The 57,671-nt window shown below is 58.7% G+C and carries 45 protein-coding genes (2 of these 45 running past the window's edge); 28 read left to right on the plus strand and 17 right to left on the minus strand.

Annotated features, from left to right (window positions below):
* From UTM25_RS03250 to UTM25_RS03265, 4 genes are all read right to left on the minus strand, one after another.
* Nucleotides 1-367, minus strand: partial view of a MurR/RpiR family transcriptional regulator gene (locus tag UTM25_RS03250; protein WP_181593667.1) — the start only. Its footprint begins 404 nt before the window's first position; only the first 367 of its 771 coding nucleotides appear in the window; its start codon is at nucleotides 365-367; the stop codon falls past the left edge of the window.
* Complete coding sequence (sseA, locus tag UTM25_RS03255) at nucleotides 367-1,212, minus strand: 3-mercaptopyruvate sulfurtransferase (RefSeq protein WP_194400152.1); 846 nt, start codon at nucleotides 1,210-1,212, stop codon at nucleotides 367-369. Before sseA ends, UTM25_RS03250 begins: the two co-directional genes overlap by 1 nt.
* A gap of 90 nt (nucleotides 1,213-1,302) precedes the next feature.
* Nucleotides 1,303-2,670: a 6-phospho-alpha-glucosidase gene (locus tag UTM25_RS03260; protein ID WP_194400153.1), complete on the minus strand. Its 1,368-nt coding sequence runs from the start codon at nucleotides 2,668-2,670 to the stop codon at nucleotides 1,303-1,305.
* Between the two features lie 12 nt (nucleotides 2,671-2,682).
* On the minus strand, nucleotides 2,683-4,227 hold the full coding sequence (locus UTM25_RS03265; RefSeq protein WP_194400155.1) for a PTS transporter subunit EIIC: 1,545 nt from the start codon (nucleotides 4,225-4,227) through the stop codon (nucleotides 2,683-2,685).
* Between the two features lie 286 nt (nucleotides 4,228-4,513).
* Between UTM25_RS03265 and UTM25_RS03270 the strand changes: the two genes are divergently transcribed.
* From UTM25_RS03270 to UTM25_RS03325, 12 genes are all read left to right on the plus strand, one after another.
* On the plus strand, nucleotides 4,514-9,466 hold the full coding sequence (locus tag UTM25_RS03270) for an alpha-2-macroglobulin family protein (protein WP_194400157.1): 4,953 nt from the start codon (nucleotides 4,514-4,516) through the stop codon (nucleotides 9,464-9,466).
* A 1-nt stretch (nucleotide 9,467) separates the two neighbouring features.
* Entirely contained in the window at nucleotides 9,468-11,792 is a 2,325-nt protein-coding gene (pbpC, locus tag UTM25_RS03275) for a peptidoglycan glycosyltransferase PbpC (RefSeq protein ID WP_194400159.1), read from the plus strand.
* Between the two features lie 156 nt (nucleotides 11,793-11,948).
* Nucleotides 11,949-12,380 (plus strand): nucleoside-diphosphate kinase, encoded by a 432-nt coding sequence (ndk, locus tag UTM25_RS03280; protein ID WP_003860625.1) that lies wholly within the window; start codon nucleotides 11,949-11,951, stop codon nucleotides 12,378-12,380.
* A gap of 169 nt (nucleotides 12,381-12,549) precedes the next feature.
* Nucleotides 12,550-13,716 (plus strand): bifunctional tRNA (adenosine(37)-C2)-methyltransferase TrmG/ribosomal RNA large subunit methyltransferase RlmN, encoded by a 1,167-nt coding sequence (locus UTM25_RS03285; RefSeq protein WP_014171168.1) that lies wholly within the window; start codon nucleotides 12,550-12,552, stop codon nucleotides 13,714-13,716.
* Between the two features lie 293 nt (nucleotides 13,717-14,009).
* Entirely contained in the window at nucleotides 14,010-15,023 is a 1,014-nt protein-coding gene (rodZ, locus tag UTM25_RS03290) for a cytoskeleton protein RodZ (RefSeq protein WP_194400161.1), read from the plus strand.
* Nucleotides 15,024-15,049: 26 nt separating this feature from the next.
* Nucleotides 15,050-16,168, plus strand: coding sequence for a flavodoxin-dependent (E)-4-hydroxy-3-methylbut-2-enyl-diphosphate synthase (gene ispG, locus UTM25_RS03295; RefSeq protein WP_023308814.1), 1,119 nt, complete (start codon nucleotides 15,050-15,052; stop codon nucleotides 16,166-16,168).
* A gap of 80 nt (nucleotides 16,169-16,248) precedes the next feature.
* Nucleotides 16,249-17,523 carry a histidine--tRNA ligase gene (gene hisS / locus UTM25_RS03300; RefSeq protein WP_032622984.1) on the plus strand — a complete coding sequence of 425 codons (1,275 nt, stop codon included), beginning with the start codon at nucleotides 16,249-16,251 and terminating at the stop codon, nucleotides 17,521-17,523.
* Between the two features lie 13 nt (nucleotides 17,524-17,536).
* Nucleotides 17,537-18,157 (plus strand): YfgM family protein, encoded by a 621-nt coding sequence (locus tag UTM25_RS03305; protein WP_047652675.1) that lies wholly within the window; start codon nucleotides 17,537-17,539, stop codon nucleotides 18,155-18,157.
* A gap of 10 nt (nucleotides 18,158-18,167) precedes the next feature.
* Entirely contained in the window at nucleotides 18,168-19,346 is a 1,179-nt protein-coding gene (gene bamB, locus UTM25_RS03310; protein ID WP_039263735.1) for an outer membrane protein assembly factor BamB, read from the plus strand.
* 112 nt (nucleotides 19,347-19,458) lie between these two features.
* Nucleotides 19,459-20,931: a ribosome biogenesis GTPase Der gene (der, locus tag UTM25_RS03315; protein ID WP_023308811.1), complete on the plus strand. Its 1,473-nt coding sequence runs from the start codon at nucleotides 19,459-19,461 to the stop codon at nucleotides 20,929-20,931.
* A gap of 298 nt (nucleotides 20,932-21,229) precedes the next feature.
* Complete coding sequence (locus tag UTM25_RS03320) at nucleotides 21,230-22,774, plus strand: peptide MFS transporter (protein WP_032659418.1); 1,545 nt, start codon at nucleotides 21,230-21,232, stop codon at nucleotides 22,772-22,774.
* A 55-nt stretch (nucleotides 22,775-22,829) separates the two neighbouring features.
* Nucleotides 22,830-23,051, plus strand: coding sequence for a zinc ribbon domain-containing protein (locus tag UTM25_RS03325; RefSeq protein ID WP_194400163.1), 222 nt, complete (start codon nucleotides 22,830-22,832; stop codon nucleotides 23,049-23,051).
* Here UTM25_RS03325 and UTM25_RS03330 read toward each other — a convergent pair.
* The 3 genes from UTM25_RS03330 to xseA are packed head-to-tail and all read right to left on the minus strand — an operon-like array spanning nucleotide 23,048 to nucleotide 25,850.
* Nucleotides 23,048-23,398, minus strand: a complete 351-nt coding sequence (locus UTM25_RS03330) for a protealysin inhibitor emfourin (protein ID WP_194400165.1) — start codon at nucleotides 23,396-23,398, stop codon at nucleotides 23,048-23,050. The genes UTM25_RS03325 and UTM25_RS03330 overlap by 4 nt on opposite strands.
* Nucleotides 23,399-24,418 carry a M4 family metallopeptidase gene (locus UTM25_RS03335; protein ID WP_194400167.1) on the minus strand — a complete coding sequence of 340 codons (1,020 nt, stop codon included), beginning with the start codon at nucleotides 24,416-24,418 and terminating at the stop codon, nucleotides 23,399-23,401.
* 58 nt (nucleotides 24,419-24,476) lie between these two features.
* Nucleotides 24,477-25,850 (minus strand): exodeoxyribonuclease VII large subunit, encoded by a 1,374-nt coding sequence (gene xseA / locus UTM25_RS03340; protein WP_194400169.1) that lies wholly within the window; start codon nucleotides 25,848-25,850, stop codon nucleotides 24,477-24,479.
* Between the two features lie 158 nt (nucleotides 25,851-26,008).
* Here xseA and guaB point away from each other — a divergent pair, with 158 nt between their 5' ends.
* Nucleotides 26,009-27,475, plus strand: coding sequence for an IMP dehydrogenase (gene guaB / locus UTM25_RS03345; protein ID WP_023333022.1), 1,467 nt, complete (start codon nucleotides 26,009-26,011; stop codon nucleotides 27,473-27,475).
* Nucleotides 27,476-27,542: 67 nt separating this feature from the next.
* A complete protein-coding gene (gene guaA, locus UTM25_RS03350) occupies nucleotides 27,543-29,120 on the plus strand; it encodes a glutamine-hydrolyzing GMP synthase (protein ID WP_006811514.1) in 1,578 nt (525 codons plus the stop codon).
* A gap of 56 nt (nucleotides 29,121-29,176) precedes the next feature.
* On the opposite strand, the gene UTM25_RS03355 is transcribed toward guaA, so the two are convergent.
* Nucleotides 29,177-30,007 carry a MurR/RpiR family transcriptional regulator gene (locus tag UTM25_RS03355; protein ID WP_194400229.1) on the minus strand — a complete coding sequence of 277 codons (831 nt, stop codon included), beginning with the start codon at nucleotides 30,005-30,007 and terminating at the stop codon, nucleotides 29,177-29,179.
* Nucleotides 30,008-30,299: 292 nt separating this feature from the next.
* On the opposite strand from UTM25_RS03355, the gene UTM25_RS03360 reads away from it, so the two are divergent.
* The 10 genes from UTM25_RS03360 (at nucleotide 30,300) to iolB (ending at nucleotide 43,408) form a co-directional block, all read left to right on the plus strand.
* On the plus strand, nucleotides 30,300-31,805 hold the full coding sequence (locus UTM25_RS03360) for a CoA-acylating methylmalonate-semialdehyde dehydrogenase (RefSeq protein ID WP_194400231.1): 1,506 nt from the start codon (nucleotides 30,300-30,302) through the stop codon (nucleotides 31,803-31,805).
* Nucleotides 31,806-31,816: 11 nt separating this feature from the next.
* On the plus strand, nucleotides 31,817-33,742 hold the full coding sequence (iolD, locus tag UTM25_RS03365) for a 3D-(3,5/4)-trihydroxycyclohexane-1,2-dione acylhydrolase (decyclizing) (RefSeq protein WP_194400233.1): 1,926 nt from the start codon (nucleotides 31,817-31,819) through the stop codon (nucleotides 33,740-33,742).
* A 287-nt stretch (nucleotides 33,743-34,029) separates the two neighbouring features.
* The gene (gene iolG, locus UTM25_RS03370) at nucleotides 34,030-35,016 is read left to right on the plus strand and encodes an inositol 2-dehydrogenase (RefSeq protein ID WP_194400235.1); all 987 of its coding nucleotides are present in this window, start codon (nucleotides 34,030-34,032) and stop codon (nucleotides 35,014-35,016) included.
* A gap of 31 nt (nucleotides 35,017-35,047) precedes the next feature.
* A complete protein-coding gene (locus UTM25_RS03375) occupies nucleotides 35,048-35,977 on the plus strand; it encodes a sugar ABC transporter substrate-binding protein (RefSeq protein ID WP_023333011.1) in 930 nt (309 codons plus the stop codon).
* Between the two features lie 48 nt (nucleotides 35,978-36,025).
* The gene (locus UTM25_RS03380; RefSeq protein WP_194400237.1) at nucleotides 36,026-37,573 is read left to right on the plus strand and encodes a sugar ABC transporter ATP-binding protein; all 1,548 of its coding nucleotides are present in this window, start codon (nucleotides 36,026-36,028) and stop codon (nucleotides 37,571-37,573) included.
* A gap of 11 nt (nucleotides 37,574-37,584) precedes the next feature.
* On the plus strand, nucleotides 37,585-38,613 hold the full coding sequence (locus UTM25_RS03385; protein WP_023308786.1) for an ABC transporter permease: 1,029 nt from the start codon (nucleotides 37,585-37,587) through the stop codon (nucleotides 38,611-38,613).
* A gap of 8 nt (nucleotides 38,614-38,621) precedes the next feature.
* Nucleotides 38,622-39,755 carry a Gfo/Idh/MocA family protein gene (locus UTM25_RS03390; protein ID WP_194400239.1) on the plus strand — a complete coding sequence of 378 codons (1,134 nt, stop codon included), beginning with the start codon at nucleotides 38,622-38,624 and terminating at the stop codon, nucleotides 39,753-39,755.
* A gap of 12 nt (nucleotides 39,756-39,767) precedes the next feature.
* Nucleotides 39,768-41,672: a bifunctional 5-dehydro-2-deoxygluconokinase/5-dehydro-2-deoxyphosphogluconate aldolase gene (locus UTM25_RS03395; protein WP_194400241.1), complete on the plus strand. Its 1,905-nt coding sequence runs from the start codon at nucleotides 39,768-39,770 to the stop codon at nucleotides 41,670-41,672.
* 11 nt (nucleotides 41,673-41,683) lie between these two features.
* Complete coding sequence (gene iolE / locus UTM25_RS03400) at nucleotides 41,684-42,574, plus strand: myo-inosose-2 dehydratase (RefSeq protein ID WP_047652661.1); 891 nt, start codon at nucleotides 41,684-41,686, stop codon at nucleotides 42,572-42,574.
* Nucleotides 42,575-42,583: 9 nt separating this feature from the next.
* Nucleotides 42,584-43,408, plus strand: coding sequence for a 5-deoxy-glucuronate isomerase (gene iolB, locus UTM25_RS03405; protein ID WP_194400243.1), 825 nt, complete (start codon nucleotides 42,584-42,586; stop codon nucleotides 43,406-43,408).
* Here the strand turns inward: iolB and UTM25_RS03410 are convergent.
* Nucleotides 43,374-44,588 (minus strand): MFS transporter, encoded by a 1,215-nt coding sequence (locus tag UTM25_RS03410; RefSeq protein WP_233469391.1) that lies wholly within the window; start codon nucleotides 44,586-44,588, stop codon nucleotides 43,374-43,376. The genes iolB and UTM25_RS03410 overlap by 35 nt on opposite strands.
* A gap of 115 nt (nucleotides 44,589-44,703) precedes the next feature.
* On the opposite strand from UTM25_RS03410, the gene UTM25_RS03415 reads away from it, so the two are divergent.
* Nucleotides 44,704-45,147 carry a winged helix-turn-helix transcriptional regulator gene (locus UTM25_RS03415; RefSeq protein WP_233469392.1) on the plus strand — a complete coding sequence of 148 codons (444 nt, stop codon included), beginning with the start codon at nucleotides 44,704-44,706 and terminating at the stop codon, nucleotides 45,145-45,147.
* A 10-nt stretch (nucleotides 45,148-45,157) separates the two neighbouring features.
* Here UTM25_RS03415 and UTM25_RS03420 read toward each other — a convergent pair whose 3' ends face one another.
* From UTM25_RS03420 to UTM25_RS03430, 3 genes are read right to left on the minus strand one after another with little or no spacing between them, the layout of a single operon-like run.
* Complete coding sequence (locus UTM25_RS03420; RefSeq protein ID WP_194400246.1) at nucleotides 45,158-45,901, minus strand: alpha/beta fold hydrolase; 744 nt, start codon at nucleotides 45,899-45,901, stop codon at nucleotides 45,158-45,160.
* An 11-nt stretch (nucleotides 45,902-45,912) separates the two neighbouring features.
* Nucleotides 45,913-46,380 (minus strand): DUF6130 family protein, encoded by a 468-nt coding sequence (locus UTM25_RS03425; protein WP_194400248.1) that lies wholly within the window; start codon nucleotides 46,378-46,380, stop codon nucleotides 45,913-45,915.
* A 50-nt stretch (nucleotides 46,381-46,430) separates the two neighbouring features.
* On the minus strand, nucleotides 46,431-47,660 hold the full coding sequence (locus tag UTM25_RS03430) for an MFS transporter (protein WP_194400250.1): 1,230 nt from the start codon (nucleotides 47,658-47,660) through the stop codon (nucleotides 46,431-46,433).
* A 97-nt stretch (nucleotides 47,661-47,757) separates the two neighbouring features.
* Between UTM25_RS03430 and UTM25_RS03435 the strand changes: the two genes are divergently transcribed.
* Nucleotides 47,758-48,648, plus strand: coding sequence for a LysR family transcriptional regulator (locus UTM25_RS03435; protein WP_194400252.1), 891 nt, complete (start codon nucleotides 47,758-47,760; stop codon nucleotides 48,646-48,648).
* Here UTM25_RS03435 and UTM25_RS03440 read toward each other — a convergent pair.
* The gene (locus UTM25_RS03440; RefSeq protein ID WP_194400254.1) at nucleotides 48,645-48,815 is read right to left on the minus strand and encodes a YfgG family protein; all 171 of its coding nucleotides are present in this window, start codon (nucleotides 48,813-48,815) and stop codon (nucleotides 48,645-48,647) included. The two genes, UTM25_RS03435 and UTM25_RS03440, sit on opposite strands and share 4 nt — an antisense overlap.
* Before the next feature lie 370 nt (nucleotides 48,816-49,185).
* Between UTM25_RS03440 and UTM25_RS03445 the strand changes: the two genes are divergently transcribed.
* A complete protein-coding gene (locus tag UTM25_RS03445) occupies nucleotides 49,186-51,426 on the plus strand; it encodes an EAL domain-containing protein (protein WP_194400256.1) in 2,241 nt (746 codons plus the stop codon).
* Nucleotides 51,427-51,430: 4 nt separating this feature from the next.
* Here the strand turns inward: UTM25_RS03445 and ppx are convergent, their stop codons facing one another.
* The 4 genes from ppx to purM all read right to left on the minus strand — a co-directional run bounded on the left by ppx (nucleotide 51,431) and on the right by purM (nucleotide 56,913).
* Nucleotides 51,431-52,969, minus strand: coding sequence for an exopolyphosphatase (gene ppx / locus UTM25_RS03450; protein WP_023308773.1), 1,539 nt, complete (start codon nucleotides 52,967-52,969; stop codon nucleotides 51,431-51,433).
* A gap of 3 nt (nucleotides 52,970-52,972) precedes the next feature.
* Nucleotides 52,973-55,033 (minus strand): polyphosphate kinase 1, encoded by a 2,061-nt coding sequence (gene ppk1 / locus UTM25_RS03455; protein WP_032643595.1) that lies wholly within the window; start codon nucleotides 55,031-55,033, stop codon nucleotides 52,973-52,975.
* A 204-nt stretch (nucleotides 55,034-55,237) separates the two neighbouring features.
* On the minus strand, nucleotides 55,238-55,879 hold the full coding sequence (gene purN / locus UTM25_RS03460; RefSeq protein WP_023308771.1) for a phosphoribosylglycinamide formyltransferase: 642 nt from the start codon (nucleotides 55,877-55,879) through the stop codon (nucleotides 55,238-55,240).
* Entirely contained in the window at nucleotides 55,876-56,913 is a 1,038-nt protein-coding gene (gene purM, locus UTM25_RS03465; RefSeq protein ID WP_008501643.1) for a phosphoribosylformylglycinamidine cyclo-ligase, read from the minus strand. The genes purN and purM overlap by 4 nt, the downstream gene beginning before the upstream one ends.
* Nucleotides 56,914-57,179: 266 nt before the next feature.
* Here purM and UTM25_RS03470 point away from each other — a divergent pair, with 266 nt between their 5' ends.
* Nucleotides 57,180-57,671: the beginning of a 6-phospho-beta-glucosidase gene (locus UTM25_RS03470; protein ID WP_194400257.1), read on the plus strand. Its footprint extends 939 nt past the window's final position; 492 of the gene's 1,431 nt are visible here — the first part of the coding sequence; its start codon is at nucleotides 57,180-57,182; its stop codon lies beyond the right edge, outside the window.

The following is a 57,671-nucleotide window of genomic DNA, read 5'->3' on the forward strand; positions in this document are numbered from 1 at the left end:
GGCGCAGCAGGTCGGCAAACTGCTGGCGCTTCTCCTGCGTGACCCACTGGAAGGTGTGCTGATAGTTGGCGATAAACTGATTAAACAGCACCGGGAGTTCTGGAAGGGAGGGCGCCTGGGCGGCAATATGCGGCGTGTCGGAGAGCAGCTGCTTGCAGTGCCAGATAAACTCGCTAAAGCCGCTAAACCCCAGCTTCTGACACAGCCGCATGATGGTGGCGGTAGAAACAAATGTCGCCTGCGCCAGCTCTCGCACCGTGATGTTGCCCACCAGCAGCGGGTGCTCCGTGAGGTGGGCGAGGACGCGATACTCCGCGCGGGTCAGCGACGCACCGCGCGTTAACAGCGTGGCCAGGCGGTTATCCATTATTTCGCGGGTTCGACAGGAAGATCGTCACGCGCGCCCCATTCGCTCCAGGCGCCGTCGTAAAGCGTGACGTCGCGCGCGCCGAGCGTGGCGAGCGCCAGGATCACCACGCAGGCCGTTACGCCGGAGCCGCAGCTGGCAATAATCGGACGATGTAAATCAACGCCAGCACGGTCAAAAATAGCCCGCAGCTCGTCGGTGGTTTTCAGCTCGCCCTCAAACACCAGATCGCCCCACGGCACGTTCAGCGCCCCCGGAATATGTCCGCGCTTCAGCCCTGGACGCGGTTCATCCGCTTCTGCATTGAAGCGCGGAGCAGGACGGGCATCGACGATTTGCGCCGTTTTTTCATGGCTCACGACCAGCACGTCGGTCAGGCGTTTTACCACGTGCGCGTCGAACGTGGCGTCGAATTCGCCTTCCGGCAGCGTCATGTCGCCCTGCTGCAGCGGCAGCTCGTCGCGCTTCCAGCCCGCCAGCCCGCCCGCCAGAATAGAGACTTTTTCCACGCCGAAGTTTTTCAGCATCCACCACGCGCGAGGTGCGGAGAAGAGGTTACCTTCATCATAGACAACAAGGTGTTTGTCTTTGCTGACGCCCAGCTCGCGCATCGCCACGGAAAATGCTTCCGGGCGCGGCAGCATGTGCGGCAGGGGAGAGTTGCGATCGGAGAGGGCTTCGATATCAAAAAATACCGCGCCAGGCAGATGCCCTGCACGGTATTCACCGGGCACGTCACGATGCTCTTGCCCTGGCGGGGCCATACGCGCGTCAATTATCTGAACTTCCGGATCGTCACCGTGCTCAATCAGCCAGTCGGCGGCGACAAAATATGAGGTGGACATGGGTTGCCTCCATTCTTTTCCGTAAAAAAGGATTGTCGGTGTTTTTTCTGACACCGACAAGCAAACCACGTTCAACTCGCGAGCAAGCCCCTATTTTTTCACCGTTTCGCCGTCCTGCCAGGCTTTTTGCAGCGCAGGCCAGTAGTCGCGGTTGGCCTCGATCATCTCATCCAGAATCACTTTTGCATGTTCCATGGTCGGCACGGTGCGGTTGAGGGTAAACGCCTGCAGTGCTTTCTCATAGCTGCCCTCGATGGTGGCCTCCACCAGCAGCTGTTCAGAGGCGAGCTGCTGTTGCAAAAGGGTCTGATGGAACAGCGGCACCTGACCGACGCGAATCGGTTCTGGCCCTTCGGAGGTGATATAAGCGGGCACTTCCACCACGGCATCATAAGGCAGGTTAGTAATCGCCCCGCGGTTCTCCACCATCACCAGGTGGCGGCTCCGCAGGTTAAAGGCCAGCGAGCAGGCAACATCGACGATAAACTCGCCGTGAACGCCCACGTGGAAGGCATCCGGCAGGATCCCGGTGCGCTTGTATTCTTCAGCTGCGGCGAACAGCTTTTTCTCGCGCCCGTCCATGACTTCATTGGCGCGGGTATAGTCCGGGTTCTGATGCTCTACAATCTGGTTCGGCATCAGGTAGTACTGCAGATACGGGTTCGGCAGATACTCCGGGAAGTTGTCCATGATCGGCTTAATGTTGCGCCAGGTTTTTACCCACGAAGGATCGGAATGCTGCGGGTCGGTTTTGGCCGCATCTTCCGTCAGCAGGCCAAACTTCGCGATATGTTTACGCAGCTCGGGAAGCTTGTCTTCGCCGTCCACCAGCACGCGGGTAAACCAGCCGAAGTGGTTCAGTCCGAAGTAGTCCACCTCCAGCCTGCGGCGATCGACACCCAGAATCGCCCCCATATTGCGCATCGCGGCCACCGGCATATCGCAGATGTTCAGCACCCGCGCATTTGGCCGCAGGCGGCGCACGCCCTCCGCGACGATCGCCGCCGGGTTGGAGTAGTTCACGATCCAGGCTTTTTCATGCGCGTAGCGATCCACCAGATCGATAAGCTCCACCATTGGCAGGATCGTGCGCAGTCCGTAGGCCAGGCCGCCGGGCCCGCACGTTTCCTGGCCGACCACGCCGTGGCGCAGCGGGATCTTCTCATCCTGCTCGCGCATCTTGTACTGGCCAACGCGCATCTGGGCGAAGACGAAATGCGCGCCGCTGAACGCCACTTCCGGGTCACTGGTGACGGTGAACTTGATGCTCTGGCTGTGGTCGCGAATGACCTTTTCGACGACGGGCGCAATGGTGTTCTGACGCGCCTCGTCGATGTCATAAAGGCGGATTTCGGCCAGCGGGAAATCCTGCAGGCGCACCATCAGGCTTTTCACAATGCCCGGCGTGTAGGTGCTGCCGCCGCCGGCAATCGACAGAATAAATGGGGGTGTAAACATCTTTAGCTCCTTTCAGAGAAACGTCTCAACGGCTTCTCGCATTTTTTTGACGTGCAGCCCGTAGACCACCTGAACGTTGTTACCTTGTTTGATAATCCCTTTCGCGCCGGTCGCCTTGAGCCGCGGCTCGTCGATAATGGCGACGTCCTTCACCGTGACGCGTAAGCGGGTGTAGCAGTTGTCCACCACCTCAATGTTTTCCCTACCGCCCAGACCCGTCACGATGGATTCGCCCAGCCCGTCGTTATTGCCCTTCGCCTGGTACTCCTGCTTGCTGTAGAGGCGCGTCTCCCGATCGTCATCCTCACGGCCCGGCGTTTTCATGTTGAAGCGCAGGATCAGGAAGCGGAACACCACGAAGTAGAGGGCAAACATGATCAGCCCGACCACGATGTAAATCGGCCAGTTGGACTTCTCCGTGCCGAGCGGCAGGTTGTAGAGGATGAAGTCGATAATCCCGTTGGCGCCGATGGCGTGAACGCCCAGCAGCGAGAACAGCATCATGCCGATGCCGGTCAGCACCGCGTGCACCACGAACAGCAGCGGAGCGACGAACAGGAAGGAGAACTCAATCGGCTCGGTCACGCCGACCAGCAGAGAGGTCAGCGCCGCCGGGATCAGAATGGCTTTCGCAATGGCTTTACGCTCTGGCTTTGCGGTCATGTACATCGCCAGGGCTGCGGCTGGCAGGCCGAACATCTTGCTGATGCCGCGCGCGTCCCACACTACGGTGCTGCTGAGCTGCTTCACGTCCGGGCAGGCCATCTCGGCGAAGTAGATATTGCGCGCGCCCTGATAGGTTGCGCCGCACACTTCCTGCGCGCCGCCCAGCTCGGTATAGAGGAACGGGGTATAAACCAGATGATGCAGGCCGGTGGGGACCAGAATACGTTCCAGGAAACCGTAGATTGCCACGCCAAACGGCCCGGAGCCTTTGATGGCCAGCGCCAGGGCGCTAATGCCGTGCTGGGCAAACGGCCACAGTTCACTCATCACCACGCCGAGCAGCATGGAGACGGGAAGCATGACGATGGCGACAAAACAGTGGCCGGAGTAAATCGCCATCGCGCCATTAAACTGTACGCCGGAGTATTTATTGTACAGATAGCCGGAGAGCGCCCCGGTCAGGATCCCGGCAAAAACGCCCATCTCCAGCACCTGTACGCCCAGTACCATGGTCTGCCCGGCCGCTTTCATCTGGGCCGCTGGCGCCAGCGCGCCCTGCAGCTGCAGCGTGACGTTCATGGCGTTGATGAACACGACGAAGGTCACCAGACCAATCAGCGCGGCATAGCCTTTATCACGCGTCGCCAGACCAATCGGGATCCCGACGGCAAACACCAGCGCCAGGTTGACCAGCACCGACACGGCAGATTTCGCGATAAGCTGACCAAGATGCTGAATCAGCGGATGGCCCAGAAACGGCAGGTATTCAGCGAGATTACCGTTACCCAGAACGTTACCAAAGGCGATAAACAGACCGACGATCGGTAAGATAAGGACCGGTCCATACAATGATTTTCCGAAATTTTGTAGGGCGTTCACGGCTCGTTTCATGGCTTTCTCTCTTTTTGAACCGCGCACTCGGGGTGCGTCATGGTCATAAAACTAGCAGCCTTCAGGCGAGCTTAGCCAGCTATCTTCTTGTTTTAAAAACAAATGACCTGAAAGGTAACATGTGACGTTATGTGCTGTGATCGCGGTTCCATCCCGTTGTAGCGACGTGATGCCATTCTGCGAGGGGCTTTCCAGATTTTAAAATTGGCCTTTTTGAATTAATGAAACTTGCGGATAATACTTATCCGGACGACGACCAACAGGCTCCATGGGCCAGGGATAAAGGATGAAACCGTTTCGCTTAGCCGCGCTCTCTCTTGCGTTGCTTACCACGTTTACGCTTGTCGGCTGTGATAATAGCGACGATAAATCTCAGGCTGCGGCTCCCGCGGCATCCACCGCATCCACACCGAAAGCCGCGGAAAAGCCCAATGCTGAAACTCTGGCTAAACTGGCTGCCCAGAGTCAGGGAAAAGCGCTGACGTTGCTGGATACCTCAGAAGTTCAGCTTGACGGTGCCGCCACGCTGGTGCTGACCTTTTCTGTTCCGCTAAATCCCGAGCAGGATTTCGCCAAAACGGTGCATGTCGTGGATAAGAAAAGCGGCAAGGTTGACGGGGCGTGGGAACTTGCGCCTAACCTGAAAGAGCTTCGACTGCGCCATCTGGAACCTAACCGTAACCTGGTCGTCACCGTTGAACGTGACCTGCAGGCGCTGAACAAAGCGACGTTTGGCATTGATTATGAAAAAGCCCTGACCACCCGGGACATTGAACCCACCGTTGGTTTTGCCAGCCGCGGCTCGCTGCTGCCGGGTAAGGTGGTGGAAGGCCTGCCGGTGATGGCGCTCAACGTCAACAATGTCGATGTCAACTTTTACCGCGTGAAGCCGGAATCGCTGGCCTCCCTTGTCAGCCAGTGGGAGTACCGTAACTCGCTGACCAACTGGGAATCCGATAACCTGCTGAAGATGGCGGAGCTGGTTTACACCGGTCGATTCGATCTTAATCCAGCGCGCAATACGCGCGAAAAATTGCTGTTGCCCCTGAAGGATATTAAACCGCTCCAGCAGTCTGGCGTTTACATCGCGGTCATGAACCAGGCAGGGCACTACAACTACAGTAATGCCGCAACGCTCTTTACCTTAAGCGATATTGGTCTGTCCGCTCACCGTTACCATAACCGCCTGGATATTTTCACTCAGAGTCTGGAAAACGGTGCGGCGCAGTCCGGCGTGACTGTCACGCTGCTGAACGACAAAGGCCAGACTCTCGCTGAGGCGAAGAGCGATGCCGACGGTCATGCGAAGCTTGAAACGGACAAAGAAGCCGCGCTGATTCTGGCGAGCAAAGACGGCCAGACCACGCTGCTTGACCTCAAGCTTCCGGCGCTGGATCTGGCGGAGTTCGATATTGCCGGTAGCCCCGGCTACAGCAAGCAATTCTTCATGTTTGGCCCGCGCGATCTCTATCGTCCGGGTGAAACGGTGATCCTCAACGGCTTACTGCGCGACAGTGACGGTAAGCCGCTTCCCGATCAGCCCGTGAAGCTTGACGTGCTGCGCCCGGATGGACAGGTCGCGCGTACGATTGTCGTCAAGCCAAAGAATGGGCTCTATCGCTTTAACTATCCGCTGGACAGCGGAGCGCAGACCGGTATGTGGCATATCCGTGCCAACACGGGGGATAACCTGCAGCGCCTGTGGGACTTCCACGTCGAAGACTTCATGCCCGAGCGTATGGCATTGAACCTGAGCGGACAAAAAACGCCGGTTTCACCGCAGGATAACGTGGGCTTTAACGTGGTGGGCTATTACCTGTATGGCGCACCGGCCAACGGTAATTCTCTGCAGGGCCAGCTTTTCCTGCGTCCGCTGCGTGACGCGGTGGCTGCGCTGCCGGGCTTCCAGTTTGGCGATATAGCTGAGGAGAACCTGAGCCGCAGTCTGGATGAAGTTCAGCTTACGCTTGATGAGCAGGGGCGTGGACAGGTTTCTACCGAAAGCCAGTGGAAAGAAGTGCACTCTCCGCTGCAGCTGATCCTGCAGGCCAGCCTGCTGGAGTCGGGCGGTCGTCCGGTGACGCGTCGCGCTGAGCAGGCAATCTGGCCGGCGGCTGAGCTGCCGGGTATCCGCCCTCAGTTCGCCAGTAAAGCCGTTTACGACTACCGAACCGATACCACCGTCAACCAACCGATTGTTGACGAGAACGGCAATGCCAGCTTCGACATCGTTTACGCCGATGCCAGCGGAGCGAAAAAAGCGGTTTCCGGTTTACAGGTACGCCTGATCCGTGAGCGCCGCGACTATTTCTGGAACTGGTCTGAGAGCGAAGGCTGGCAGTCTCAGTTCGATCAGAAAGATCTGGTCGAAGGCGAGCAGGAGCTGACTCTCAAGGCTGACGAGACGGGTAAAGTCACCTTCCCGGTGGAGTGGGGCTCATACCGTCTGGAAGTTAAAGCGCCTGATGAGATGGTCAGCAGCGTGCGCTTCTGGGCAGGCTACAGCTGGCAGGATAACAGCGACGGCACCGGGGCCGCTCGGCCTGACCGTGTGACGCTTAAAATGGATAAGCCAGCCTATCAGCCAGGCGATACCATTAATCTGCATATTGCAGCGCCGGCAGCAGGTAAGGGCTATGCGATGATCGAGTCCAGCGAAGGGCCGCTGTGGTGGAAAGAGATCGACGTACCGGCAAACGGGCTTGATCTCGCTATCCCGGTTGACAAAGCCTGGAAGCGTCACGATCTGTACCTGAGCACGCTGGTGGTGCGTCCTGGTGATAAATCCAAATCCGCCACGCCGAAACGCGCGGTCGGCCTGCTGCATCTGCCGATGGGCGATGAAAATCGCCGTCTGAACATTGCGCTCGATAACCCGCAGAAAATGCGTCCAAACCAGACGCTCTCAGTGAAGGTGAAAGCCAGCGTGAAAGAGGGTGCGGTGCCGCAGAAAGTGAATGTGCTTGTCTCTGCGGTGGACAGCGGCGTGCTGAATATTACCGATTATGTTACGCCCGATCCGTGGCAGGCTTTCTTCGGCCAGAAGCGCTATGGCGCGGACATTTACGATATCTACGGCCAGGTCATCGAAGGGCAGGGCCGCCTGGCCGCGCTGCGCTTTGGTGGTGACGGTGATGAGCTTAAGCGCGGCGGTAAGCCGCCGGTGAACCACGTCACCATTATTGCCCAGCAGGCACAGCCGGTTACGCTGGATGCCAATGGAGAAGGCACGATTACGCTGCCGATTGGTGATTTCAACGGTGAGCTGCGTCTGATGGCGCAGGCCTGGACGGAAGACGATTTCGGCAGCAGTGAAAGCAAGGTTGTGGTTGCCGCGCCGGTCATTACCGAGCTTAACACCCCGCGCTTCCTGGCAAGCGGGGACACCTCACGGCTGGCGCTGGACCTCACCAACCTGACGGACAAGCCGCAAACGCTGAACGTTGCCCTGACCGCGACAGGAAAACTGTCGCTGGAAGGCGGCCAGCCGCAGCCGGTTCAGCTGTCTCCTGGCGCGCGCAGCACCCTGTTTATTCCGGTGCGTGCGCTGGAGGGTTATGGTGATGGTGAGGTGACAGCACAGGTTACGGGCCTGCAGCTTCCGGGCGAGACCTTTGCGCCGCAGCAAAAGAGCTGGAAAATCGGCGTGCGTCCGGCGTTCCCGGCACAGACGGTGAATACCGGTGCCATGCTGAACCCCGGCGAGTCCTGGACCGCACCGGCGCAGCACATTCACGGTTTCTCTCCTGCTACCCTGCAGGGACAGCTGCTGCTGAGCGGCAAACCACCGCTTAACCTGGCGCGCTATATTCGCGAACTGCAGGCGTATCCGTATGGCTGCCTGGAACAGACCACCAGTGGCCTGTTCCCGTCGCTCTACACCAACGCGGCGCAGCTGACTGCACTTGGCATCAAAGGCGACACCGATGACAAGCGCCGTGCGGCGATTGATATTGGCATCTCTCGCCTGCTGCAGATGCAGCGTGAAGACGGTGGTTTTGCGCTGTGGGATAAAAACGGCCCGGAAGAGTACTGGCTGACGGCCTACGTGACCGACTTCCTGGTGCGCGCGGGCGAGCAGGGTTACAGCGTACCTGCCGATGCAGTGAATAACGCCAATAACCGCCTGCTGCGCTACCTGCAGGATCCGGGAATGATGTCCATTCGCTACAGCGATGATACTCAGGCCAGCAAGTTCGCCGTGCAGGCCTATGCCGCGCTGGCGCTGGCACGTCAGCAAAAAGCGCCGCTGGGCGCGCTGCGTGAAATCTGGGATCGTCACGAGCAGGCGGCTTCCGGGCTGCCGCTGATGCAGCTGGGCATGGCGCTCAAACTGATGGGCGATGCGCCGCGCAGCCAGAAGGCGCTGGACCTGGCACTCAAAACGCCGCGTAACGACAGCAAAACCTGGATGGCTGATTACGGCAGCCAGCTTCGCGATAACGCACTGATGCTCTCTCTTCTGGAGGAGTACAAGCTGCTGCCGGATGCGCAAAATATGCTGCTCAATGCCCTGTCGGAACAGGCCTTCAGCCAGCGCTGGCTGTCAACGCAGGAGAGCAATGCGCTGTTCCTGGCAGGACGTTCGCTGCAAACCCTGTCTGGTACGTGGCAGGCGAAAACTTCGCTGTCTGAGACCGCATCAGGCGGCGATAAGTCACTGGTGCAAAACGTGAGCGGCGACCAGCTTGGCGCGCTACAGGTGACCAATACAGGGACAACACCGCTGTGGGTACGCCTGGACAGCACTGGTTATCCGCAATATGCCCCTCAGCCGAGCTCGAACGTGCTGCAGGTTGAACGTCATATCCTGGCAACCGACGGTAGCAGTAAATCGCTCTCTTCGCTGAAGAGCGGTGAGCTGGTGCTGGTGTGGCTGGAAGTTAAAGCCAGCCAGAACGTGCCGGATGCGCTGGTGGTGGATCTGCTCCCTGCGGGTCTTGAGCTGGAAAACCAGAACCTGGCGAGCAGCAGCGCCAGCCTGCAGGACAGCGGTAGTGAGGTACAGAACCTGCTTAGCCAGATGCAGCAGGCGGACATTCAGCATATGGAGTTCCGCGACGACCGCTTTGTGGCTGCCGTGCCGGTAAATGAAGGCCAGCCGGTCACGCTGGTCTATCTGGCTCGTGCCGTGACGCCGGGAACCTATCAGGTGCCGGTCCCGATGGTGGAGTCTATGTACGTTCCGCAGTGGCGGGCAACGGGGGCGGCCAGCGGCCCGCTGATTGTTGTTCCGTAATATGCGAATGGCACGTCTGACACGCTCCCGCTGGCTATGGCTGGCGGGAGCGCTTCTCGTTTTATGGGCGCTGATTGTCGCCGCCGACCGCCTGTGGCCGTTGCCTCTGAAAGAGGTTAACCCCGCCCGGGTGGTGGTGGATGAGAAGGGCACGCCGCTCTGGCGTTTTGCCGATAGCGACGGTATCTGGCGCTACCCGGTTACCATTGAAGAGGTTTCTCCCCGCTACCTTGAGGCGCTGATCCAGTATGAAGATCGCTGGTTCTGGGATCACCCTGGCGTAAACCCGCTTTCTGTCCTGCGCGCAGCCTGGCAGGATCTCAGTTCTGGCAAAGTCGTCTCTGGCGGAAGCACGCTCACCATGCAGGTGGCACGCCTGCTGGACCCGCATCCGCGCACCTTTGGCGGCAAAGTTCGTCAGCTCTGGCGGGCGATGCAGCTGGAGTGGCATCTTTCCAAACGCGACATTCTCACCCTTTACCTCAACCGCGCTCCGTTTGGCGGCACGCTGCAGGGCGTCGGGGCGGCAAGCTGGACCTATCTCGGCAAACCGCCGTCGCAGCTCAGCTATTCCGAAGCGGCCCTGCTGGCGGTGCTGCCTCAGGCACCCAGCCGCTTGCGTCCGGACCGCTGGCCTGAACGGGCCGAGGCGGCGCGCAACAAAGTGCTCGACCGCATGGTAACGCAGGGCGTCTGGTCTGCGAAGCAGGTCAAGGAATCTCGGGAAGAATCGGTATGGCTGGCGCCCCGACAGATGCCGCAGCTGGCGCCGCTCTTTGCACGCATGATGCTAGGCAAAAGCCGCGACACTAAAATTGTCACCACGCTCGATGCCGGGCTACAGCGGCAGCTGGAAGAGCTGGCGATGAACTGGAAATCTCGCCTGCCGGCACGCAGCTCGCTGGCGATGATCGTCGTGGATCACACCGATATGAAAGTGCGCGGCTGGGTCGGCTCGGTGGATATTAACGATGACACGCGTTTCAGCCACGTGGATATGGTCAATGCGATCCGATCCCCGGGCTCGGTGTTAAAGCCCTTTATTTACGGTATGGCGCTGGACGATGGCCTGATCCATCCCGCCTCGCTGCTCCAGGACGTTCCCAGAAAAACCGGTGATTATCGCCCCGGGAATTTTGACAGTGGCTTCCACGGACCGGTCAGCATGAGTGAAGCGCTGGTGCGCTCCCTCAACCTGCCCGCGGTACAGGTACTGGAAGCCTACGGGCCAAAACGTTTTGCCGGGATGCTGAGTAACGCAGGCTTGTCGCTGATCCTGCCTGCGGGGGCGCAGCCGAATCTGTCCCTGATCCTCGGCGGGGCAGGCGCCCGGCTGGCCGATATCGCCGCGGCCTACAGCGCGTTTGCCCGACACGGTAAGGCGGGAAGGCTGCGGTTACAGCCGGGCGATCCGCTCATTGAACGTCCGCTGCTGTCGCAAGGCTCGGCGTGGATTATTCGCCGTATTCTGGCGAACGAGGCGCAGCCGCTGCCGGATAATGCGTTACCGCAGATCGCGCCGCTGGCGTGGAAAACCGGCACCAGCTACGGCTACCGTGATGCCTGGGCCATAGGTCTGAATGCCCGCTACGTAATAGGCATCTGGACAGGACGACCGGACGGCACGCCCGTAGCGGGGCAGTTTGGTTTCGCCAGCGCAGTTCCACTCTTAAATCAGGTCAATAACCTGCTTCAGTCACGCTCAACGGTAGACGAAGCCCGCCTGCCGCGCGACCCGCGTCCGGAGAGCGTAGGGCGGGGCGTGATCTGCTGGCCGGGCGGCCAGTCGCTGCCGGAAGGAAGCGAAAACTGTCGGCGTCGCCTGTCGACCTGGCTGCTGGAAGGGAGTGAACCGCCCACGCTGCTATTGCCCGAACAGGAAGGGATACGCGGCATTCGCTTTCCGGTCTGGCTGGATAAAACGGGTAAACGCGTGGCGTCAGATTGCCCTGATGCAACTGAAAAAGTCCTTGATGTCTGGCCGCTGCCGCTGGAGCCTTGGCTGCCGGCGACCGAACGTCGCGCGGTACGGGTCCCTCCTTCATCAACCACCTGTCCTCCGCTGTCGCAGGACGCACCTGCGCCACTCATCCTGACAGGCGTGCGCGAAGGGGCCGTCATCAAACGTCTGCCGGGGGAATCCCGCGTTTCGCTGCCGCTTCAGGCGACCGGTAATAGCGGTGAGCGTTGGTGGTTTTTGAACGGTGAACCGCTGAATGTGAAGGGAAGAGTTTACACATTACAGCTTGATAAATCTGGTGATTATCAGTTACTCGTTATGGATGAGACCGGGCAGGTCGCGACGGTGAATTTTACGCTGCAGTGATCTGAAAGCAGCTTTCAGATGTGAGCTGTTGCTAAAACTCGTCTTATTTTAAAAAAATGTTACCTGAATCCATAGGCAATGGCGCTATTGCTCATTATAATCCGCGCCACACCATACTCAGGTATGCAAAACAACAGAACATTGACAGAGGTTATCATGGCTATTGAACGTACTTTTTCCATCATCAAACCAAACGCGGTGGCAAAAAACGTTATTGGCAGCATCTTCGCTCGCTTTGAATCTGCAGGGTTCAAAATTGTTGGCACCAAAATGCTGCACCTGACCGTTGAGCAGGCTCGCGGTTTCTACGCTGAGCACGAAGGTCGCCCATTCTTTGACGGCCTGGTTGAGTTCATGACCTCCGGTCCAATCGTGGTATCCGTGCTGGAAGGCGAAAACGCAGTACAGCGTCACCGTGACCTGCTGGGCGCAACCAACCCGGACAACGCGCTGGCAGGTACTCTGCGCGCTGACTATGCGGACAGCTTCACCGAGAACGGTACCCACGGTTCTGACTCTGTTGAATCTGCTGCACGCGAAATCGCTTTCTTCTTCGCTGAAGGCGAAGTGTGTCCACGCACCCGTTAATTTAACGGTTTCGTTTACACATTATTTTCGTAAATGCCGCGTCCAGACGTGGCATCCCTGCGCCAGACTTTGTACAATGCAACGCCCCGGACGAGCAGACTGCTTTCCGGGGCGTTTCTATTCAACCCTCCATGGGCCATAACGTGTAACAACGAGGCCGGAAAATATTATGTCTGAACTAGTGAATACCTCCGAAGTCGCCATTCCTGCGGTTCCCAATAAAAATGGAAAAATCAACCTGCTGGATCTGAACCGTCAGCAGATGCGCGAGTTCTTTAAAGAGATGGGCGAAAAGCCGTTTCGTGCCGATCAGGTCATGAAGTGGATGTACCATTACTGCAGCGACAATTTTGATGACATGACCGACATCAACAAGGTCCTGCGCAACAAGCTCAAAGAAGTGGCTGAAATCCGCGCACCGGAAGTGGTGGAAGAGCAGCGCTCCGCGGATGGCACCATCAAATGGGCGATAGCGGTCGGCGATCAGCGCGTTGAAACTGTCTACATCCCGGAAGAAGACCGCGCCACGCTGTGCGTCTCCTCTCAGGTAGGCTGTGCGCTGGAGTGCAAATTCTGCTCAACCGCGCAGCAAGGCTTTAACCGTAACCTGCGCGTGTCAGAAATTATCGGGCAGGTCTGGCGTGCCGCGAAAATCGTGGGTGCGGCAAAAGTAACCGGTACGCGTCCTATCACCAACGTGGTGATGATGGGGATGGGCGAGCCGCTGCTGAACCTGACCAACGTGGTTCCGGCGATGGAAATCATGCTGGATGACTTCGGTTTTGGCCTGTCCAAGCGTCGCGTCACGCTGTCTACCTCAGGCGTCGTGCCTGCGCTGGACAAGCTTGGCGACATGATTGACGTTGCGCTGGCGATCTCCCTGCATGCACCAAACGACGAAATTCGTGACGAAATTGTGCCGATCAACAAAAAGTACAATATCGAAACCTTCCTCGCTGCGGTGCGCCGCTATCTGGAGAAATCCAACGCCAACCAGGGCCGCGTCACCATCGAATACGTGATGCTTGACCACGTCAACGACGGTACCGAACATGCGCATCAGCTGGCTGAACTGCTGAAAGATACGCCATGCAAAATCAACCTGATCCCATGGAACCCGTTCCCGGGCGCGCCGTATGGCCGTAGCTCAAACAGCCGTATCGACCGTTTCTCCAAGGTGCTGATGGAGTATGGTTTCACCACTATCGTGCGTAAAACCCGTGGTGATGACATTGATGCAGCATGCGGACAGCTGGCAGGTGACGTTATTGACCGTACCAAACGTACCCTGCGTAAACGCATGCAGGGCGAGACGATCGCGGTTAAAGCTGTTTGATTATTATGCACTCACGGCGCATTATCTGCGCCGTGAAGCATACACTTACTGAATAATCAGTCAGATTCGTGATGACTGAACAATAATTACGGTGCGTTTCATCCGACTTTCGGGCAGTATGTAACGACGTAACAACAGTTTAGCCGTACGGGCAGGGCTGTACTGTCATCTCCGGGCTGACAGTCTTATACTCTCTGTTCAAGGTTAACTGACCAGAAGTTTCGCGGTGCGGGTGGCATTGTGACTCACCGGCACCTGAACCCTTATTTTTCACGTACCAGTAGTTGTAGCGAATGAATACTGAAGCCACTCACGACCAACATGAAGCACTCTCCACTGGCGTTCGTCTTCGCAACGCCCGTGAACAACTCGGACTCAGCCAGCAAGCCGTTGCGGAACGCTTGTGCCTGAAGGTTTCCACGGTTCGCGATATTGAAGAAGATAAGGCACCTGCCGATCTGGCTTCAACGTTCTTGCGCGGTTATATCCGCTCTTACGCAAAACTGGTGCATATCCCCGAAAACGAATTACTGCCAATGATGGAGAAGCAGGCACCGGTCCGTGCAGCAAAAGTTGCGCCGATGCAGACCTTCTCCCTGGGGAAACGTCGTAAAAAACGCGATGGCTGGCTGATGAGCTTTACCTGGCTGGTGCTGTTTGTGGTGATCGGTCTGACCGGCGCATGGTGGTGGCAAAACCACAAGGCCCAGCAGGAAGAGATCACCACCATGGCCGATCAATCATCCGCCGAACTCAACCAGGCCGGAAGTGAGAATGCCCAGAACGTGCCGCTGAATACCGACGGCGCAGCTTCCTCAAGCGAGCCACAGACCGCAGCGCCAGACGCGTCGGCGACCGATGCTGCACAGGCTCCGGCAGCAACGGCTAACACCGCTGCGCCGCAGGCTCAGGATCAAAACGCGGTTGTTGCCCCTTCTCAGGCTGATGTTGATACTGCGGCGAACGCGCCTGCGGCTACTCAGCCTGCAGACAATAGCGCAGCGACTCTGCCAACCAGCCCGGCGGGTACGGCGACAGCAGCCGATCCCAACGCGCTGGTAATGAACTTCAGCGCCGACTGCTGGCTGGAAGTAACTGACGCGACAGGTAAAAAACTGTTCAGCGGCCTGCAGCGTAAAGATGGCACGTTAAACCTAACCGGCCAGGCTCCCTATAAACTTAAAATCGGCGCTCCGGCAGCGGTCCAGATCCAGTATCAAGGAAAACCTGTCGACCTGAGCCGCTTTATCAGAACTAACCAGGTTGCACGTCTTACCGTTAATGCCGAACAATCAGCAGCACAGTAACAGACGGGCAACGCGGGAGATTTTTCATGCATAACCAGGCTCCGATTCAACGTAGAAAATCGAAACGGATTTACGTTGGGAATGTGCCAATCGGCGATGGGGCACCTATCGCCGTTCAGTCGATGACCAATACGCGCACCACCGATGTGGAAGCGACGGTCAATCAAATCAAAGCATTAGAACGTGTAGGCGCGGACATTGTTCGCGTCTCCGTCCCGACCATGGATGCCGCTGAGGCGTTCAAACTGATCAAACAGCAGGTCAGCGTTCCGCTGGTGGCTGATATCCACTTCGATTACCGCATCGCACTGAAAGTGGCCGAATACGGCGTCGATTGCCTGCGTATTAACCCGGGCAACATCGGTAACGAAGAGCGTATCCGCATGGTCGTGGACTGCGCTCGCGATAAAAATATTCCTATCCGTATCGGCGTTAACGCCGGTTCCCTGGAAAAAGACCTGCAGGAAAAATACGGCGAGCCGACGCCACAGGCGCTGCTCGAATCCGCGATGCGTCATGTCGATCATCTCGATCGTCTTAATTTCGATCAGTTCAAAGTCAGCGTAAAAGCGTCCGACGTGTTCCTGGCGGTAGAGTCTTATCGTCTGCTGGCAAAGCAGATCGACCAGCCTCTTCACCTCGGGATCACCGAAGCGGGCGGCCTGCGCAGCGGCTCTGTAAAATCCGCGATCGGTCTGGGGCTGCTGCTCTCCGAAGGGATCGGTGACACCCTGCGCGTCTCGCTGGCGGCCGATCCGGTCGAAGAGATCAAAGTCGGTTTCGATATCCTGAAGTCACTGCGCATTCGCGCGCGTGGGATCAACTTCATTGCCTGCCCAACCTGCTCACGTCAGGAGTTTGATGTGATCGGGACGGTGAATGCCCTGGAGCAGCGTCTGGAAGACATTATCACCCCGATGGACGTCTCCATCATCGGCTGCGTGGTAAACGGTCCGGGTGAAGCGCTGGTGTCAACCCTGGGCGTGACTGGCGGTAACAAGAAAAGTGGTCTCTATGAAGATGGCGTTCGTAAAGATCGTCTGGATAATAGCGACATGATCGACCAGCTTGAAGCCCGCATCCGCGCCAAAGCCGCCATGATGGACGAAACACAGCGTATCAGCGTTCAGCAGGTTGAAAAATAACGTGATGGGAAGCGTGCCGCTTCCCATGTATGATTGAACCCATTCTTTGGGTTTTTTTTGTATATAGAAAGAGAATAAACGTGGCAAAAAACATTCAAGCCATCCGCGGCATGAACGATTATCTGCCTGGCGAAACCGCCATCTGGCAGCGCATTGAAGGCACACTGAAGCAGGTGCTCGGCAGCTACGGTTACAGCGAAATCCGTTTGCCGATTGTAGAGCAGACCCCGTTATTCAAACGCGCGATCGGTGAAGTCACCGACGTGGTTGAAAAAGAGATGTACACCTTTGAGGACCGCAACGGCGACAGCCTGACCCTGCGTCCGGAAGGTACGGCGGGCTGCGTACGCGCCGGCATCGAACATGGTCTTCTGTACAATCAGGAGCAGCGCCTGTGGTATATCGGCCCGATGTTCCGCCACGAACGTCCTCAGAAAGGTCGTTACCGCCAGTTCAATCAGCTGGGTGTGGAAGTCTTTGGCCTGCAGGGCCCGGACATCGACGCTGAACTGATTATGCTGACCGCCCGCTGGTGGCGCGCCCTCGGTATCGCCGATCACGTTTCCCTTGAGCTGAACTCTATCGGTTCTCTGGAAGCACGCGCTAACTACCGCGATGCGCTGGTCGCGTTCCTGGAACAGCATAAAGAGAAGCTGGATGAAGACTGCAAACGTCGCATGTACAGCAACCCGCTGCGCGTTCTGGATTCCAAAAACGCGGATGTTCAGGCACTGCTGAACGATGCGCCTGCGCTGGGTGACTACCTGGATGAAGAATCTCGCGAACACTTCGCGGGCCTGTGCAAGTTGCTTGAGGCGGCAGGCATCGCCTATACCGTGAACCAGCGCCTGGTGCGCGGTCTGGACTACTACAACCGTACCGTGTTTGAGTGGGTGACCACCAGCCTCGGTTCTCAGGGCACCGTGTGTGCGGGCGGCCGTTATGACGGTCTGGTTGAGCAACTTGGCGGCCGCGCAGCCCCTGCTGTTGGCTTCGCGATGGGCCTTGAGCGACTTGTTTTGCTGGTTCAGGCAGTTAATCCGGAATTTAAAGCAGATTCCGTTGTCGATATATACCTGGTGGCTTCAGGCGCGGAAACGCAGTCTGCGGCGATGCAGCTTGCCGAACGCGTGCGCGATGCGTTGCCGGGCGTTAAGCTGATGACCAACCATGGCGGCGGCAACTTCAAAAAACAGTTTGCTCGTGCCGATAAGTGGGGCGCAAGTATTGCACTGGTGCTGGGCGAGTCCGAAGTGGCTAACGGCGAAGTGGTGGTGAAGGACCTGCGCTCTGGTGAGCAGACAACGGTAACGCAGGACGGCGTTGCGGCGCACTTGCGCACTCTATTGGGCTAAGGAGAAGGACTGCGTGGAAATTTACGAGAACGAACACGATCAGGTCGACGCGATTAAGCGCTTCTTTGTTGAAAACGGCAAAGCGCTGGTTGTTGGGGTTATTTTAGGTATCGGTGCGCTGGTGGGCTGGCGTTACTGGAACAATCATCAGGCAGATTCCGCGCGCGGCGCGTCTCTGTCCTATGAAAATACCGTGAGCGCAATTCGTGCCGATCAGCCGCAAACGCTGACGGCGGCAGAAAAATTTGCGGCTGACAACAAAAACACCTACGGTGCACTGGCTGCGCTGGAAGTGGCTCAGCAGTACGTTGATAAGAACGAACTGGATAAAGCCGCTGCGCAGCTCTCGCAGAGCCTTGCTGCGGCCAGCGATGAGAACCTGAAAGCGGTGATCAATCTGCGCCTGGCACGTATTCAGGTTCAGCAGAAAAAAGCTGACGATGCGCTGAAAACGCTCGATACCATCAAAGGCGAAGGTTTTGCTGCCATCGTTGCCGATCTGCGCGGTGAAGCACTGCTGAGCAAAGGTGACAAAGCGGGCGCGCGTAAAGCGTGGCAAGCTGGCGTAGAGAGCAATGCTTCACCTGCGCTGAGCGAAATGATGCAGATGAAAATAAATAATTTGTCCGTCTGAGAGGGACCCGATGCAATTGCGTAAATTACTTCTGCCAGGACTGCTTTCTGTTACGTTATTGAGTGGTTGTTCACTGTTCAGTGGCGAAGAAGACGTTGTGAAAATGTCCCCACTGCCGACGGTTGAAAACCAGTTTACCCCATCCACCGCGTGGGATGTCTCCGTGGGCAATGGGATTGGTGATTTCTATTCCAACCTTCATCCTGCGTATGCAGACAGCGTTGTCTATGCCGCTGACCGCAAAGGTACCGTGAAAGCGGTGAACGCCGATGACGGGAAAGAAGTATGGTCCGTTAACCTGGCGGAAAAAGACGGCTGGTTCTCCCGTAAACCTGCACTGCTGTCTGGCGGTCTGACCGTTGCCGGTGGTCATGTCTACGTGGGCAGCGAAAAAGCGCAGGTTTATGCGCTGAACAGCAGCGACGGCTCCATTGCCTGGCAAACAACCGTAGCGGGTGAATCCCTGTCTCGTCCGGTAGTAAGCGACGGTCTGGTGCTGATTCATACCAGCAACGGCCAGCTGCAGGCGCTGAATGAAGCGGACGGTCTGGTGAAATGGACCGTTAACCTGGATATGCCTGCGCTCTCTCTGCGCGGCGAATCCGCACCGGCTACCGCATTTGGTGCTGCCATTGTGGGCGGTGACAACGGTCGCGTGAGCGCAGTGCTGATGCAGCAGGGCCAGATGATCTGGCAGCAGCGTATCTCTCAGGCTACTGGCTCAACGGAAATTGATCGTCTGAGCGACGTAGACACAACGCCGGTCATCGTTAACGGTGTGGTTTACGCGCTGGCCTATAACGGCAACCTGACCGCGCTGGATCTGCGCAGCGGCCAGATCATGTGGAAACGTGAGCTGGGCTCTGTGAACGATTTCATCGTTGAGGGTAACCGTATCTATATGGTTGACCAGAACGACCGTCTGCTGGCTCTGAGCACCGAAGGCGGCGTAACGCTGTGGACGCAAAGCGACCTGCTGCACCGTCTGCTGACCTCGCCAGCGCTGTACAACGGTAGCCTGGTGGTTGGCGACAGCGAAGGGTATATGCACTGGATCGATCCGGATAACGGCCGCTTTGTTGCACAGCAAAAAGTCGACAGCTCTGGTTTCCTGACCGATCCGGTTGTGGCCGATGGCAAGCTGCTGATTCAGGCAAAAGACGGCACGCTGTACGCGATCACGCGTTAATTACCCGGCGGTTGTAGTATACTAAACGGCTCCTGTTCACTCAGGAGCCGTTTTGACATTTTTAAAAACGCCGCGAAAGCGACGTTATTTTGAATTTTATGAGGCTTCAAACATGGTACCTGTGGTCGCGCTTGTCGGGCGCCCTAACGTTGGAAAATCCACTCTTTTTAACCGTTTAACACGCACCCGTGATGCGCTGGTTGCGGATTTCCCGGGGCTGACGCGTGACCGTAAGTACGGTCGTGCAGAGGTGGAAGGACGCGAGTTCATCTGTATTGATACTGGTGGTATTGACGGCACAGAAGACGGCGTTGAAACCCGCATGGCGGAACAGTCGCTGCTGGCGATTGAAGAAGCGGATGTGGTGCTGTTTATGGTGGATGCGCGCGCTGGCCTGATGCCGGCGGACTCTGCTATTGCCAAACACCTGCGTTCACGCGAAAAGCCGACCTTCCTGGTGGCGAACAAAACTGACGGCATCGATGCCGATCAGGCCGTCGCAGATTTCTGGTCTCTGGGCCTGGGTGAAATCTACCCGATTGCGGCATCGCATGGCCGTGGCGTCACCAGCCTGTTGGAAACCGTTCTGCTGCCGTGGGTTGATGAAGTGAACCCGCCGGAAGAGGTGGACGAAGACGCTGAATACTGGGCGCAGTTCGAAGACGGAGAAGAGGGCGAAGAAGAGCCTGAAGACGACTTCAACCCGCAGGATCTGCCGATCAAGCTGGCTATCGTGGGCCGTCCAAACGTAGGTAAGTCTACGCTTACTAACCGTATTCTGGGGGAAGAGCGCGTGGTCGTTTACGACATGCCGGGCACCACGCGTGACAGCATCTACATCCCAATGCAGCGCGATGAGCGTGAGTATGTCCTCATCGACACCGCCGGGGTGCGTAAGCGCGGGAAAATCACCGATGTGGTGGAAAAATTCTCCGTTATCAAAACCCTGCAGGCGATCGAAGATGCCAACGTAGTGCTGCTGGTCATCGACGCACGCGAAGGTATCTCCGATCAGGACCTCTCTCTGCTCGGCTTTATCCTTAATAGTGGGCGCTCACTGGTTATCGTGGTCAACAAGTGGGATGGCCTGAGCAATGAAGTGCGCGAGCAGGTGAAAGAGACCCTCGACTTCCGTCTGGGCTTTATCGACTTCGCCCGCGTGCACTTTATCTCTGCGCTGCACGGCAGCGGTGTGGGTAACCTGTTCGAATCCGTGCGTGAAGCGTACGACAGCTCCACCCGTCGTCAGAGCACCGCGATGCTGACCCGCATCATGAACATGGCTGCAGAAGACCATCAGCCGCCGCTGGTGCGTGGCCGTCGCGTGAAGCTGAAATATGCCCACGCCGGTGGTTACAACCCGCCAATCGTAGTAATTCACGGCAACCAGGTGAAAGACCTGCCGGATTCCTACAAGCGCTATCTGATGAACTACTTCCGTAAATCGCTGGACGTTATGGGCACGCCTATCCGTATCCAGTTCAAGGAAGGGGAAAACCCGTTTGCCAACAAGCGCAACACCCTGACGCCAAACCAGATGCGTAAGCGTAAACGCTTGATTAAGCACATTAAGAAAAGCAAATAAGCTTTACCTGCTTCACGAAAGCCCGCGTTTATCGCGGGTTTTTTTACCCAATCATACCGCCGGTTTTCTCTGTGTGAAGTCAATCACTATTCACTTTCAACCAAGTTTAAATCTAAGAAAGTAGACAATCGTCGAATTTTCATCTTAAAGTCCAGGGTCCGGTACTAGACAAAACTAGCGCCTGGTTATCAAATGGTTAACTAACTTTTCGCCGCATGTAAAAAATCGGCCAGATACGTAACTGGCCGGCGTACCTGCTGGTGTTTACAAGCACGACGACATACCTTTCGGGAGAATTATGCAATCCACTGTTAATCAAAAAGAGAGCCGAACGTTCTTCGGCCATCCGTATCCGCTCGGTTCCCTGTTCTTCACCGAGATGTGGGAGCGTTTCTCGTTTTACGGCATTCGTCCGTTACTGATCCTGTTTATGGCCGCCACCGTCTATGACGGCGGGATGGGCCTGGCGCGTGAAAACGCCTCGGCGATTGTCGGTATCTTTGCCGGTACCATGTACCTGGCCGCGCTGCCGGGCGGCTGGCTGGCAGATAACTGGCTTGGTCAGCAGAGAGCCGTCTGGTACGGCTCGATCCTGATTGCGCTCGGACACCTGTCGATCGCGCTCTCAGCGGTGATGGGGAACAACCTGTTCTTTATCGGCCTGATGTTCATCGTGCTTGGCTCCGGGCTGTTTAAAACCTGTATCTCGGTGATGGTCGGCACCCTGTATAAAAAAGGCGACGCGCGTCGTGACGGCGGTTTCTCGCTGTTCTATATGGGCATCAACATGGGCTCGTTCATCGCGCCGCTGATTTCCGGCTGGCTGATTAAAACTCACGGCTGGCACTGGGGCTTTGGTATTGGCGGCATCGGGATGCTGGTGGCGCTGATTATCTTCCGCGTGTTTGCCGTTCCGGCGATGAAACGCTATGACGGCGAAGTCGGCCTCGACTCCACCTGGAACAGCCCGGTGGTGAAGCGTAACGGCGTGGGTGTTTGGCTGCTGGCGCTGGCGGCAGGCGTGGCAACGATCGTGACGCTGATTGCGCAGGGCGTGATTGTGATTAACCCGGTCGCGGTAGCCAGCGTGCTGGTCTACGTGATTGCGGCATCTGTTGCCCTCTACTTTATTTATCTGTTTGTCTTTGCGGGGCTGAACCGTAAAGAGCGCGCCAGGCTGTTGGTCTGCTTTATTCTGCTGATCTCCGCGGCGTTCTTCTGGTCCGCGTTTGAGCAGAAGCCAACCTCATTCAACCTGTTTGCCAACGACTACACTAACCGCATGATTGGTGATTTTGAAATCCCGGCGGTGTGGTTCCAGTCAATCAACGCCCTGTTCATCATCCTGCTGGCACCGGTGTTTAGCTGGGCATGGCCGAAGCTCGCGAGCAAAAACATTCGTCCGAGCAGCATCACCAAGTTTGTTATTGGTATTTTGTGCGCGGCGGCAGGCTTTGGCCTGATGATGCTGGCGGCACAGAACGTGCTGAGCAGCGGTGGAGCGGGCGTATCGCCGTTCTGGCTGGTGGGCAGCATCCTGATGCTGACGCTCGGTGAACTGTGCCTGAGTCCGATTGGCCTGGCGACCATGACGCTGCTTGCGCCGGAAAGAATGCGCGGCCAGATGATGGGGCTGTGGTTCTGCGCCAGCGCGCTGGGTAACCTGGCGGCGGGCCTGATCGGCGGCCACGTGAAGGCCGATCAGCTGGATATGCTGCCGGACCTCTTTGCTCGCTGCTCCGTCGCGCTGCTGATCTGTGCCGCGGTACTGATCGTCCTCATTGTTCCGGTGCGCCGCATGCTGGAAAATGCGCAGACTAAACCGGCTGCTAACGCCTCATAAACCTCGGTCTTGCCGGGGCGGCGTTATGCCCCGGTAAAACCCAACAGGAGAGAATATGTCGATTATCTGCCCGGAATGCCACGCACCGCTGGAGCCCCAGAACGGGGTAGCGCACTGCGACAGCTGTAATAAAGATATTGCGCTTGAAGCCCGCTGCCCTGAGTGCCATCAGCCGCTCCAGGTATTAAAAGCCTGCGGCGCGGTGGACTATTTCTGCCAGAACGGCCACGGCCTTATCTCTAAAAAACGCGTGGAGTTTGTTCGGGCCGAAGGTTAATCGCAGATGCAGCCTTCGCCTTTCTGCCACAGCTCGACCAGCGACTCGGGCGCTTCCTGCTCGGGCACCAGCACGATGATATCGGCATAGTGCGCCTGATTTTGCCCGGTCCAGATAATCTGGATGCGGAAATATCGCTGGTCGCCGCTGCCGGGTGAAGAGGCTTGCCCGGGCGGCTGGCCGCGTGGAAAAGCCTGCTCCAGGATGCTCACCAGGCGCTGGCGCTGGGCTTCATTGAGCGAGGAGAGCGCGATGGTGCGCTGTCCGCTAAGCCTGGGGATAAAAGCGACGCCGCCTTCCCGGGCCAGCTCAACCACGGCGTCATCCGTCAGTTCCGGAACCTGCATTTACAACACTCCCACCTGTTCCCAGGCTTGTTTAATGGCCGCACCAGCGTCGCCGCCGGAGCGTTTCTCTCCGTGCGCGATCGTCAGTTTTGCGAAGGCCTCAAAATCCGCATCCTGCGCCAGTTTGCGATCGCAAACCGTGTCGTACCAGGCATAACCCGCTTTTTCCCAGGCATAGCCGCCGATCGCCGTCGCGGCCAGATAAAATGCCCGGTTTGGGATGCCGGAGTTCAGGTGCACGCCGCCGTTATCCTCGCGCGTTTTAATGAAATCTTTCATGTGCGCAGGCTGCGGGTCTTTGCCGAGCAGGGGATCGTCATAGGCGGTGCCGGGTTCAGACATTGAGCGCAGCCCTTTGCCGTTAATCCCTTTAGCCAGTAGGCCTTCGCCAATGAGCCAGTCAGCTTTATCGGCGGTTTGCTTCAGATGGTACTGTTTGACCAGCGAGCCAAACACGTCCGACAGAGACTCGTTTAGCGCGCCCGACTGTTCAAAATAGATAAGCCCGGCTTCGGTCTCGGTCACGCCGTGGCTCAGCTCGTGCGCTACCACGTCGATGGCGATGGTAAAGCGGTTAAATATGTCCCCGTCGCCGTCGCCAAATACCATCTGCTGACCGTTCCAGAAGGCGTTCTGATATTCCCGGCCATAGTGAACGGTGCCGGTCAAAATAAGCCCTTTATTATCGAGCGAATCACGCTGATATTCTTTCCAGAAGAAATCATGGGTAATACCTAAATAGTTATAGGCTTCATCCACCGCCACATCGCCGTTCGACGGCTGGCCTTCGTAACGCACCTGCGTACCCGGCAGCTCCTGGGTTTGCTTCGCGTCGTAAATATCGCGCTCCAGCTGTCCGGCTTTATTCACGTGGGGCGCGGCGGGTTTGCCCGGCATGTGGGCCATCAGCGTCTGGACATGGGTTAAGGTCTGACGGGCACAGCGCTGCTGCGGCTCGGAACCGCTTTCGATAATACGACGAAGAATATAAGGGGGAATAACGCTATGAAGATGGGGCATGCTGCTCTCCTTATTAAAAAAGGGAATAGCAGCAGTATAGTAAGTAACCGGCGAAGAATTATCCGGTTTTACGCTGACGCGTTTTTTTCACCGGTTTAATTGATTTCACTTCGCTTTCAATCCAGCCGTCTGAAAGACGCGTCGTTAGCACATCGCCGGTATTTACCTGTTTGGTCTGCTTCAGCACTTTGCCGTCCGTCGCCGTCGTCACGCTATAGCCGCGTGCCAGCGTGGAGAGGGGGCTGACCGCTTCAAGATGGGTCACCGCATTGCCAAAACGCTCGCGGGTGGTGCTCAGCCGCGCCCGGACAGTCTCCGCCAGACGATACTCCAGCTGCTGGATCCGCGTTTGCGCGCGATAAATATTCGGCTGCGGGTTCTGCTGGTTCAGGCGCTGCGTCACGCGCTGCTGGCGCGACACCGCACGCTTGAGCTGGTTATCCAGCGCGAAATTCATGCGCTGACGCAGGCGCTCCAGGACGGTCTGCTGACGCGCCAGACGCAGCTGCGGGTGCTGCTGCTGAAGACGATGATGAAGCTGGGTAAAGCGGCGGGTACGGTTGGCAAGGAAGTAGTCCATCGCCATCTCAAGACGCTGCTGGCCGTTCTGAATCTGACGCAGCAGCTCCAGCTGGTTGCGGCTGACCACTTCCGCCGCCGCGGACGGCGTAGGCGCGCGCAGATCCGCGACAAAATCGGCTATCGTTACGTCCGTTTCGTGGCCGACGGCGCTCACCACGGGGATAAGGCTTGCAAAGATTGCCCGTGCCACGCGCTCGTCGTTAAAGCTCCACAGGTCTTCCAGCGAGCCGCCGCCGCGCCCAACGATTAATACGTCGCACTCCTGACGGGCGTTCGCCAGCTCAATGGCGCGAACTATCTGTCCCGGCGCATCGTCACCCTGAACGGCGGTCGGATAGATGATGACGGGCAGGGAAGGGTCGCGACGCTTCAGCACGTGCAAAATATCGTGCAGTGCCGCACCGGTTTTCGAGGTGATGACCCCAACGCAGTGGGCGGGGGAGGGCAGCGTCTTTTTGTACTGCTGGTCGAACAGCCCCTCGGCAGAGAGCCGGGCTTTTAGCTGTTCATACTTCTGCTGCAGCAGGCCTTCGCCCGCGGGCTGCATGCTCTCGACGATAATCTGATAATCGCCGCGCGGCTCATACAGGGTGATATTGGCGCGAACCAGAACCTGCTGGCCGTGCTGAGGGCGGAACGTCACGCGGCGGTTGCTGTTGCGGAACATCGCGCAGCGCACCTGGGCGGTGTCGTCTTTTAAGGTAAAGTACCAGTGACCGGAGGACGGTTGCGTGAAGTTTGAGATCTCACCGCTGATCCAGACCTGCCCCATTTCCTGCTCAAGCAGCAAACGCACCGTCTGATTAAGGCGGCTGACGGTATAAATTGAGGGGGATTGAGAGGATAACATGTGAGCGGGATCAAATTCTAAATCAGCAAGTTATTCAGTCGATAGTAACCTGCTGAGAGGCAATCGCAAGCTTTTTTATAAAAAAGTGTAGATGCAATCGGTTACGCTCTGTATAATGCCACGGCAATATTTAACCACCCAGGTCAGAGATATTGCCCATGCTACGTATCGCTAAAGAAGCACTGACGTTTGACGACGTCCTCCTCGTTCCCGCTCACTCCACTGTTCTGCCGAATACTGCCGATCTCAGCACGCAGTTGACGAAAACCATTCGCCTGAACATTCCTATGCTCTCTGCGGCAATGGACACCGTGACTGAAGCGCGCCTGGCTATCGCCCTGGCACAGGAAGGTGGCATTGGCTTTATTCACAAAAACATGTCTATCGAACGTCAGGCCGAAGAAGTTCGCCGCGTGAAGAAACATGAATCCGGCATCGTGTCTGACCCACAGACCGTTCTGCCAACCACCACGCTGCACGAAGTGAAAGCTCTGACCGAACGTAACGGCTTCGCCGGTTACCCGGTTGTGACCGAAGAGAACGAACTGGTCGGTATTATTACCGGTCGTGACGTGCGTTTCGTGACTGACCTGAACCAGCCTGTCAGCGTCTACATGACGCCAAAAGAGCGTCTGGTTACCGTTCGCGAAGGTGAAACCCGCGACGTGGTGCTGGCAAAAATGCACGAAAAACGCGTTGAAAAAGCGCTGGTTGTTGACAGCAGCTTCCATCTGCGCGGCATGATCACCGTTAAAGATTTCCAGAAAGCAGAACGTAAGCCTAACGCCTGTAAAGACGAGCATGGCCGTCTGCGCGTCGGCGCTGCGGTTGGCGCTGGCGCCGGTAACGAAGAGCGCGTTGACGCGCTGGTTGCTGCGGGCGTTGACGTCCTGCTGATTGACTCCTCTCACGGCCACTCCGAAGGCGTTCTGCAGCGTATTCGCGATACCCGCGCCAAATACCCCGATCTGCAGATCATCGGCGGTAACGTGGCCACCGGCGCAGGCGCTCGCGCGCTGGCCGACGCTGGCTGCAGCGCGGTGAAAGTGGGTATCGGTCCAGGCTCTATCTGTACTACCCGTATCGTCACCGGCGTGGGCGTTCCGCAGATCACCGCGGTGTCTGACGCGGTTGAAGCGCTGGAAGGCACCGGTATTCCGGTTATCGCTGACGGCGGTATCCGCTTCTCTGGCGACATCGCCAAAGCGATCGCCGCGGGCGCCGCAGCCGTAATGGTAGGCTCCATGCTGGCCGGTACCGAAGAATCTCCGGGTGAAATCGAACTCTACCAGGGCCGTTCTTACAAATCTTACCGCGGTATGGGCTCCCTGGGCGCGATGTCCAAAGGCTCCTCTGACCGTTACTTCCAGACCGATAACGCCGCAGACAAACTGGTGCCGGAAGGTATCGAAGGTCGCGTTGCCTATAAAGGCCGTCTGAAAGAGATCATTCACCAGCAGATGGGCGGCCTGCGCTCCTGTATGGGTCTGACCGGCTGTGGTACCATTGACCTGCTGCGTACTAAAGCGGAATTCGTACGCATCAGCGGTGCGGGTATCCAGGAGAGCCACGTTCACGACGTGACGATCACCAAAGAGTCCCCGAACTACCGTCTGGGCTCCTGATAAGTTTCCGCGCCCGGCTTCTGCCGGGCGCTCTGTTTTTGTTTCACTTGCCTCGGAATTAGCGTCAATGACGGAAAACATTCATAAACATCGCATTCTCATTCTGGACTTCGGTTCTCAGTACACTCAGCTGGTGGCGCGTCGCGTACGTGAACTGGGCGTTTACTGTGAACTGTGGGCGTGGGATGTCACGGAAGCACAGATTCGCGAATTCAATCCAAGCGGCATCATCCTGTCCGGCGGCCCGGAAAGTACCACCGAAGAGAACAGCCCGCGCGCGCCGCAGTACGTGTTCGAAGCTGGCGTGCCGGTATTCGGCGTTTGCTACGGTATGCAGACCATGGCAATGCAGCTGGGCGGCCACGTCGAAGGCTCTAACGAGCGTGAGTTTGGCTACGCGCAGGTAGAAGTCGTCACCGACAGCGCGCTGGTGCGCGGTATCGAAGACTCCCTGACCGCAGACGGCAAACCGCTGCTGGACGTGTGGATGAGCCACGGCGACAAAGTCACCGCCATCCCGTCTGACTTCGTGACCGTTGCCAGCACCGAAAGCTGCCCGTTCGCCATCATGGCAAACGAAGAAAAACGCTTCTACGGCGTGCAGTTCCACCCGGAAGTGACCCACACCCGTCAGGGTATGCGCATGCTGGAGCGCTTCGTGCGTGACATCTGCCAGTGTGAAGCCCTGTGGACCCCGGCAAAAATCATCGACGACGCCGTTGAGCGTATCCGCCAGCAGGTTGGTGATGACAAAGTGATCCTCGGCCTCTCCGGCGGCGTGGACTCCTCCGTGACCGCGATGCTGCTGCACCGCGCCATCGGCAAAAACCTGACCTGTGTCTTCGTCGACAACGGTCTGCTGCGTCTGAACGAAGCCCAACAGGTTATGGACATGTTCGGTGACCACTTCGGCCTGAACATCGTTCATGTGGAAGGCGAGCAGCGCTTCCTTGACGCCCTGAAAGGCGAGAACGATCCGGAAGCGAAACGTAAGATCATCGGCCGCGTGTTCGTTGAAGTGTTCGACGAAGAAGCGCTGAAGCTGGAAGACGTGAAGTGGCTGGCGCAGGGCACCATTTACCCGGACGTGATCGAATCCGCGGCATCCGCAACCGGTAAAGCGCACGTCATCAAATCTCACCACAACGTGGGCGGCCTGCCGAAAGAGATGAAGATGGGTCTGGTTGAGCCGCTGCGCGAGCTGTTCAAAGACGAAGTGCGTAAGATCGGTCTGGAACTGGGCCTGCCGTACGATATGCTCTACCGTCACCCGTTCCCGGGCCCGGGTCTGGGCGTGCGCGTGCTGGGCGAAGTGAAGAAAGAGTACTGCGACCTGCTGCGTCGCGCGGACGCGATCTTCATCGAAGAGCTGCACAAAGCTGACCTGTACAACAAGGTAAGCCAGGCGTTCACCGTGTTCCTGCCGGTTCGCTCTGTAGGCGTCATGGGCGATGGCCGTAAGTACGACTGGGTTGTCTCCCTGCGTGCGGTAGAAACCATCGACTTCATGACCGCGCACTGGGCGCATCTGCCGTATGACTTCTTAGGCCGCGTGTCTAACCGCATCATCAACGAAGTTAACGGTATTTCCCGCGTGGTGTATGACATCAGCGGTAAGCCACCGGCTACGATTGAGTGGGAATAATTTCCCGCTGAATTAACATCCAAACCCTCTGCCTGTGCAGGGGGTTTTTTATTTCCTTATTTCCCCTCGCCCAACCGATACGCCAGCGCCACCACCAGCGACTGCACCAGGCACAGCGTCGCCGACTGGGAGCGAAACGCATCAACCTGCGCCTCTTTCACCACAAAGCAGAGATCGCTGAACGTCGCCAGCGGGCTAATCTGGCTGTCCGTAATCACGATCTGCCGCGCGCCGACGCTGGCGGCGGTTTCGCTGACCATCACCGTCTCTTCCGCGTACGGCGAGAAGCTGATCGACACCACGATGTCGCGCGCCTTAATGCGGCTAATCTGCTCGCGCAGCATGCCGCCCATGCCGTCGAGCAGGATAGGGCGGCACTCCAGATGGCTCAGGGCGTAGGTGAGGTAGGCCGCGACGCTAAAGGAACGGCGCAGTCCGGCGATGTAGATGGTGTCGGCGTCGGCCAATAGCTGCACCGCGCGCTTCAGCATTTCCGGTTCGGCGCGGGCGGCCAGCTGCTGCAGCGCCTGCGCGTTCGAGCGGGCAAACTCCTGCAGGATATCGAGCGGCGTTTCCGGCACGGCCTCGCTCTCCATCTCGCGGAACAGCCGGGCGCGGTCGCTGTAGCTGGCGGTCTCCTCCACCAGGTTCATGCGAAACAGCTGTTTCATTTCGTTGAAGCCGGTGAAGTCAAAGGCGTTGGCAAAGCGGATCAGCGTCGAGGGCGGCACGTCGGCGCGCTCGGCAATGACGGCAACCGTATCAAAGGCCACGCTGTTGGTGTTATCCAGCACGTAGCGGGAGACCTGCTGCAGCCTCTTGCTCAGGCTATCGTAGCGATCGCGGATTTGCTGCTGCAGTTCGTTCAGGCTGGTTGCTGTCGTCATCTTATCCCCCAAATACAGTCTTATGATTCTAAACGCAAAACCGCGTCTTTTAAATGTCGGCCATCCATCTGGCAGCAAAAATGAAACAGAAACTTCAGTCATTTCCTCGCCCGAAATTCCTTAATAGCGCACGCTGTACTAGTGTTGTTGGCTGTTAACATAAAAATCCATCCTTGATCACAATAATCATCATTTATTTTATTTCAACTTAAAATGGAATATTTGTTTCATATATAGTGTTCAGTACACAGTGTTCAGGTAACAGTCACGTATCAACAGCGAGAGGTTAAGGATGGAGACGGTAGCGAATTTTATTCACGGCGAATGTGTCACCGGTTCAGGCCAGCGCGTTCAGGCGATCTTCAACCCGGCCACCGGCGAGCAGATCCGCCAGGTGGTGATGAGTACGGCGCAGGAAACGGAGCAGGCGATTGCCGCCGCGCAGCAGGCGTTTCCGGCATGGGCGCGCCATGCTCCGCTTAAGCGCGCGCGCGTGATGTTCCGCTTCAAGGCGCTGCTGGAAGAGAACATGGATCGCCTGGCCCGTATTATCAGCGAAGAGCACGGCAAGGTCTTCTCCGACGCGGTGGGCGAACTGACCCGCGGCCTGGAGGTGGTGGAATTTGCCTGCGGCATCCCGCATCTGCAAAAGGGCGAACACTCTGCGAACGTTGGCACGGGCGTCGACAGCCACTCGCTGATGCAGCCGCTCGGCGTCTGCGCCGGGATCACGCCGTTTAACTTCCCGGCGATGGTGCCGATGTGGATGTTCCCGATTGCGCTGGCGACCGGCAACACCTTCGTGCTGAAGCCGTCGGAAAAAGATCCTTCCCTGGCACTGGCGCTCGCGCAGCTGCTGAAAGAGGCCGGCCTGCCGGACGGCGTGTTCAACGTGGTGCAGGGCGATAAAGAGTCCGTTGACGTGCTCCTGACCGACCCGCGCGTGCAGGCGGTGAGCTTTGTCGGCTCCACGCCAATTGCGGAATACATTTACCAGACCGCATCTGCCCACGGTAAGCGCTGTCAGGCGCTGGGTGGCGCGAAAAACCACTGCATTCTCATGCCGGATGCCGACATGGAGATGGCCACCAACGCTATTATGGGCGCGGCCTACGGCGCGGCGGGCGAGCGCTGCATGGCGCTCTCGGTGGTGCTGGCGGTGGGGGATAAAGCCGCCGATGACCTCTGCGCCCGGCTGGAAAAACAGATTGCCGCGCTGCGCGTCGGGCCGGGCCTGGACCAGGCGCCGGAAAACGAAATGGGGCCGCTCATCTCCTCCGCGCACCGCAGCAAGGTGCTGGGCTACATCGACAGCGGGGAAGCGCAGGGGGCAAAGCTTCGCGTGGACGGTCGCGGCTTCAGCGTGAAGGGCCACGAGCAGGGCTACTTCGTCGGGCCGACGCTGTTCGATAACGTCACCCCGGAGATGACCATCTATAAAGAAGAGATTTTTGGTCCGGTGCTTTCTGTGGTGCGCGTAGCAGATTACGCCAGCGCGGTGGACCTGATTAACCGCCATGAATATGGTAATGGCTCGGCAATCTTCACCCGTGACGGCGGCTGTGCGCGCCGCTTCTGCGAAGAGGTGCAGGCGGGGATGGTGGGCGTTAACGTGCCGATCCCGGTGCCGATGGCATTCCACAGCTTCGGCGGCTGGAAGCGTTCCATCTTTGGTGCGCTCAACGTCCACGGCAGCGACGGCGTGCGTTTCTACACCCGAATGAAAACCATCACCGCGCGCTGGCCGGAAATGCAGCAGGAGACAGGCGCTGCGTTCTCCATGCCGACGCTGGGCTGACAGGAGGCGTTATGCAAACCGAACGTATGACCATGGCCCAGGCGCTGGTCCGGTTCCTTAATCAACAGTACGTCAGCGTGGACGGCGACGAAACGCCCTTCGTGGAGGGCGTGGCCACCATCTTTGGGCACGGCAACGTGCTGGGTATCGGCCAGGCGCTGGAGCAGGACCCCGGCCATCTGCAGGTGATGCAGGGGTGCAACGAGCAGGGCATTGCCCATATGGCGACGGGATTTGCCAAACAGCACCGCCGTCAGCGCATTTTTGCCGTCACCTCCTCCGTCGGGCCGGGTGCCGCCAATATGGTGACCGCGGCGGCCACCGCCACGGCAAACCGCATCCCGCTGCTGCTGTTGCCGGGCGATATCTACGCCAGCCGCCAGCCGGACCCGGTGCTGCAGCAGATCGAGCAGTATCACGATCTTAGCATCAGCACCAACGACTGCTTCCGTCCGGTCTCCCGCTACTGGGACCGCATCAACCGCCCCGAGCAGTTGATGAGTGCCATGCTAAGCGCGATGCGAACGCTTACTGACCCCGCCAATACCGGCGCGGTGACGATTTGTCTGCCGCAGGACGTTCAGGGAGAGGCCTGGGACTACCCGCTGAGCTTCTTCGCGCGTCGCGTGCACCATATTGAGCGCCGTCCGCCTGACCCGCAGCGTCTGGCGCAGGCGCGGGCGCTGATCGCCCGCAAGCGTCGTCCGCTGGTGGTGTGCGGCGGCGGCGTGCGCTATTCCGGCGCGCATGAGGCGTTTCGCGAATTTGTCGAGACGCTGCGGCTGCCGTTTGCTGAAACCCAGGCCGGAAAGGGGGCGCTGGTAAGTGACCACCCACTTAACCTGGGCGGCGTAGGAGTGACGGGGGGAATGGCCGCCAACCAGCTCGCACCGCAGGCGGATTTAGTGATTGGCGTCGGCACGCGCCTGACCGATTTTACCACCGGCTCCAAGGCGCTCTTTTCCCACCCGGACGTCGAATTCCTGCTGCTGAACGTGGCCGAGTTTGACGCCCTGAAGCTGGACGCGACCGCGCTGATTGCCGATGCCCAAACCGGACTGCAGGCCTTGACCCACGCGCTCGGAGATTACCGCAGCGTCTGGGGAGAGGCGATCGCTCAGGCGAAGTCCGTCTGGCGCGACGAGTGCCGTCGCCTGTGGGATCGCCAGTGGCGTCCTGACGACGCGCCCGAAGTGGCAGGGCACATGGACGCGCAGCTGGCGGAATACGGCGAGACGCTCAACACCCGCCTGACCCAGACGCGGGTGCTGGGGCTGATCAACCAGCATATTGAAGATAACGCCATCGTGGTGGGCGCGGCCGGTTCGCTTCCGGGCGATTTACAGCGTATCTGGCAGGTCAAAACGCCGGACAGCTATCACCTGGAGTACGGCTACTCCTGCATGGGCTACGAGATTGCGGCCGCCCTCGGCGCGAAGCTCGCCAGACCCGATCTGCCGGTGTACGCCATGGTGGGGGATGGTTCCTACATGATGCTGCACTCCGAGCTGCAAACCGCCGTTCAGGAGGGCATTAAGGTCACCGTCCTGCTGTTTGATAACGCCAGCTTCGGCTGCATTAACAACCTGCAGATGGGGCACGGCATGGGCAGCTTTGGCACGGAAAACCGCCATCGCAACCCGGAAACCGGGCGGCTTGACGGGCCGCTGGTGAAGGTCGATTTTGCGCAAAACGCGGAGAGCTACGGCTGCCGCGCGTGGCGGGTGAACGATGAGCAAAGCCTGCTGGCGGCGCTTGAGGCCTCACGGACGCATCCCGGCCCGACGCTGCTGGACATCAAGGTGCTGCCGAAGACCATGACCCACGATTACGCCTCGTGGTGGCGAACCGGTGATGCGCAGGTGGCGGCGTCTTCTGCCGTGCGTGAGGCCGCCGAGCAAACGCAGGCGCAGGTGAAAAAAGCCCGTCAGTATTAAGTTTTCCTGCCGTAACGAAATTTTCATTTCATTTTTGTTTTCCCTCACCTTAACCCTCTCCCACAGGGAGAGGGGACGGCTCGGTGTGGTTTTTTCTCCCTCGCACCTCTGTAATGGAGGGGAATCCCTCCCGCTATGTTGTGAGATTGATAACAAAATTTATCTCATTCATCTCAAAAGTGTTAACCCGCACTCAAAAACATAATTTTCACTATTTATAAAAATGAAATAAATGTTTTATTTATAGGGTCGTTAGTTCACAGCATTCACCAACACCGGGAGCCGTTATGTTTAACATTGCTTTACTGGGCGCTGGCCGAATTGGCCAGGTACATGCAGCTAACATCGCCAGCCACGGTGCGACCACGCTCTGGTCCGTGGTTGACCCGAATCAGGAATTTGCCACCCGTCTCGCCGCGCAGTATCAGGCACGCCAGCAGAGCCTGATTGAGGCGATGACCGACCCTAACGTTCACGCCGTGCTGATCGCCTCCGCCACCGATACCCACGCGGATCTGATTGAAATGGCCGCCCGCCACGGTAAGGCCATCTTCTGTGAAAAGCCGGTACACCTTGACCTCGCCCGCGTGCGCGACTGCCTGAAGGTGGTCAAAGAGTACGACGTGCCGCTGTTCATTGGCTTTAACCGCCGCTTTGACCCGCAGTTCTGCCGCGTGAAAACCGACGCCCAGGCCGGGCGCATCGGCAAACCGGAGTCGCTGCTGATCATCTCCCGCGACCCGTCTCCTCCGCCTGCGGAGTACGTGCGCGTCTCCGGCGGCATGTTCCGCGATATGACCATTCACGACTTTGACATGGCCCGCTTCATCATGGGCGAAGAGCCGGTGTCGGTGTATGCCCAGGGCAGCAACCTGGTGGATCCGGCGATTGGCGAGGCGGGGGATATCGATACCGCGTTTATCGTTCTGAAATATGCCTCCGGCGCGATGGCGACCATCGTCAACAGCCGCCGTTCATCTTACGGCTACGACCAGCGCCTGGAGCTGCACGGCTCCGAAGGGCTGCTGTGCGCGGGCAACATTCTTGAAAACCAGGTGCAGCACTACGGCAAACAGGGCTGCACCAGCGCGCTGCCGGAACACTTCTTCCTGCAGCGCTACAAATCCGCTTACGCCGCGGAATGGGAACACTTTGTTGCGGTCCTGCGCGGCGAAGCGGTGCCTGACTGCAGCGGCGATGATGGTGAACGTGCGCTGTACCTTGCGGATAAAGCGCTGGAGTCACTGCGCAGCCAGCGCGAGATCGTCCTCTAAACACAACAACCCTACACAGAGAGACATAATAATGAAAAAACTGATCGTAGCCGCCCTCATCGCCATGACGTCCGGGGCCGCCCTCGCCGAAAACGAGCAAATTGTTTTCAGTACGCCAAACCTGGCCATGCCGTTTGAAGTTCATATGCAGCGCACGGCGGTGAAAGCCGCAAAAGAGATGGGCGTGAAGCTTCAGGTGCTGGACGGGCAGGGTAGCTCGCCGAAGCAGGTGGCTGACCTGGAAAACGCCATCACCCGCGGGGCGCAGGGCTTTATCGTTTCCCCGAACGACGTCAACGCGGTCTCCAGCGCGGTGGATGAAATTCAGGATGCAAAGCTGCCGATCGTCACTCTTGACCGCTCCGTCGACAGCCAGAAGAAAGTGCCGCACTTTGGCGCCAACAACTACAAGGGCGGCCAGGCGGTTGGCGACTTCGTCAAAACCAAATTCCCCAACGGCGCGGACATCATTCTCCTCACCGGCCAGCCGGGCTCCTCTTCCAACATTGAACGCACCAAAGGGATCCGCGACAGCCTGAAGGCGGGCGGGGATAAATACAAGATCGTCGCCGATCAGACCGGCAACTGGATGCGTTCTGAAGGGATGCGCATCGTTGAAAGCGTTCTCCCTTCGCTGCCGAAGCGCCCGCAGGTGATCCTCTCCGCCAACGACGATATGGCGCTGGGCGCGATTGAAGCGCTGCAGAGCCAGGGCGTGAAGCCGGGCGAAATCCTCGTGACCGGGTTTGATGCGGTGCCGGAAGCGCTGGCCCGCGTGCGCGACGGCTGGCTGGCGGTAACGGCGGATCAGCGTCCGGGCTTTGCGGTGCAGACGGCGATGAGCCAGCTGGTGGCCAACGTGCGCGAGAAGAAAGCCATTACCGGGGCCGACTATCCGCCGACGCTGATCACCAAAGAGAACCTGCAGCAGGCTGAGCGTATCGGTGAGGCCGGTAACTAATATGTCCCGAGCCGCCTCTGGCGGCTCATCATGAGGAGGAGCAGACTGATGTCGCAACCCTTACTGAAAGTGACCGACCTGGCAAAAAGCTTTTCCGGCGTCTGGGCGCTGAGCAGCGCTCAGCTAACCGTCGGCAGCGGCGAAATTCACGCCCTGCTGGGGGAAAACGGGGCGGGAAAATCCACGCTGCTGAAGGCGCTCGCGGGCGCACAGCCGCAAACGCGCGGGGATATCTGGTTCAACGGCGAAACGCTGCCGGTGGACGACTCTCCGGTGGAACGCCAGAACAAGGGCATTATCACCATCTATCAGGAGTTCAACCTGCTGCCCAACATGACCGTCGCGGAAAACATGTTTCTCGGGCGCGAGCCGCGCAGGCGTAACCTGATCGTCGACGAAAGGGTAGTCAACCAGGAAGCGCAGGTCATTCTCGATTACCTCCAGCTGAACGTTGCGCCGACCACGCCTGTCGCCCGCCTGAGCGTCGCCCAGCAGCAGATGGTGGAGATCGCCCGGGCGCTGACCCTCAACGCCCGGTTAATCATTATGGACGAACCTTCCGCCGCGCTGAGCGACAGCGAGGTGGAAAGCCTGCACCGCGTGGTGCGGGAGCTTAAAAACCGCGGCGTGAGCATTATTTACGTTACCCACCGTCTGCACGAAGTTTTCCAGCTCTGCGATCGCTTCACCGTTTTCCAGGACGGCCGTTTCACCGGCACCGGCGCGGTGGCGGAGACCAACGTCGAACAGCTGATCCGCCTGATGGTCGGACGCGACGTGGCCTTTAACCGTCGCCCCGCCAGCGAAACCCACCATGAGGATAAACCCATCCGCCTGGCGGTGAAGGGGCTGAGCCGCGAAAAGCCGCCGCTGGATCCGCACGGCATCGCCCTGCACGACATCAGCTTCCACGTCCACGCCGGGGAAGTTCTGGGCATTGCCGGGCTGGTGGGCGCGGGACGTACCGAAGTGGCCCGCTGCCTGTTTGGCGCTGATGCGTTTACCTCGGGCAGCTTTGAGCTGGACGGCGTGCCGTATCAGCCGCGCGACCCGCTGTATGCCCTCGATCAGGGCGTGGCGCTGGTGCCGGAAGATCGCAAAAAAGAGGGGGCGGTGCTGGGGCTGTCGATTCGCGACAACCTGTCGCTCTCCTGCCTCTCCTCACTGCTGCAGTGGCGCTGGTTCGTAAACACCCGCAAAGAAGACGATCTGATTGAGTCCTACCGCAAGGCGCTGCAGATCAAAATGGTCAACAGCGCGCAGGAGGTGCGCAAGCTCTCCGGCGGCAACCAGCAAAAAGTGATCCTCGCGCGCTGCATGGCGCTCAACCCGCGGGTGCTGATCGTTGATGAGCCGACGCGCGGCATCGACGTGGGGACCAAATCGGAAGTGCACCAGGTGCTGTTTGACATGGCGAAAAAGGGCGTGGCGGTGATCGTGATCTCCTCCGATCTGCCTGAAGTGATGGCGGTGTCCGACCGGATCATCACCCTCAGCGAAGGCCGGGTGACCGGCGAGATCCACGGTGACGACGCTAACGAAGAACGGCTGATGACGATGATGGCCATCAACCACAACGCCCTGAACGCGGCATAACGGAGTTTCTCATGACGCAGATGATTTCTAAAACGCAGGCCCCGGTCAAACGCGCCGGACGCATCGATCCCATCGCCTTCTTCGAGCGCTTCGGGGTACTGATTTTCATGATCCTGCTGCTGATCTTCTTCCAGTCGCAGAACAGCAATTTTTTCTCTGAACGCAATATTTTCAACATCCTGACCGAAGTCTCCATCTACGGGATCATGGCCGTGGGGATGACCTTCGTCATCCTTACCGCCGGGATCGATCTCTCCGTGGGCTCCATTCTGGCGGTATGCGCCATGACCGCGGCGTACGTGATCAAGGGCGACAACTTCACCACCGTCGACCCGAACGCCTGGGGCGGCATGAGCTGGCTGATCGGCCTGGGGATTTGTCTGGCCATGGGCACGGCGATTGGCTTCCTGCACGGCCTGGGCGTCACCCGCCTGCGCCTGCCGCCGTTCATCGTTACCCTCGGCGGCATGACCATCTGGCGCGGCCTGACGCTGGTGATTAACGACGGCGCGCCGATCGCCGGTTTCGACCCTGGCTACCGCTGGTGGGGACGCGGGGAGCTGCTCGGCATCTCCATTCCGATCTGGATCTTCGCCATCGTCGCCCTCGGCGGCTATCTGGCGCTGCACAAAACCCGCTGGGGCCGCTTCGTCTACGCCATTGGCGGTAACCCGGAGGCGGCGCGCCTGGCGGGGGTGAACGTCAAGCGCGTGCTGGTCAGCGTCTATGTGCTGATCGGCTGTCTTGCGGGACTGGCGGGCTTCATCCTGAGCGCGCGTCTGGGGAGCGCCGAGGCGGTGGCCGGGATCTCCTTTGAGCTGCGCGTCATCGCCTCGGTGGTGATCGGCGGCACCTCGCTGATGGGCGGCTACGGGCGCATCGGCGGCACCATTATCGGCTCCATCATCATGGGGATTCTGATTAACGGTCTGGTGCTGATGAACGTCTCGGCCTACTACCAGCAGATTATCACCGGATTAATTATCGTTCTGGCGGTGGCGTTTGATACCTACGCCAAAAGCCGTCGCGGCGCACTGTGAGGATCACGATGAAAGAGGTTCGTATTGGATTAATTGGCACCGGGTATATCGGCAAGGCCCACGCTATCGCCTATGCCCAGGCCCCGACGGTGTTCAACCTGCGCGGCAGGCTGGTGCGCGAGATGGTGGCGGAAGTCACGCCGGAGCTCGCGGCAGCGCGCGCGCAGGCGTTTGGCTTCAACCGCTCCACCGGCGACTGGCGGGCGCTGGTGGCCGACCCGGCTATTGACGTGGTGGATATTTGCTCACCCAACCATTTACATAAAGAGATGGCGCTGGAGGCGATCCGCCACGGCAAGCACGTCTACTCGGAGAAGCCGCTGGCGCTGAACGCCCACGACGCGCGCGAGATGGTCGACGCCGCGAAGCGGGCCGGGGTGAAAACGCTGGTGGGGTTCAACTACATGAAGAACCCGACGGCGCAGCTGGCGAAGGAGATTATCGCCCGCGGCGAGATTGGCGAGGTGATCCACTTCTACGGTACCCACAACGAAGACTATATGGCCGACCCGCTCTCGCCCATTCACTGGCACTGCTTCAAAGAGACCGCCGGGCTGGGGGCGCTGGGCGACCTCGCGGCGCATATCGTCAACATGGCCCAGTACCTGGTCGGGGAGATTGAGCAGGTCTGCGGCGACCTGAAGATCGTGGTCCCGGCGCGCCCGGCGAAGGCCGGATCGTCAGAGATGATTGCCGTCGAAAACGAGGATCAGGCCCACGCGATGGTGCGCTTCGCGGGGGGAGCGCAGGGCGTGATTGAAACCTCCCGCGTTGCCTGCGGCCGCAAGATGGGGCTGTCTTACGTCATCACCGGGACGAAAGGCGCCATCAGCTTCACCCAGGAGCGCATGGCCGAACTGAAGCTCTATCTGCATGACGATCCGGTGAACCGCCAGGGGTTCCGCACGCTGCTCGTCGGCCCGGCGCACCCGGACTACGCCGCGTTCTGCATGGGCGCGGGACACGGGATTGGCTTTAACGATCAAAAAACGGTGGAGGTGCGCGACCTGGTGGACGGGATTGCCGCCGACGCGCCGATGTGGCCGGACTTCGAAGAGGGCTGGAAGGTGTCGCGCGTGCTGGACGCGATTGCGCTCTCACACCTGCAGGGCCGCTGGCTGAACGTGAACGACATTGTCTGATGAGGTATCAACGTGGAAAAGCAGTTTGATGTGATATGCATGGGCCGCGTGGCGGTAGACCTCTACAGTCAGCAGATTGGTGCCCGTCTTGAGGATGCGTCGAGCTTCGCCAAATACCTCGGCGGGTCGTCGGGCAACGTGGCGTACGGCACCGCGCGCCAGGGCCTGCGCTCGTCGATGCTGGCGCGCGTCGGCGATGAACATATGGGCCGCTTCCTGCGGGAAGAGCTCAACCAGGTGGGCTGCGATACCAGCCATCTGATTACCGATAAACAACGCCTCACGGCGCTGGTGCTACTCGGCATTAAAGACCGGGACACCTTTCCACTGATTTTTTATCGCGATAACTGCGCGGACATGGCGATTACCGCCAGCGATGTGGACGAACGCTACATTGCCTCCGCACGTTGTCTTGCCATCACCGGGACTCACCTTTCTCATCCGCAGACCCGCGAGGCGGTGCTGACGGCGCTGGGCTACGCCCGTCGTCACGGCGTACGCACGGTGCTGGACATCGACTACCGTCCGGTGCTGTGGGGGCTCACCGCCTTAGGCGACGGGGAAACGCGCTTTATCGCCGCCGATAAGGTCACCCGCGAGCTGCAGGAGGTTCTGCACCTCTTCGACGTCATTGTCGGCACCGAAGAGGAGTTTCACATTGCGGGCGGCAGCACGGATACCCTGCAGGCGCTGGGGCAGGTACGCGCCGTCAGTGATGCAGCGCTGGTCTGCAAACGCGGCGCGCTCGGCTGCTCGGTCTATACCGACGCCATTCCGCCCCGGCTGGACGACGGCCTGACGGTGACCGGCGTGCGCGTGGAGGTGCTGAACGTGCTTGGGGCGGGGGACGCGTTTATGTCCGGCCTGCTGCGCGGCTACCTGAACGACGAGGGCTGGGAGCAGGCGTGCCGCTACGCCAACGCCTGCGGCGCGCTGGTGGTCTCGCGCCACGGCTGCGCCCCGGCGATGCCGAGCAAAATCGAGCTGGATGACTATCTCTCCCGCGCTGCGGATGTGCCGCGACCGGATCTCGACCCGCGTCTTAACCATCTCCACCGGGTGACCACCCGCCGCCGCGAATGGCCGGAGCTGTGCGTGATGGCCTTCGACCACCGCAGCCAGCTTGAGGATATGGCGATGCAGTGCGGCGCGTCGCTTAAGCGCATTCCGACGCTGAAGCAGCTGATCCTGCAGGCCAGCCGCGAGGCGGCGAGCCGCGCCGGGCTGGAGGGCAAAGCCGGTCTGCTGTGCGACGGCACCTTTGGTCAGGACGCGCTGAACGCCATCACCGGCGAGGGGTGGTGGATTGGTCGCCCCATCGAGCTGCCGGGCTCCCGGCCGCTGGAGATGGAGCACGGCAACATCGGCACCCAGCTTATCAGCTGGCCGCAGGAGCACGTGGTGAAGTGCCTGGTCTTCTTCCACCCGGAAGATGCCCACGGCCTGCGCCTGGAGCAGGAGCAGAAAATCGCCGAGGTGTACCACGCCTGCTGCCGGTCCGGGCACGAGCTGCTGCTGGAGGTGATCCTGCCCGCCAGCATGCCGCGCAGCGACGAGCTCTACCTGCGCGCCATCTCCCGCTTCTACAACCTGGGCATTTACCCGGACTGGTGGAAGCTGCCACCGCTCTCCGCCGACGGCTGGACGGCGCTGAGCGAGATTATCGAACGCCGGGACCCGCACTGCCGCGGGGTGGTGATCCTCGGCCTGGACGCTCCGGCGGAACAGCTGCGCGCCGACTTCAAAGCCGCAGCGGGGCAGACGGTAGTGAAAGGCTTCGCCGTGGGGCGCACGCTGTTTGGCGATGCCTCCCGCGCGTGGCTGAAGCACGATATTGACGATGCGCAGCTGGTGGCGCGCATCCGGGACAACTACCTGCAGCTTATCGCCTGGTGGCGCGAGCGCGGACACGCATAATGGAGACGACAATGAGTGTGCAATTAGGCATTAACCCGCTGACGTGGACGAACGACGATCTGCCTTCTCTCGGCGCGGAAACCTCGCTGGAGACCTGTCTGAGCGAAGGTAAAGAGGCCGGTTTTGCCGGCTTCGAGCTGGGCAATAAATTCCCGCGCGAAGCGCGCCTGCTTGGCCCCATCCTGCAGCGTCACGACCTGCAGCTGGTCTCCGGCTGGTACTCCGGCCGCCTGCTGGAGCGCAGCGTGGAGGAGGAGATCGCCGCCGTGCAGTCCCACCTGACGCTGCTGCGCGAGCTGGGGGCGAAGGTGCTGGTCTTTGCGGAAGTGAGCGGCTGCATTCACGGCGAGCAGCAGACCCCGGTGCATCTGCGCCCGCGCTTCCCACAGGAACGCTGGAAGGAGTACGGCGAGAAGCTCACCGAATTTGCCCGCTACACCCAGCAGCAGGGCGTGCAGATTGCCTACCATCACCATATGGGCACGGTGATTGAGTCCGCCGAGGACGTGGACAACCTGATGACTCACACCGGGGAGGCGGTCGGACTGCTGCTGGATACCGGCCATCTCACCTTTGCCGGGGCCGATCCGCTGGCGGTGGCGCAGCGCTGGGCGTCGCGCATCAACCACGTTCACTGTAAAGACGTGCGCGCCGACGTGCTGGCGGACGTGAAAAACCGCAAAACCAGCTTCCTCGATGCGGTGCTGAGCGGCGTGTTTACCGTGCCGGGCGACGGCTGCGTCGATTACCCGCCGATTATGCGGCTGCTGAAGGCGCAGGATTATCACGGCTGGCTGGTGGTCGAGGCCGAGCAGGATCCGGCGATTGCCCATCCGCTGACCTACGCCCGTCTGGGATATAACAACCTGAGCCGCCTGGCGCGCGACGCCGGACTGATTTGAGGAGGCAGCATGTCACGTCTGTTATCACGTTGGCAACAGCCGAACGCGGAGGGGCGCACCCAGTCCGTCACGCCGGAAAGCGCGGGGTGGGGCTACGTCGGCTTTGAGGCGTATGAACTGCAGGAGGGGCAGACGCTGACGCTGCCCGCCGTCAGCGAAGAGCGCTGCCTGGTGCTGGTCGCCGGACGCGCCTCCATACGCACCCCTTCCGCGCAGTTTAACGACATCGGCGAGCGGATGAGCCCCTTCGAGCGCATCAAGCCGTGGGCGGTGTACGTCACCCCGCAGGAGACGGTGCAGGTGAAGGCGCTGACGACGCTGGAGCTGGCGGTCTGCGCCGCGCCGGGCAAACGCTCGTATCCGACGCGGCTGATTGCGCCGCAGGATATCGACGGCGAGGCGCGCGGCAAGGGTCACAACCAGCGCTACGTGCACAACATTTTGCCGGAAGACAGGCCCGCCGACAGCCTGCTGGTGGTGGAGGTGTGGACCAGTGAGGGCTGCACCAGCTCGTACCCGAGCCACAAGCACGACACGGATAACCCGCCGCAGGAAACCTATCTGGAGGAGACCTACTACCATCGCCTTAACCCGGAGCAGGGGTTCTGCATGCAGCGCGTCTACACCGACGACAGAACGCTGGATGAGTGTATGGCGGTCTATAACCGTGACGTGGTGATGGTGCCGAAGGGCTACCACCCGGTCGCGACGATGGCCGGGTATGACAGCTACTACCTCAACGTGATGGCGGGGCCGGTGCGCAAATGGATGTTCACCTGGGAAGAGGACCACGCGTGGATTAATCGGGGTTATCCCGCGGACAGCGGTGGCTAGCGCGGGTTAGCCACCAGAACACCAGCGCCAGCAGGCTGACCGAGGCGCCAAGCAGGCAGACGCCCGGCCAGCCGGCACAGGCATACGTCATCGTTGTGCCGAGCGCGCCGAGCCCGCTGCCGACGGCATAAAACAGCATGTAAAGCCCGACCAGCCGGCTGTGCGCCTCGGGACGGGTGCGGAAAATCATGCTCTGATTAGTGACGTGCAGCGCCTGACCGCCCAAATCGAGCAGTATGATGCCGATAAGCAAGATCCCGAGTGAACGGTCCATCAGCGACAAGGGCCACCAGGCTAACAGCAAGATACTCAGCGCCGCCGCGCTGGTGCGTTGGGCATATCCCCGATCGGCCCAGCGTCCTGCCCGGCCAGCCGCCAGCGCGCCCACCGCGCCAGCCAGCCCAAACGCGCCAATCGCTGTATGCGAAAAGTTAAACGGCGGTGCGCTCAGCGGCAGCACCAGCGCGCTCCAGAAAATGTTGAACGATGCAAACATCAGCAGCGCCAGCACGCCGCGTATCTGCAGCACTTTTTCCTGCCGCAGCAGCGTGAGCATTGAGCCAATCAGGCGCGGATAGCTCATCGTGGCAGTGACGGCTGGCAGGGCGGGGAGTCGCCACCACAGAGGTAACGCAATCATGAGCATCAGCGCGGCAGCACAAAGATAAACCCCGCGCCATCCCGCGATATCGCTGATGCCACCGGCAAAGACGCGAGCGAGCAGCAAACCTGTGAACACGCCGCCCTGTGCCGCGCCGACAACGCGGCCCTGTTCATGGGGCGACGCGGCGCTGGCGGCGTAGGCGATCAGCCCCTGCGTCATGGCCGTGCCCAACATACCGGTCGCAAGCATACCGATCAGCAGCGCTGAAGAGGACTGTGCCATGCTGACGGAAACCAGCGCCACCACCAGAGCAATCAGCTGTGCTGCCATGAGTCGTCGACGATCCACTTTGTCACCCAGAGGAACGACAAGCAAAAGAGCCAGCGCGCAGCCAATTTGTGTCGCGGTCACCACGCCACCCACGGCCGCATGGCTGATGCCGAAATCGTTCGCCAGCGCGTCAAGCAAAGGCTGGGCGTAATAGACGTTTGCCACGCTTAGGCCGCTGGCGGTGGCGAACAGCCAGACCATGCTGCGCGGCATGTCGGCTGAAGGAAGGGCTGACGTCAGTGACATGTTCAAAATCCTCGCCTGTGATAACCTGGTTTTAAAATGAAACTGGTTGAATGCTAGGCTAAGCAGTTTTAAAATGCAACTAGTTATAGGGTGGCCTTTGCGAGGAAAGCAGGTGATGTCCCGAAATACGGTAAAAGAGGAATATTGTCCCGTTGCCCGCAGCGTTGACCTGCTCGGGGATCGCTGGTCGCTTCTCATTGTGCGTAATGCGTTTGACGGCATGACGCGCTTCGGGGATTTTCAGCGCAGCCTTGGAGTGGCGCGCAACATCCTTTCTGACCGGCTTCGCAAGCTGGTTGAGGCAGAAATCCTGACGTTACAGGGAGCATCGGACGGCACGGCTTATCAGGAATATGTTCTGACCGACAAAGGCGAACGTCTTTTCCCCGTGATCGTGGCGCTGCGTCAGTGGGGAGAGCAAAATCTGTTTTCACAGGGCGAGCCTCACTCGCTGCTGGTTGACAGGCGGACGGGCAGGCCGGTTCCCTTTATGGCGCCAGCAGCGCACGACGGCACTGCGCTGCTGCCGGTGGATACGGAAGTGCAGAAGATCGAATGAGTCACTCCGGTTAATTACTGCTTATCGCCTGCTCAATCGTCCGGGCAACGCTCTGCGGCTGGCTCACCATTGACACGTGGCTTGCCGCCACCTCGGCTGTTTTCGCATGGATCATCTTCGCCATCGCCCGTTCCAGATCGGGGTTGATCATGCGGTCATTCTTGCTGACCACATACCAGCTCGGTTTGTCATGCCACGCCGCGTGGGCGACCTTTTCACCAAACGCCTCGGCCTTAATCGCCCCCTGCGTGGCTGCAATCGTGTTTTGAGTGTCTGGCTTCACGTCAGGCGCGAAGTCCTTTCTGACGGCTCCTGTCGGCAGGTATAAATAGCCGTCCGCCGATTCAGCAATGCCCGCGCTGCCCGGCGGGGCAGGGAAGCTTCCTGCCAAATCCGCCGTCGACTGGCCGGAATCCGGCGCGAACGCCGCCACGTACACCAGCGATTTTACCCGCGCATCGTTGCCCGCCTCGCTAATCACGGTGCCGCCCCAGGAGTGGCCCACCAGCACCACGTTACCCCGGGCGCGGGCGATGGCCCGCCGCGTGGCCGCAACGTCATCCTTAAGCGACGTGAGCGGGAGCTGAACGGCAATGACCTCGGCGTGCTGCTTCTGCAACAGGGTAATCACCTTATTCCAGCTGCTGCCGTCGGCAAACGCGCCGTGAACCAGCACCACGCTGGTTTTACTCTGTGCAAAGGCGCTGGCGGAAAGCGCCAGCAGGCCTGCCGTCACTACAGACAGTGCTTTCATCTTCAGACTCCTTAAAAGTGGTGGACCGCCGCGTGGGGCGGGACGGTGAATTCAACGGTTTTGTGGTCGAGCGGCTTGTGCGTCGGGTCGGCCAGAATAATTGTCACCTTATGTTTACCGGCGGGCAGCCCCACCAGGATCACCGGCTCTCCGCTGGCGTCAGCCCAGTGCCACGGCGCGTCATCCACCACCACGTGAATGTGCCCGATGCGCGGCGTGACCTTGAGCGCTTCGGGACCGAATACCGGCTCGATGCGCAGGTTTTCGGCTCGGTACTGGATAAACACCGCGCCTTTGCTCAGCGGCCCGGCAAGCGGCGGATCGACGATCAGCCTGGCAAGCGGCTGCGGCTGCGCCAGCGGCGCAACGGCGGCGGGGCCATTCACGTCCGCGGCGCTCAGGTTGTCCAGCGGGGTGGCCCGGGCATGGGCTACAGAGGCCAGGATTAGCAGGGGTAAAAGTGCAAAGCGACGAATCATGGGTTCTCTCCTCATCGGTTCTGAATGGCGACAGGGAAAGAAAACCATTTTTATGTATCGGAGATATTTGCCGGAGGCGGCGTTTTGTACCCGTTTGTCAGCGTGGCGCTCTGGATACAGTGCGATACAGATTGCCTGCGTGGACGGCGCACAATCGCTATCGCCAGCCCGGCAATCACCAGCGTCAGCCCCGTTGAAACCCACATTGCCCCCGCGATCCCCAGCGTTTTATTCAGCCACGCATAGGCAAACGGTGAGGCTGCCGCCATCAGCTGGCCAGGGATCAGCAGCATGCCGGTGCGGCGGGCATAGCTTTCGGTGCTAAACAGTTCCAGCGGCAGGGTGGCTTTCACAATGGTGACCAGCCCGTTGATGGCGCCGTAGCCCAGCACAAACCCGGCTGCACACCACATAAACAGTGCGCTGCTTATCCCCAGTAGAAAGCAGAGCGGCATGGCGAGCGCGGTAAAAAGCGTGAGTTTGAAGGGGGTTAAGCGGGCACCCGCCAGCACTTCCAGCGAGCGGGCGCCCGTCTGGCCGATCCCCCACAGCATGCCGATGGCGACCGGCAGGCCGAAGTGGGCAATAAACTCCGGCAGATGGGTGGACGTGCCGTTAGAGACAAAGGTGATGAGGGCAATGAAGGCGGCATAAAGCCAGGCGTTACGCTGCTCGTTGTACAGCGGCGGCGCGGTGACCTTTGTCGTCACCGTCAGCCGCTGCCGGGGAAGCGTTCGAATCAGCATCGCGCTCAGCAGGCCGAATAGAGCGTAGACGCGCAGCGCCTCCTGCCAGCTCATGACCTGAAGCAGGGCATTGCCCAGCGGCCAGAAAACGGCGGAGGCCAGCCCGCCCGCCAGCGTGACGCGTGAGATCGTTCTTCGCGCCTGCTGCCCGTAGAGGTTTACCAGCGCGGCGAACAGCGCGTCGTACAGAGACAGGCGCATCCCTACGCCGCCGATAAGCCAGGCGCAGTACCAGCCAAAAAGCGTCGGGGTAAACGCCATCCCTGCGCAGCTTGCGGCGGTCAGCAACGTGCCGCTCATCACTACCTTCTGACCGCCAAAGCGTGCCAGCAGGCGGGCGACAAACGGGGAAACCGCCGCCATCACCAGCATCGCCAGCGTCAGGCCGAGGTAAATCTGCGGTGATGACCATCCCCGGTCGGCTGCAATCGCCAGCGCAAAGGTGCCGGGCATATAAAACGAAATCCCCCAGTTGATGAGCTGATTACATCCCGCCGTGAGGGCGAGGCGGCGTGGCAGGGCGGGTGTTTCCATTGTTTTTCATTCCGTTATGCAGTTGTCCTGAGCATAACTCGCGCGCTATTGTGCTGGCAGGGCAGCAACCTTATGCGCGGTATAAGAGAAACTTTGAATGACAACGCTTAATTTGGGCTATCTCGCCACCTTCCGTCTGGTGATCCAGCGCGGCAGCTTTTCAGCGGCAGCGGATGTGCTGGGTATTTCCCAGCCCGCCGTCAGCCTGCAAATACGTCAGCTGGAGCAGTTTCTGCAAACGCGACTGGTGGAGCGTACCGGGCGAGGGATTAAGGCTACGGCTGCCGGGCAGGCGTTGCTGGCGCATGGGGAGCGTATTCAGCAGGCGGTGGATGCCGCCATCCGGTCCGTGAGCGCATTCAGCCACGATGTGAGCGGCACCATTACGCTTGGCACGGGGGCAACGGCCTGCATCCATCTTCTGCCACCGCTGCTGGAGAAGCTGCGCCAGGACTATCCGCTCCTGAGCGTAGGGGTGACGACGGGCAACACCCTCGACATCGTCAGGGCCATCGAAGAGAACCGGCTCGATATGGGGCTGGTGACGCTGCCGGTGAGCGGCAGAGCGCTGGACGTCATGCCGGTAATGGACGAAGAGTTTGTTTTTATCGCGTCGCGGGAGCAGCAGGACGCTTTCAGGGACTTTACCCCGGAGGCGCTGCACGCTCAGCCGCTGATTGCCTTTGAATCAGGCAGCGGTACCCGGGCGCTGATCGATGGCTGGTTTGCGGCTAATGGATTAGCGATCGCACCGGTGATGCAGCTTGGCAGCATCGAGGCGATCAAACGCATGGTTCGCGCGGGGCTGGGCTACAGTATTGTGCCGCGAATGGCGGTCGAACAGGATGCCGATCGCGGAGGGCTATACGTGATGTCGCTTACGCCCATGCTGCAGCGGCAGCTGGCGGTGGTAATGCGGCAGGATAAAATTCTCAGCAAAGGGAGCGCGGCCATTATTCGGCTCGTGCAGCATCCTGCGGCTGTTTAGCGATCGGTGTTGTCGACGGTCAGGCTGGATTGCTGCGACTGGGTTTTGTCCTGATGGTGGTACCAGGCGCCAATTGAAGAGTAAACGAAGCGGCCAAAGAAAAACAGGAAGCTGATGAGCAGTATGATGCGGGTCATTCGGGTATTAAATTGATGTCGTTTTCGCATACGCGTGACCTGACTCACTCTGTTTTTCCTGGATAAGCCCTTTTGGGCGACAAGGATATTAAGGCACAGCGGGAAGATGGGGTCAATTCTGAAGTGTGTAAATAACCGTCAATGTTTATATTGATTAATGTTATTGAAATTAATTAATGCATTTACCATATTGATAATATGAAGAAAATAATCTCAAAAAAACGCCGCAAAAAGTTATTTGCGTAAAGTAGTTTGATTTAAGTCAACGGCTTCCCGGCCCTGATATTTAAAATCCTTCCTCCATACTGTTCGCCCCGCACGCCGCCGGGCGGCGCGTACGTCAGGTTGGATGCCTGTCTTTATTTTCCCTCTGGAGCGAAAGGGGTTTTACCGGGCATCTATGAACATTCTGGCTTTCCTGAAAAAAAATGAAAACCGCTGGTGGGCATTACCGCTTATTTTGCCTGTGGTTTTACTTCCCGTGCTGAGCATTGCGAATACATTCACGCAGCTGGGCGACGGCATTGCGGCACTCTATTATTTACCTCTCTCATTTTTGCTTTCGCTGATGATGTTCTTTGGCCTGGAAGCGCTGCCCGGGATCGTATTGTCGCTGTTTATCCGCTATTACCCGTCGGTCGGGATGTTTGAAACCGTCGCGGGGATCCTCCATTTTGTCGTCCCTTTAGTGCTCAGCTGGGGTGGCTACCGGGTGTTTGCGCCCAGACGGAATATGACCGCGTACGGCGACGTGCGGCTGATGGCGCAGCGCATCTTCTGGCAAGTCTTCTGCCCCGCGACGCTATTTCTGGTGCTGTTTCAGTTTGCGGTGTATTTAGGCGTGTATGAGAGCCGTCAGAGCCTTGCGGGATTAAATCCCCTCAATATTCGCACGCTCATCAACTATCAGACGCTGCTGGTCAGCGGGCTAACGGGCGTGCCGCTGAGCTATCTGCTGATCCGCCTGCTTCGGCATCCGCGCTATATCAAAAGCCTTCTCTCACAGATCCGTTCCGAGATAGACAAAAAGGTGACGGTCGTTGAGTTGCTGGTGTGGGCTATCGCGCTTGGCGGACTGCTTTCGCTGCTGCTGCTTCCGATGAATGAGAACAGCTCCATTTTCACCACCAATTACACTCTTTCCCTGCTGATGCCGGTGATGCTCTGGGGCGCGATGCGTTTTGGCTATAAGCTGATTTCGCTTATCTGGACGCCGATACTACTGGTGTCTATTCACTATTTTTACCGCTATATCCCGGTAAATCCGGGGTATGACATTCAGCTGGCGATCACCTCTTCCAGTTACCTGGTCTTCTCGTTCGTGGTGATTTATATGTCGATGCTGGCGACCCGGCAGCGCGAGGCGAACAAACGCTCCCGCAGGCTGGCGCTGCTCGACCCGGTCGTCCATATGCCTAACCTGCGGGCGCTGTCGCGCGATCTGGCGAAAAACCCGTGGTCGGCGCTCTGTCTGCTGCGTATTCCGGAGCTGGAAATTCTGGGCCGAAATTACGGCGTGTTGCTGCGGATTCAGTACAAGCAGCAGCTGGCACAGTGGATGAATGGCATTCTCCAGCCCAATGAGCTGGTGTATCACCTGACCGGGTATGACCTGGCGGTACGGCTTAACGCGGAATCGCACCAGCAGCGTATTGAAGGCCTGGACGAGCATATCAAGCAGTTCCGCTTTGTCTGGGACGGCATGCCGCTGCAGCCGCAGGTGGGCGTGAGCTATTGCTATGTCCGGTCCCCGGTTAACCATCTTTATCTGGTGCTGGGCGAGCTGGGCGTGGTTGCCGACCTTTCGCTCTCCTCCAACCATCCGGAAAATCTTCAGCAGCGTGGGGCCATCCATTTGCAGCGCAACCTGAAGGATAAGGTCGCGATGATGGGCCGCCTGCAACAGGCGCTTGATAACGACGAATTCACCCTGCTGGTTCAACCCGTTCGCGGCCTGCGTGGCGATTGCTATCACGAAGTCCTGCTCCGGATGCCGGATGTAAACGGGCTATTGATCTCCCCCGACCAGTTCCTGCCCGTCGCGCAGGAGTTTGGTCTCTCTTCCCGGGTAGATTTGTGGGTGCTGGAGCACACCCTGCGCTTTCTCGCCGCGCATCGCGAAAGACTGCCCGGCCAGCGCTTTGCCATTAATCTGGCCCCGTCGACCGTGTGTCGGGTGCAGTTTCCGCTTGAGGTGAGTCGCCTGCTGGCGAAATACGCCATTGAGCCGTGGCAGCTGATCTTTGAAGTGACGGAGTGCAGCAACTTTTGCAATGCGGAGCAGGCGATACACATTCTCCGGCAGCTGCAGAAAATGGGGGTACGTATTGCGATTGATGATTTTGGCACCGGCTATGCGAGCTATGCGCGGCTGAAAAGCGTGGACGCGGATATTCTCAAGATTGACGGCAGCTTTATTCGCAACATCGTCAACAACAGCCTGGATTATCAGATTGTGGCGTCTATCTGCCATCTGGCGCGCATGAAGAAGATGCTGGTGGTGGCGGAGTATGTCGAAAGCGAAGAGATACGTAGCGCGGTTCACGCGCTAGGCATCGATTATGTGCAGGGTTATCTGATTGGCAGACCGGCACCGCTTGTGTCACTGCTGGAAGCAGAGGCGTCCACCGCGGACGCCTGAGCCGTTACGCGGCGACGTCGGCGCTCTCTTCTTCAATTTTGAGCAGCCAGCCGGTGACCGCTTCCCAGTACTGCTGCTCTTTTTCCAGGTCCAGCAGGACCAGCGCGTTCTGGCTGAACCAGTCATGCGGGAAGCTCAGCGTCCAGTGATGGTCGTCGGTTTTCAGCTTCAGCGTAGGCGGCGTGGTGGTGGCCTGACGTTGGTTATTGAGCAGCACGCCCAGACGCAGCAGCTGAATAAGTGGCAGGAACTGTTTTTTCTTAAACAGCGTAAAGCGCGGCAGGTCGTCGAGCTTGATGGCTTTGCGGTGATAACGTACCAGGGTCGCCATCATGGTTTGCTGCTCCTGGTTGAAGCCAGGCAGATCGCTGTTTTGCAGAATATAGGCCGAATGGCGGTGCATCCCGCTGTGGTTGATGTTCAGCCCCACCTCGTGCAGCATCGCGGCCCATTTCAACAGCGCGGCAAGCTGCGGGTGCGCGAGCTTCGGATTCTGCTCCTGCCACTGTTCGTACATCTGCACCGTGGTGTCCAGCACGCGCTTCGCCTGTTCACGGTCGATGTTGTACTGGTTGGCCAGGCTTTGCGCGGTGCGGCTGCGAATATCCTGATGGCGGAAACGGCCTTCCATCTCATACAGCACGCCTTCACGCAGCGCGCCGTCCGACAGACGCAGCTCTTTTATGGCGAGGGCATCAAACACGCCGCAGAGAATAGCCAGCCCCGGCACGAATACCGCTTTACGCTCGTCGGAAAGACCCGGCAGGCTTAAGGCGTCAAAACTTTTATGCTTCAGCACTTCTTCGGTCAGCAACGTCAGGCGTTCGGGCGTAATAAACCCGTCTTTTTCACCCATCGCCAGCAGCACTTCATGCGCCGCCTTGATGGTGCCCGACGCGCCCAGCGCCACGTTCCAGCCCTGAATACGGTACTGCCAGGCCAGGTTTTCCAGCTTCTGGACAGCCGCCATACGCGCGCGCTGGAAGTTCTCGCGGGTGATGGTGCCACCTGGGAAATACATCTGCGCGAAGCTGACGCAGCCCATACGGCGGCTTTCCACCAGGCGCGGCTCAAAGTCTTCGCCGATCACCAGCTCCGTTGAGCCACCGCCGATATCGATAACCAGCTTGCGTCCTTTTTCCGGCTGGGTGTGCTCAACGCCCATGAAAATCAGACGCGCTTCCTCGTTGCCGGAGATGATCTCAATCGGGTAGGGGATCACTTTTTCGGCCCGCTTGAGGAATTCCGGGGCGTTCAGGGCCTGGCGCAGGGTGTGAGTCCCCACGATGCACACGCTGGAGGGCGAGAAGCCCTGCAGGCGTTCAGCAAACAGCGACAGGCAGTTTAACCCGCGCTCCATCGCCTCTTCGCTGAGCATGCTGCGTTCGTCAAGACCATCCGCCAGGTGTACGCGCTGCTTCAGACGACCGATGATCTGCAGCGCGCCATCCACCTCACGGGCGATGACCATGTGGAAACTGTTAGAGCCAAGGTCGACCGCGGCGAATTCCTGCGGGCGTGGGGTCTTATCATTTATCGGCATAGGTTAATCGGGTTGCTCGAGTGATTTGATATAGTCGTAAATCGCCAGTTGCGACCGCACTTTGCGGCGGTTGCCGCGCGGCACATAGCGGTTACTGAGTTCTTTGTCGATATAGCGTGCTTTCACGGTATCGCTGAACAGAATCTCGATGATGTCGAGGATCTGCTGCTTCAGACGCGGATCCAGCAGCGGTGCCGCGACTTCAATTCGGTAGTCAATATTGCGCGTCATCCAGTCTGCCGAAGAGAGATAGACCTGTTTATCACCCGCATTATCAAAAATATAGATCCGATCGTGTTCCAGGTAACGGTCAACAATGCTGATCACACGAATATTGTCGCTGATGCCTTCCAGTTCCGGGATCAGCGAGCACATGCCGCGGATCAGCAGGTTAACCGGCACGCCTGAGCTGGACGCCGCGTACAGCCTGTCCACCAGCCCTTTGTCGACCAGGTTGTTAAGCTTCAGTGTGATGCCGGACGACAGCCCTTTCTGGGCATTGGCGATCTCTTTATCGATCATATCGTACAGCAGGCGGCGCGAGTTCTGCGGCGAGACCAGCAGATAGTCAAAGCTCACCGGACGGTACGGGTTTTCGATAAAGTTAAAGACCCGGCGCACTTCGTTAGTGATGCGGGCGTCGGCGGTTAAGAGCGAGTAGTCGGTATAAATTCGCGCCGTTTTCTCGTTAAAGTTCCCGGTACCGATGTGGGCATAACGCACCACATCGTCGCCCTCTTTACGGGAGATCAGGAACAGCTTGGCGTGAATTTTCAGCCCCGGCGCGGAGAAGATGACGTGCACACCGGCTTCCGTCAGACGGCGCGCCCAGTGAATGTTGGCCTCTTCGTCGAAGCGCGCCTGCAGCTCAACCACCACGGTGACCTTTTTGGCGTTGTGCGCCGCGTGGATCATCGCGTCGATGATGCGGGAATCTTTTGCCACGCGGTAGATGTTGATTTTGATCGCCAGCACGCTCGGATCGAACGAGGCCTGACGCAGCAGTTCCAGCACGTGCTCAAACGTGTGATACGGATAGTAGAGCAGCACGTCGCGTTCGCGAATGGCGTCGAATCCGTTGCGGAATTTATCGAACCACAGATGGCGCAGGCGCGGCAGCGGCTTGTTCACCAGATTGGCTTTGCCGACGTTCGGGAAGCCAATAAAGTCTTTAAAGTTGTGGTAACGACCGCCCGGCACGATGGAGTCATAGCGCGAAATGGTCAGTTTATCGCGCAGCATCTCCACCATAGCGTCCGGCATATCGCGCTGATAGACAAAGCGCACCGGCTCGGCCGTCAGGCGTTGTTTCAGGCTGGAGGACATCAGCTCCATCAGGCTGGCTTCCATCTCGTGCACCAGGTCATATTCGGCGTCACGGGTCATCTTCATCGAGTAGGCATTTAACGCATCGTAATCGAAGAAGCCTTTGAAGATGTCGTCCAGACAGTAGCGCAGGATGTTATCCAGCAGGATCATCGGCTTGCGTCTGCGCGGGGTTTCCGGCGGCAGGTTCACAAAGCGCGGCACCTTGTCGGACGGGATCTCCAGCAGCGCGTAACGGATAGATTCACCGCGAATAATTTCCACCGCCAGGTAGGTATAATCATCTTTCAGGAACTGAACCAGATCGGTTTCGCGGTTGATCAGAATCGGGGTAATGTGCTGGCGCAGGTAGTGTTTGAAGTAGTGGCGCAGCCAGTTTTGTTGGTTAACGGAAAGCTGGCGTTCGTTAATCAGGAAGATTTGATTGCGCGCCATCTCCAGCAGCAGTTCGTTATACAGGCCGTCAAATTCCTGATCGGCTTTCAGCACGCGGGACTGGATTTTGCCCAGCAGATGCCGCGAGTGCGAGTTTAAGCCCTGTTCTTCGCTGATGATGATGCGTCTTTTCAGCTCGGCAAAGCGAACCTTGTAGAACTCATCCAGGTTGTTGGAATAAATGCCCAAAAAACGCATGCGCTCGATAAGCGGGTTACTTTTGTCTGCCGCTTCCTGGAGTACACGTTCGTTGAATGCTAACCAGCTTAGCTCTTTCTCGATATATAACTTTTCCTGACCCATTACAGCTCACACTCCAGTTCAATCACAGGACGTGGTAAATCCGTCTCGTCCTTATTATGGCGAGCATTTCCACGATATGTCCAACAGTGCCAGAAAAGTATGACAGTTATTTTTTTTGTTGGGGATTTTAGAAGGTTGGAGAAGGGAATATCGGGTAATGCCATGTGTGCGTCGGGTAAGCACAGCGCCACCCGACATAAGCAACTACTCTTCCGCCGCATAACCCTGCGGGGGTAACTTCACGCCGTCCAGCCAGGCTGCACCGTCGCGCATCTCGAGACGCCCGTCGACAAACCAGCTGACCACCAGCGGGTAAATGGCGTGTTCCTGAGTCTGCACGCGTTCGGTCACGTCTTCTTCGCTGTCGCCGTCAAAGACCGGAACTTTCGCCTGCAGGATCACCGGACCGCCGTCCAGCTCGTCGGTAACGAAATGCACGGAGGTGCCGTGCTCCTCATCGCCGTTTTCCAGAACCTGGCGATGGGTGTGCAGGCCGGGATATTTTGGCAGCAGGGAAGGGTGGATATTCAGCAGACGACCAGCGAAGTGTTCGACGAAGGCCGGGCTCAGAATACGCATATAGCCCGCCAGCACGACCACGTCCGGCGCGTAGGCATCAATCTCATGCACCAGCTCGCGGTCAAAGGCTTCACGCCCGGCGAACTGGCTGGCTTCCAGCGCGTGCGCGGGAATATTTGCTTCCCGCGCGCGCTCAAGGCCGAACGCGTCGGCCTTGTTGCTGAAAACTGCCCGAATGGTGCCATTGATTTTCTTCTGTTTGCAGGCGTCTATGATGGCCTGCAAATTGCTTCCGTTGCCGGAAATGAGCACCACGATGTTTTTCATTCAATGACCACACGCTGTTCGGAATCGGAGGCTTTAATCGTACCGATTTTCCACGCGTTTTCACCTTTTTCAGTCAGCAGCTTAACCGCTTTATCCGCTTCGCTTGCCGGCAGGGCGATAACCATGCCCACGCCGCAGTTAAAGGTGCGGTACATTTCGTGAGAGCTCACGTTGCCTGCGGTCTGCAGCCAGTTAAACACGGCCGGCCACTGCCATGAGGATTCGTCGATCACCGCCTGGGTGTTATCCGGCAGGACGCGCGGGATGTTTTCCCAGAAGCCGCCGCCGGTCAGGTGAGCGATAGCGTGAACGTCGACGTTCTCGATAAGCTCAAGCACGTTTTTCACGTAGATGCGGGTCGGCGCCAGCAGATGGTCAGCCAGCGGTTTACCGTCAAGCTCGGTGGTCAGCGGGTCACAGCCGCTCACTTCGAGGATTTTACGCACCAGGGAGTAGCCGTTGGAGTGCGGGCCGCTGGAGGCCAACGCGATCAGCACATCGCCATCGGCCACTTTGCTGCCGTCGATAATTTCTGATTTTTCTACTACGCCGACGCAGAAGCCCGCGACGTCATAATCTTCGCCGTGATACATGCCCGGCATTTCTGCGGTTTCACCACCGACCAGCGCACAGCCGGACTGCAGACAGCCTTCGGCGATACCGTTAATCACGCTGGCAGCGGTATCCACGTCCAGTTTGCCGGTTGCGTAGTAATCGAGGAAGAACAGCGGCTCTGCGCCCTGTACCACCAGGTCATTCACGCACATCGCGACCAGATCGATACCGATCGTGTCGTGACGTTTTAAATCCATCGCCAGGCGCAGTTTAGTGCCTACACCGTCAGTTCCCGAGACCAGAACAGGTTCACGATATTTTTGCGGCAGCGCGCACAGTGCGCCGAATCCACCCAAACCACCCATCACTTCCGGGCGGCGGGTTTTTTTCACCACACCTTTGATTCGGTCAACCAGCGCATTACCTGCGTCAATATCAACACCGGCATCTTTGTAGCTGAGAGAAGTTTTGTTGGTCACGGCTTAAATCCCCACGCGATTGCATAGCTAGTAAGAAAAATCGGCGCAATTCTAACAGTCCAGGCAAACGTTTGCGAGCCTATTCTGGACGTGGGGATCTTTTTTTCTGTGTGCCTCGTGAATGCAGCCAAACTTGACTCTGTTCACGAAAATGAAACCGGTTTCTGAGAACTGCTTGCAACAGCTTTGCCCTTTGCACATCATCGAACTGAAACCGGTTTCTGTAATTGTTTTTGCAGAAAATAACGCAGAATGAGGGAAAGCGAATGTCAGGATTTAAAGCAGATTTTCTGTGGGGCGGGGCCGTTGCGGCGCACCAGCTGGAAGGCGGCTGGAAAGAGGGCGGCAAGGGCGTGAGCGTTGCCGATGTCATGACCGCGGGGGCGCACGGCGTGCCGCGTGAAATCACCAACGGCGTGCTGGAGGGGAAAAATTATCCTAACCATGAAGCCATTGATTTCTACCACCGCTATAAAGAAGACATCAAACTCTTTGCCGAGATGGGGTTCAAATGCTTCCGCACCTCTATTGCCTGGACGCGGATCTTCCCGAAAGGCGACGAGCTTGAGCCTAACGAGGCTGGCCTGAAATTCTATGACGATCTGTTCGACGAATGCCTGAAGTACGGCATCGAACCGGTTATCACTCTTTCTCACTTCGAGATGCCTTTCCATCTGGTCACTGAATACGGCGGCTGGCGCAACCGTAAGCTGATCGACTTCTTCGTTCGTTTTGCAAAAGTGGTGTTCCAGCGCTAC

This window comes from Enterobacter sp. 61D5, assembly GCF_034107965.1.
GTDB classification, from domain to species: Bacteria; Pseudomonadota; Gammaproteobacteria; order Enterobacterales; family Enterobacteriaceae; genus Enterobacter; species Enterobacter cloacae_M.

What these genes read in the sequence shown, in the direction of transcription:
- sseA (WP_194400152.1), bottom strand. Translation starts at nt 1,212, where the DNA reads ATGTCCACCTCATATTTTGTCGCCGCCGACTGGCTGATTGAGCACGGT.
- UTM25_RS03260 (WP_194400153.1), bottom strand. Translation starts at nt 2,670, where the DNA reads ATGTTTACACCCCCATTTATTCTGTCGATTGCCGGCGGCGGCAGCACC.
- UTM25_RS03265 (WP_194400155.1), bottom strand. Translation starts at nt 4,227, where the DNA reads ATGAAACGAGCCGTGAACGCCCTACAAAATTTCGGAAAATCATTGTAT.
- UTM25_RS03270 (WP_194400157.1), top strand. Translation starts at nt 4,514, where the DNA reads ATGAAACCGTTTCGCTTAGCCGCGCTCTCTCTTGCGTTGCTTACCACG.
- pbpC (WP_194400159.1), top strand. Translation starts at nt 9,468, where the DNA reads ATGCGAATGGCACGTCTGACACGCTCCCGCTGGCTATGGCTGGCGGGA.
- ndk (WP_003860625.1), top strand. Translation starts at nt 11,949, where the DNA reads ATGGCTATTGAACGTACTTTTTCCATCATCAAACCAAACGCGGTGGCA.
- UTM25_RS03285 (WP_014171168.1), top strand. Translation starts at nt 12,550, where the DNA reads ATGTCTGAACTAGTGAATACCTCCGAAGTCGCCATTCCTGCGGTTCCC.
- rodZ (WP_194400161.1), top strand. Translation starts at nt 14,010, where the DNA reads ATGAATACTGAAGCCACTCACGACCAACATGAAGCACTCTCCACTGGC.
- ispG (WP_023308814.1), top strand. Translation starts at nt 15,050, where the DNA reads ATGCATAACCAGGCTCCGATTCAACGTAGAAAATCGAAACGGATTTAC.
- bamB (WP_039263735.1), top strand. Translation starts at nt 18,168, where the DNA reads ATGCAATTGCGTAAATTACTTCTGCCAGGACTGCTTTCTGTTACGTTA.
- der (WP_023308811.1), top strand. Translation starts at nt 19,459, where the DNA reads ATGGTACCTGTGGTCGCGCTTGTCGGGCGCCCTAACGTTGGAAAATCC.
- UTM25_RS03320 (WP_032659418.1), top strand. Translation starts at nt 21,230, where the DNA reads ATGCAATCCACTGTTAATCAAAAAGAGAGCCGAACGTTCTTCGGCCAT.
- UTM25_RS03325 (WP_194400163.1), top strand. Translation starts at nt 22,830, where the DNA reads ATGTCGATTATCTGCCCGGAATGCCACGCACCGCTGGAGCCCCAGAAC.
- UTM25_RS03330 (WP_194400165.1), bottom strand. Translation starts at nt 23,398, where the DNA reads ATGCAGGTTCCGGAACTGACGGATGACGCCGTGGTTGAGCTGGCCCGG.
- UTM25_RS03335 (WP_194400167.1), bottom strand. Translation starts at nt 24,418, where the DNA reads ATGCCCCATCTTCATAGCGTTATTCCCCCTTATATTCTTCGTCGTATT.
- xseA (WP_194400169.1), bottom strand. Translation starts at nt 25,850, where the DNA reads ATGTTATCCTCTCAATCCCCCTCAATTTATACCGTCAGCCGCCTTAAT.
- guaB (WP_023333022.1), top strand. Translation starts at nt 26,009, where the DNA reads ATGCTACGTATCGCTAAAGAAGCACTGACGTTTGACGACGTCCTCCTC.
- guaA (WP_006811514.1), top strand. Translation starts at nt 27,543, where the DNA reads ATGACGGAAAACATTCATAAACATCGCATTCTCATTCTGGACTTCGGT.
- UTM25_RS03355 (WP_194400229.1), bottom strand. Translation starts at nt 30,007, where the DNA reads ATGACGACAGCAACCAGCCTGAACGAACTGCAGCAGCAAATCCGCGAT.
- UTM25_RS03360 (WP_194400231.1), top strand. Translation starts at nt 30,300, where the DNA reads ATGGAGACGGTAGCGAATTTTATTCACGGCGAATGTGTCACCGGTTCA.
- iolD (WP_194400233.1), top strand. Translation starts at nt 31,817, where the DNA reads ATGCAAACCGAACGTATGACCATGGCCCAGGCGCTGGTCCGGTTCCTT.
- iolG (WP_194400235.1), top strand. Translation starts at nt 34,030, where the DNA reads ATGTTTAACATTGCTTTACTGGGCGCTGGCCGAATTGGCCAGGTACAT.
- UTM25_RS03375 (WP_023333011.1), top strand. Translation starts at nt 35,048, where the DNA reads ATGAAAAAACTGATCGTAGCCGCCCTCATCGCCATGACGTCCGGGGCC.
- UTM25_RS03380 (WP_194400237.1), top strand. Translation starts at nt 36,026, where the DNA reads ATGTCGCAACCCTTACTGAAAGTGACCGACCTGGCAAAAAGCTTTTCC.
- UTM25_RS03385 (WP_023308786.1), top strand. Translation starts at nt 37,585, where the DNA reads ATGACGCAGATGATTTCTAAAACGCAGGCCCCGGTCAAACGCGCCGGA.
- UTM25_RS03390 (WP_194400239.1), top strand. Translation starts at nt 38,622, where the DNA reads ATGAAAGAGGTTCGTATTGGATTAATTGGCACCGGGTATATCGGCAAG.
- iolE (WP_047652661.1), top strand. Translation starts at nt 41,684, where the DNA reads ATGAGTGTGCAATTAGGCATTAACCCGCTGACGTGGACGAACGACGAT.
- iolB (WP_194400243.1), top strand. Translation starts at nt 42,584, where the DNA reads ATGTCACGTCTGTTATCACGTTGGCAACAGCCGAACGCGGAGGGGCGC.
- UTM25_RS03410 (WP_233469391.1), bottom strand. Translation starts at nt 44,588, where the DNA reads ATGTCACTGACGTCAGCCCTTCCTTCAGCCGACATGCCGCGCAGCATG.
- UTM25_RS03415 (WP_233469392.1), top strand. Translation starts at nt 44,704, where the DNA reads ATGTCCCGAAATACGGTAAAAGAGGAATATTGTCCCGTTGCCCGCAGC.
- UTM25_RS03420 (WP_194400246.1), bottom strand. Translation starts at nt 45,901, where the DNA reads ATGAAAGCACTGTCTGTAGTGACGGCAGGCCTGCTGGCGCTTTCCGCC.
- UTM25_RS03425 (WP_194400248.1), bottom strand. Translation starts at nt 46,380, where the DNA reads ATGATTCGTCGCTTTGCACTTTTACCCCTGCTAATCCTGGCCTCTGTA.
- UTM25_RS03430 (WP_194400250.1), bottom strand. Translation starts at nt 47,660, where the DNA reads ATGGAAACACCCGCCCTGCCACGCCGCCTCGCCCTCACGGCGGGATGT.
- UTM25_RS03435 (WP_194400252.1), top strand. Translation starts at nt 47,758, where the DNA reads ATGACAACGCTTAATTTGGGCTATCTCGCCACCTTCCGTCTGGTGATC.
- UTM25_RS03440 (WP_194400254.1), bottom strand. Translation starts at nt 48,815, where the DNA reads ATGCGAAAACGACATCAATTTAATACCCGAATGACCCGCATCATACTG.
- UTM25_RS03445 (WP_194400256.1), top strand. Translation starts at nt 49,186, where the DNA reads ATGAACATTCTGGCTTTCCTGAAAAAAAATGAAAACCGCTGGTGGGCA.
- ppx (WP_023308773.1), bottom strand. Translation starts at nt 52,969, where the DNA reads ATGCCGATAAATGATAAGACCCCACGCCCGCAGGAATTCGCCGCGGTC.
- ppk1 (WP_032643595.1), bottom strand. Translation starts at nt 55,033, where the DNA reads ATGGGTCAGGAAAAGTTATATATCGAGAAAGAGCTAAGCTGGTTAGCA.
- purN (WP_023308771.1), bottom strand. Translation starts at nt 55,879, where the DNA reads ATGAAAAACATCGTGGTGCTCATTTCCGGCAACGGAAGCAATTTGCAG.